Annotated in this window: 60 protein-coding genes and 1 tRNA gene (1 of these 61 cut by a window edge); 26 read left to right on the top strand and 35 right to left on the bottom strand. The window is 51.4% G+C overall.

Annotated features, from left to right (window positions below):
• Positions 1-93 carry the 3' end of a M20 family metallopeptidase gene (locus J4E70_RS14520; protein ID WP_213890367.1) on the top strand. Its footprint begins 1323 nt before the window's first position, so only the last 93 of its 1416 coding nucleotides appear in the window; the start codon falls outside the window, past its left edge; its stop codon occupies positions 91-93.
• A gap of 114 nt (positions 94-207) precedes the next feature.
• Positions 208-1149 carry a DMT family transporter gene (locus J4E70_RS14515; protein ID WP_213890366.1) on the top strand — a complete coding sequence of 314 codons (942 nt, stop codon included), beginning with the start codon at positions 208-210 and terminating at the stop codon, positions 1147-1149.
• On the opposite strand, the gene J4E70_RS14510 is transcribed toward J4E70_RS14515, so the two are convergent.
• The gene (locus tag J4E70_RS14510; RefSeq protein WP_213890427.1) at positions 1146-3002 is read right to left on the bottom strand and encodes an SLC13 family permease; all 1857 of its coding nucleotides are present in this window, start codon (positions 3000-3002) and stop codon (positions 1146-1148) included. The genes J4E70_RS14515 and J4E70_RS14510 overlap by 4 nt on opposite strands.
• A 347-nt stretch (positions 3003-3349) precedes the next feature.
• On the opposite strand from J4E70_RS14510, the gene gph reads away from it, so the two are divergent.
• Complete coding sequence (gene gph / locus J4E70_RS14505; RefSeq protein ID WP_213890365.1) at positions 3350-4000, top strand: phosphoglycolate phosphatase; 651 nt, start codon at positions 3350-3352, stop codon at positions 3998-4000.
• Positions 4001-4039: 39 nt separating this feature from the next.
• On the opposite strand, the gene J4E70_RS14500 is transcribed toward gph, so the two are convergent.
• The 5 genes from J4E70_RS14500 to phnD form a co-directional block, all read right to left on the bottom strand.
• Entirely contained in the window at positions 4040-4954 is a 915-nt protein-coding gene (locus tag J4E70_RS14500) for an HAD-IIA family hydrolase (RefSeq protein WP_213890364.1), read from the bottom strand.
• Positions 4954-5772, bottom strand: coding sequence for a phosphonate ABC transporter, permease protein PhnE (gene phnE, locus J4E70_RS14495; protein WP_213890363.1), 819 nt, complete (start codon positions 5770-5772; stop codon positions 4954-4956). The genes J4E70_RS14500 and phnE (J4E70_RS14495) overlap by 1 nt, the downstream gene beginning before the upstream one ends.
• Positions 5772-6584 carry a phosphonate ABC transporter, permease protein PhnE gene (gene phnE / locus J4E70_RS14490; protein WP_213890362.1) on the bottom strand — a complete coding sequence of 271 codons (813 nt, stop codon included), beginning with the start codon at positions 6582-6584 and terminating at the stop codon, positions 5772-5774. The genes phnE (J4E70_RS14495) and phnE (J4E70_RS14490) overlap by 1 nt, the downstream gene beginning before the upstream one ends.
• Positions 6581-7372, bottom strand: a complete 792-nt coding sequence (gene phnC, locus J4E70_RS14485; RefSeq protein ID WP_213890361.1) for a phosphonate ABC transporter ATP-binding protein — start codon at positions 7370-7372, stop codon at positions 6581-6583. The genes phnE (J4E70_RS14490) and phnC overlap by 4 nt, the downstream gene beginning before the upstream one ends.
• 70 nt (positions 7373-7442) lie before the next feature.
• Positions 7443-8369, bottom strand: coding sequence for a phosphate/phosphite/phosphonate ABC transporter substrate-binding protein (gene phnD / locus J4E70_RS14480; protein ID WP_377609344.1), 927 nt, complete (start codon positions 8367-8369; stop codon positions 7443-7445).
• A gap of 504 nt (positions 8370-8873) precedes the next feature.
• On the opposite strand from phnD, the gene J4E70_RS14475 reads away from it, so the two are divergent.
• Together J4E70_RS14475 and J4E70_RS14470 are read left to right on the top strand one after the other, a co-directional pair.
• Complete coding sequence (locus tag J4E70_RS14475; RefSeq protein ID WP_213890359.1) at positions 8874-9362, top strand: RrF2 family transcriptional regulator; 489 nt, start codon at positions 8874-8876, stop codon at positions 9360-9362.
• On the top strand, positions 9359-10048 hold the full coding sequence (locus J4E70_RS14470) for a succinate dehydrogenase/fumarate reductase transmembrane subunit (protein WP_213890358.1): 690 nt from the start codon (positions 9359-9361) through the stop codon (positions 10046-10048). The genes J4E70_RS14475 and J4E70_RS14470 overlap by 4 nt, the downstream gene beginning before the upstream one ends.
• A gap of 156 nt (positions 10049-10204) precedes the next feature.
• On the opposite strand, the gene J4E70_RS14465 is transcribed toward J4E70_RS14470, so the two are convergent.
• Together J4E70_RS14465 and J4E70_RS14460 are read right to left on the bottom strand one after the other, a co-directional pair.
• Positions 10205-10801 (bottom strand): hypothetical protein, encoded by a 597-nt coding sequence (locus J4E70_RS14465; RefSeq protein WP_213890357.1) that lies wholly within the window; start codon positions 10799-10801, stop codon positions 10205-10207.
• A gap of 163 nt (positions 10802-10964) precedes the next feature.
• The gene (locus tag J4E70_RS14460; protein WP_213890356.1) at positions 10965-11534 is read right to left on the bottom strand and encodes a TetR/AcrR family transcriptional regulator; all 570 of its coding nucleotides are present in this window, start codon (positions 11532-11534) and stop codon (positions 10965-10967) included.
• A gap of 348 nt (positions 11535-11882) precedes the next feature.
• On the opposite strand from J4E70_RS14460, the gene J4E70_RS14455 reads away from it, so the two are divergent.
• Positions 11883-12692, top strand: a complete 810-nt coding sequence (locus J4E70_RS14455; RefSeq protein ID WP_213890355.1) for an alpha/beta fold hydrolase — start codon at positions 11883-11885, stop codon at positions 12690-12692.
• A gap of 38 nt (positions 12693-12730) precedes the next feature.
• Positions 12731-13357, top strand: coding sequence for a cysteine hydrolase family protein (locus tag J4E70_RS14450; protein WP_213890354.1), 627 nt, complete (start codon positions 12731-12733; stop codon positions 13355-13357).
• 421 nt (positions 13358-13778) lie between these two features.
• Here the strand turns inward: J4E70_RS14450 and J4E70_RS14445 are convergent, their stop codons facing one another.
• The 5 genes from J4E70_RS14445 to J4E70_RS14425 form a co-directional block, all read right to left on the bottom strand.
• Positions 13779-14330: a carboxymuconolactone decarboxylase family protein gene (locus J4E70_RS14445; protein WP_213890353.1), complete on the bottom strand. Its 552-nt coding sequence runs from the start codon at positions 14328-14330 to the stop codon at positions 13779-13781.
• A 126-nt stretch (positions 14331-14456) separates the two neighbouring features.
• Entirely contained in the window at positions 14457-14684 is a 228-nt protein-coding gene (locus J4E70_RS14440; protein WP_213890352.1) for a glutaredoxin domain-containing protein, read from the bottom strand.
• Positions 14685-14734: 50 nt separating this feature from the next.
• Positions 14735-15304, bottom strand: coding sequence for a carboxymuconolactone decarboxylase family protein (locus J4E70_RS14435; RefSeq protein ID WP_213890351.1), 570 nt, complete (start codon positions 15302-15304; stop codon positions 14735-14737).
• A gap of 65 nt (positions 15305-15369) precedes the next feature.
• Positions 15370-15951 carry a TetR/AcrR family transcriptional regulator gene (locus J4E70_RS14430; protein ID WP_213890350.1) on the bottom strand — a complete coding sequence of 194 codons (582 nt, stop codon included), beginning with the start codon at positions 15949-15951 and terminating at the stop codon, positions 15370-15372.
• A 72-nt stretch (positions 15952-16023) separates the two neighbouring features.
• Positions 16024-16941, bottom strand: coding sequence for a helix-turn-helix domain-containing protein (locus J4E70_RS14425; RefSeq protein WP_213890349.1), 918 nt, complete (start codon positions 16939-16941; stop codon positions 16024-16026).
• A 124-nt stretch (positions 16942-17065) separates the two neighbouring features.
• Here J4E70_RS14425 and J4E70_RS14420 point away from each other — a divergent pair, with 124 nt between their 5' ends.
• Together J4E70_RS14420 and J4E70_RS14415 are read left to right on the top strand one after the other, a co-directional pair.
• Positions 17066-17875, top strand: a complete 810-nt coding sequence (locus J4E70_RS14420; RefSeq protein ID WP_213890348.1) for a cysteine hydrolase family protein — start codon at positions 17066-17068, stop codon at positions 17873-17875.
• Between the two features lie 201 nt (positions 17876-18076).
• Positions 18077-19261: an NnrS family protein gene (locus tag J4E70_RS14415; protein ID WP_213890347.1), complete on the top strand. Its 1185-nt coding sequence runs from the start codon at positions 18077-18079 to the stop codon at positions 19259-19261.
• A 5-nt stretch (positions 19262-19266) separates the two neighbouring features.
• On the opposite strand, the gene J4E70_RS14410 is transcribed toward J4E70_RS14415, so the two are convergent.
• From J4E70_RS14410 to J4E70_RS14395, 4 genes are read right to left on the bottom strand one after another with little or no spacing between them, the layout of a single operon-like run.
• Complete coding sequence (locus J4E70_RS14410) at positions 19267-20403, bottom strand: ABC transporter permease (protein WP_213890346.1); 1137 nt, start codon at positions 20401-20403, stop codon at positions 19267-19269.
• Positions 20400-21329 carry an ABC transporter ATP-binding protein gene (locus J4E70_RS14405; RefSeq protein ID WP_213890345.1) on the bottom strand — a complete coding sequence of 310 codons (930 nt, stop codon included), beginning with the start codon at positions 21327-21329 and terminating at the stop codon, positions 20400-20402. The genes J4E70_RS14410 and J4E70_RS14405 overlap by 4 nt, the downstream gene beginning before the upstream one ends.
• Positions 21329-22282 carry an HlyD family secretion protein gene (locus J4E70_RS14400; protein WP_213890344.1) on the bottom strand — a complete coding sequence of 318 codons (954 nt, stop codon included), beginning with the start codon at positions 22280-22282 and terminating at the stop codon, positions 21329-21331. Before J4E70_RS14400 ends, J4E70_RS14405 begins: the two co-directional genes overlap by 1 nt.
• 1 nt (position 22283) lies before the next feature.
• Positions 22284-22937, bottom strand: coding sequence for a CerR family C-terminal domain-containing protein (locus tag J4E70_RS14395; protein ID WP_213890343.1), 654 nt, complete (start codon positions 22935-22937; stop codon positions 22284-22286).
• Between the two features lie 532 nt (positions 22938-23469).
• Here J4E70_RS14395 and J4E70_RS14390 point away from each other — a divergent pair.
• The 8 genes from J4E70_RS14390 (at position 23470) to J4E70_RS14355 (ending at position 32762) form a co-directional block, all read left to right on the top strand.
• Complete coding sequence (locus J4E70_RS14390; protein WP_213890342.1) at positions 23470-24804, top strand: serine/threonine protein kinase; 1335 nt, start codon at positions 23470-23472, stop codon at positions 24802-24804.
• Positions 24801-25937 carry an FHA domain-containing protein gene (locus J4E70_RS14385; protein WP_246531775.1) on the top strand — a complete coding sequence of 379 codons (1137 nt, stop codon included), beginning with the start codon at positions 24801-24803 and terminating at the stop codon, positions 25935-25937. The genes J4E70_RS14390 and J4E70_RS14385 overlap by 4 nt, the downstream gene beginning before the upstream one ends.
• On the top strand, positions 25921-26874 hold the full coding sequence (locus J4E70_RS14380; protein WP_213890425.1) for a PP2C family protein-serine/threonine phosphatase: 954 nt from the start codon (positions 25921-25923) through the stop codon (positions 26872-26874). Before J4E70_RS14385 ends, J4E70_RS14380 begins: the two co-directional genes overlap by 17 nt.
• Positions 26871-28148, top strand: a complete 1278-nt coding sequence (locus tag J4E70_RS14375; protein ID WP_213890341.1) for a hypothetical protein — start codon at positions 26871-26873, stop codon at positions 28146-28148. The genes J4E70_RS14380 and J4E70_RS14375 overlap by 4 nt, the downstream gene beginning before the upstream one ends.
• A 138-nt stretch (positions 28149-28286) precedes the next feature.
• Positions 28287-30353 carry a dynamin family protein gene (locus tag J4E70_RS14370; protein WP_213890340.1) on the top strand — a complete coding sequence of 689 codons (2067 nt, stop codon included), beginning with the start codon at positions 28287-28289 and terminating at the stop codon, positions 30351-30353.
• 25 nt (positions 30354-30378) lie between these two features.
• Entirely contained in the window at positions 30379-31353 is a 975-nt protein-coding gene (locus J4E70_RS14365) for a dynamin family protein (protein WP_213890339.1), read from the top strand.
• 177 nt (positions 31354-31530) lie between these two features.
• The gene (locus J4E70_RS14360) at positions 31531-31914 is read left to right on the top strand and encodes a hypothetical protein (protein ID WP_213890338.1); all 384 of its coding nucleotides are present in this window, start codon (positions 31531-31533) and stop codon (positions 31912-31914) included.
• Positions 31915-31952: 38 nt separating this feature from the next.
• Complete coding sequence (locus J4E70_RS14355) at positions 31953-32762, top strand: hypothetical protein (protein WP_213890337.1); 810 nt, start codon at positions 31953-31955, stop codon at positions 32760-32762.
• 49 nt (positions 32763-32811) lie between these two features.
• Here J4E70_RS14355 and J4E70_RS14350 read toward each other — a convergent pair whose 3' ends face one another.
• The 3 genes from J4E70_RS14350 to J4E70_RS14340 are packed head-to-tail and all read right to left on the bottom strand — an operon-like array spanning position 32812 to position 35542.
• Entirely contained in the window at positions 32812-33573 is a 762-nt protein-coding gene (locus tag J4E70_RS14350; protein ID WP_213890336.1) for an enoyl-CoA hydratase/isomerase family protein, read from the bottom strand.
• Entirely contained in the window at positions 33570-34871 is a 1302-nt protein-coding gene (locus tag J4E70_RS14345) for a phenylacetate--CoA ligase family protein (protein ID WP_213890335.1), read from the bottom strand. The genes J4E70_RS14350 and J4E70_RS14345 overlap by 4 nt, the downstream gene beginning before the upstream one ends.
• The gene (locus tag J4E70_RS14340; protein ID WP_213890334.1) at positions 34871-35542 is read right to left on the bottom strand and encodes a TetR/AcrR family transcriptional regulator; all 672 of its coding nucleotides are present in this window, start codon (positions 35540-35542) and stop codon (positions 34871-34873) included. Before J4E70_RS14340 ends, J4E70_RS14345 begins: the two co-directional genes overlap by 1 nt.
• A gap of 162 nt (positions 35543-35704) precedes the next feature.
• Here J4E70_RS14340 and J4E70_RS14335 point away from each other — a divergent pair, with 162 nt between their 5' ends.
• Together J4E70_RS14335 and J4E70_RS14330 are read left to right on the top strand one after the other, a co-directional pair.
• On the top strand, positions 35705-36628 hold the full coding sequence (locus tag J4E70_RS14335) for an MBL fold metallo-hydrolase (protein ID WP_213890333.1): 924 nt from the start codon (positions 35705-35707) through the stop codon (positions 36626-36628).
• 9 nt (positions 36629-36637) lie between these two features.
• Positions 36638-37591 (top strand): MBL fold metallo-hydrolase, encoded by a 954-nt coding sequence (locus J4E70_RS14330; RefSeq protein WP_213890332.1) that lies wholly within the window; start codon positions 36638-36640, stop codon positions 37589-37591.
• Here the strand turns inward: J4E70_RS14330 and J4E70_RS14325 are convergent, their stop codons facing one another.
• The 14 genes from J4E70_RS14325 to J4E70_RS14260 form a co-directional block, all read right to left on the bottom strand.
• On the bottom strand, positions 37592-38680 hold the full coding sequence (locus J4E70_RS14325; RefSeq protein WP_213890331.1) for a YeeE/YedE family protein: 1089 nt from the start codon (positions 38678-38680) through the stop codon (positions 37592-37594).
• Positions 38681-38683: 3 nt separating this feature from the next.
• Positions 38684-39907, bottom strand: a complete 1224-nt coding sequence (hemA, locus tag J4E70_RS14320; RefSeq protein WP_213890330.1) for a 5-aminolevulinate synthase — start codon at positions 39905-39907, stop codon at positions 38684-38686.
• A 10-nt stretch (positions 39908-39917) separates the two neighbouring features.
• Positions 39918-40349 carry a DUF302 domain-containing protein gene (locus tag J4E70_RS14315; RefSeq protein ID WP_213890329.1) on the bottom strand — a complete coding sequence of 144 codons (432 nt, stop codon included), beginning with the start codon at positions 40347-40349 and terminating at the stop codon, positions 39918-39920.
• A gap of 81 nt (positions 40350-40430) precedes the next feature.
• Positions 40431-41699 (bottom strand): NAD(P)/FAD-dependent oxidoreductase, encoded by a 1269-nt coding sequence (locus J4E70_RS14310; RefSeq protein WP_213890328.1) that lies wholly within the window; start codon positions 41697-41699, stop codon positions 40431-40433.
• A 26-nt stretch (positions 41700-41725) separates the two neighbouring features.
• Positions 41726-42427 (bottom strand): c-type cytochrome, encoded by a 702-nt coding sequence (locus J4E70_RS14305; protein WP_213890327.1) that lies wholly within the window; start codon positions 42425-42427, stop codon positions 41726-41728.
• Between the two features lie 11 nt (positions 42428-42438).
• Positions 42439-43683, bottom strand: a complete 1245-nt coding sequence (locus tag J4E70_RS14300) for a c-type cytochrome (protein ID WP_213890326.1) — start codon at positions 43681-43683, stop codon at positions 42439-42441.
• Positions 43667-44941 (bottom strand): sulfite dehydrogenase, encoded by a 1275-nt coding sequence (gene soxC / locus J4E70_RS14295; protein ID WP_213890325.1) that lies wholly within the window; start codon positions 44939-44941, stop codon positions 43667-43669. Before soxC ends, J4E70_RS14300 begins: the two co-directional genes overlap by 17 nt.
• Positions 44942-44989: 48 nt before the next feature.
• Positions 44990-46684 (bottom strand): thiosulfohydrolase SoxB, encoded by a 1695-nt coding sequence (soxB, locus tag J4E70_RS14290; protein ID WP_213890324.1) that lies wholly within the window; start codon positions 46682-46684, stop codon positions 44990-44992.
• Between the two features lie 89 nt (positions 46685-46773).
• Entirely contained in the window at positions 46774-47625 is an 852-nt protein-coding gene (soxA, locus tag J4E70_RS14285; RefSeq protein WP_213890323.1) for a sulfur oxidation c-type cytochrome SoxA, read from the bottom strand.
• 25 nt (positions 47626-47650) lie between these two features.
• Positions 47651-47980 carry a thiosulfate oxidation carrier complex protein SoxZ gene (gene soxZ, locus J4E70_RS14280; protein WP_213890322.1) on the bottom strand — a complete coding sequence of 110 codons (330 nt, stop codon included), beginning with the start codon at positions 47978-47980 and terminating at the stop codon, positions 47651-47653.
• A gap of 17 nt (positions 47981-47997) precedes the next feature.
• Entirely contained in the window at positions 47998-48417 is a 420-nt protein-coding gene (soxY, locus tag J4E70_RS14275; RefSeq protein ID WP_213890321.1) for a thiosulfate oxidation carrier protein SoxY, read from the bottom strand.
• Positions 48418-48442: 25 nt separating this feature from the next.
• Positions 48443-48922 (bottom strand): sulfur oxidation c-type cytochrome SoxX, encoded by a 480-nt coding sequence (gene soxX / locus J4E70_RS14270; protein WP_213890320.1) that lies wholly within the window; start codon positions 48920-48922, stop codon positions 48443-48445.
• Between the two features lie 120 nt (positions 48923-49042).
• On the bottom strand, positions 49043-49621 hold the full coding sequence (locus J4E70_RS14265; RefSeq protein WP_213890319.1) for a thioredoxin family protein: 579 nt from the start codon (positions 49619-49621) through the stop codon (positions 49043-49045).
• Between the two features lie 20 nt (positions 49622-49641).
• Entirely contained in the window at positions 49642-50382 is a 741-nt protein-coding gene (locus J4E70_RS14260) for a cytochrome c biogenesis CcdA family protein (protein WP_213890424.1), read from the bottom strand.
• Positions 50383-50559: 177 nt separating this feature from the next.
• Between J4E70_RS14260 and J4E70_RS14255 the strand changes: the two genes are divergently transcribed.
• From J4E70_RS14255 to J4E70_RS14225, 7 genes are all read left to right on the top strand, one after another.
• On the top strand, positions 50560-50862 hold the full coding sequence (locus tag J4E70_RS14255) for a hypothetical protein (RefSeq protein ID WP_425516552.1): 303 nt from the start codon (positions 50560-50562) through the stop codon (positions 50860-50862).
• 115 nt (positions 50863-50977) lie between these two features.
• Entirely contained in the window at positions 50978-51313 is a 336-nt protein-coding gene (locus J4E70_RS14250) for an ArsR/SmtB family transcription factor (RefSeq protein WP_213890318.1), read from the top strand.
• A gap of 61 nt (positions 51314-51374) precedes the next feature.
• Positions 51375-52430 carry a YeeE/YedE family protein gene (locus J4E70_RS14245; protein ID WP_213890317.1) on the top strand — a complete coding sequence of 352 codons (1056 nt, stop codon included), beginning with the start codon at positions 51375-51377 and terminating at the stop codon, positions 52428-52430.
• A gap of 64 nt (positions 52431-52494) precedes the next feature.
• Complete coding sequence (locus J4E70_RS14240) at positions 52495-52785, top strand: ribbon-helix-helix domain-containing protein (protein ID WP_213890316.1); 291 nt, start codon at positions 52495-52497, stop codon at positions 52783-52785.
• A gap of 92 nt (positions 52786-52877) precedes the next feature.
• A complete protein-coding gene (locus J4E70_RS14235) occupies positions 52878-53273 on the top strand; it encodes a VOC family protein (protein ID WP_213890315.1) in 396 nt (131 codons plus the stop codon).
• A 26-nt stretch (positions 53274-53299) separates the two neighbouring features.
• Positions 53300-53824, top strand: coding sequence for a Twin-arginine translocation pathway signal (locus tag J4E70_RS14230; RefSeq protein WP_377609279.1), 525 nt, complete (start codon positions 53300-53302; stop codon positions 53822-53824).
• Between the two features lie 14 nt (positions 53825-53838).
• Positions 53839-55410 carry a GMC family oxidoreductase gene (locus J4E70_RS14225; RefSeq protein ID WP_213890314.1) on the top strand — a complete coding sequence of 524 codons (1572 nt, stop codon included), beginning with the start codon at positions 53839-53841 and terminating at the stop codon, positions 55408-55410.
• A 167-nt stretch (positions 55411-55577) separates the two neighbouring features.
• Here the strand turns inward: J4E70_RS14225 and J4E70_RS14220 are convergent.
• Positions 55578-55654: transfer RNA gene (locus tag J4E70_RS14220), tRNA-Met, on the bottom strand.
• Positions 55655-55696: the final 42 nt, after the last annotated feature.

The following is a 55696-nucleotide window of genomic DNA, read 5'->3' as shown; positions in this document are numbered from 1 at the left end:
GAACATGTTCGCAAAGACATTTGCCGCGAAGCATTGCAGATCATGGCCGGGTTGTTTTGGGACATTGGCAACACGAAGACACCTACGCCCTAGCCGCAGCTGCGATAGTCACGCCAAACCCCGAATACGACGCATATGTCGCTGCGGGGCATGAACCAGGTTTCGCATAAGCGTATTTAAAAGAACAACAATCGTTTGGCTGACTGCGTGACTGACCTGTCTCTAACACAAACGGCGCAGCAAAATGCTGATGTCTTAAAAGGCAATGTGACCTGTGTAGCCGCAGTCGCTTTCTTTTCGCTTGGTTTTCCCGCAGCCGAAATTCTGCTGCAAAGCTGGGGAGCGCTGTCCCTTATTGCGGTGCGCAACGCGCTTGGCGCGATCCTGATCTTGCTGGTCTGGTTGTCGTTCGAGGGGATTCGCGCCGCAAGAAAAGCCCCATGGTTGAGAGGGATCTGGATTGGCGCGTTGGGGTTTGGGTCTGGTTCAACCCTTTTGGTGTTTACCCAGTCCTTAACAGACCCTGTTGTAACGGCGCTGGCAGCGGCCACAATGCCGGTGTCAGGTGTCGCACTTGAGGTGGTGCTCGACGGGCGCAGGTTAACCTTCTGGTTTGTTTCAGGGGTCGTTCTGGTGCTTGCGGGTGGGTTTATTGCAACGGGCATTAATCTAAGCGACGCCGGGTTCGGCTTAGGTGCCGTGATCGGGTTGCTGGCCTCAGCATTGTTTGCGTGGGGGTCACGCGCGACAGTGAAAAACCTGCCGGGACTGTCCTCTCTTGGAATGACCACGGTCACAAGTATCGGGATGATGGGCTTTTGCATTGCAGCCTACTGCGTTGGCGTATTTTTTGAGACGCCAGGAACAAATATCCCAGTTATCGACACCAAGAGCGTGGGATTGATGATCGTCTATTCCTGCGTAGCGCTTGCAATCTCTCAGGTGCTCTGGATCAGGGGCGTTGGCGGCCTTGGCATTGGCGTTGCCTCCTTCCACCTGAATGCAGCCCCTTTTTATGTGATGCTTATCCTTCTTGCGATGGGGCGTGACTGGAACTGGCAACAGGCGATCGGGGCTGCCGTGCTGGCAACAGGTGTCATCGTTGCGCAGCGCCGCAACGGCAAATCCAAAACAGTTGCGACACCTTAAAAAACCAGATTAAGCATGGTGAGCGAGACCACCATAAACAGGATGGTCATGATGCCGCCGCTCTTTACGAAATCGATAACCTTGTATCCCGCTGGCCCCATGATCAATGCGTTCACCTGATGGGTCGGAATGATAAATGAGTTTGAAGTCGAAATCGCAACCGTGAGTGCAAAAACAGCAGGGTTTCCACCTGCAGAAACAGCGATTGATACGGCAAGTGGCACCAGAAGAACAGTTGCACCTACATTCGACATGACCAATGAAAATGCTGTGGCCAGAATGGCAACCCCAGCCTGAAGCGCCCAAATAGGCCAGCCATCAAGAATATGCAGAATTTGCTGCGCTATCCATTCTGCGGTCCCCGTTGATTGTACCGCCTGACCCAGCGGGATGAGGCACGCCAAAAGAAAAACAGTATTCCAGCCGACTGATTTGTATGCTTCGTCAATACTCAGAACTTTGGTCAACAACATGCCCACCGCCCCTGTGAGAAGGCAAAGTGAAAGCCGAACGTCGGTGAACAATATCATCGTCAGGGAAACCAGAAAGAAGGTAAGCGCCCAACCAACCTTTTCAGGATGATGTTCTTCTTGCGGAAAATCGGACGTCACCACCACAAAATCGCGGTCCCTTTTTACGCGCGTCAGGTTCTCCCATTTTGTATGCGCAACCAACATATCGCCCGGCATAAACTTGACCAGACCAATCGCCGTTGGTGTGTGATCTTCGGTCTCGACATGTGAAAGCGTTTCTTCGCCCCTGTGAATCGCCAACAGGCTAAGCCCATAGGTTTTTCTGAGCAGCAAATCACGGGGTGACTTTCCGATAAGCTTGGAATCTGGCGGGATAACAACTTCTGCAATACCCGCATTTGTCGCTGCAAATTCTTCGGAAAACACATCAAGGTTTGGACGTATACGCAGTCGATACTTCGTCGCAAATTTTTCCACAATTTCTTGTTTGCCAATAATGGCCAACCTGCAGGGGGCTTCAATTTCTGCGGTCAGAACTTGTACCATCGACACTTTTCCACGGTAAAAAGTACTGATGATATAGAGATTATTTTCAAGGTTTATGTCCGCCAGAATTTGCCCGACCAAGGGGCTGTTCGCTGGTACATCCACCTCAAAAACGCTGGCCTTAAGCCCGTAAACACGTTTCAGGTATTCTGATGTTCCCTGCCCCGCAGATGCGTCAACTTTGCTACTTTCACCTGGTAGAACCCAACGCCCTAGCAGCAGAAAATAAAGTATGCCTGTCACGATAAGCATAAAACCAATTGGCGTGACCGAAAACAGACCGAATTGCTCCATCTGAAGATCAGCGCTTAATCCTTTGTTGGCCGTTACGATCAGGTCATTCAAAAGAATAAGTGGCGAAGAGCCAACCATCGTCATCGTACCGCCCAGGATCGCGCAAAACCCCATTGGCATGAGCAGACGGCTAAGCGGAATTCCTGATCGCGCCGAAATCCGGCTGACCACAGGTAGAAACAGAGCTGCAGCGCCAACATTCTGAAGAAAGCTTGAAATTATACCGACTGTTCCCGAAACAATTGGCAATATGCGCTTTTCTGTGCTGCCACCTCGTTTGAGGATCACGCCAGCGACTTTGTTCATGATGCCGGTTTTGTCCAAACCTGCACCGACAATCATGACAGCAATAATCGAGATCACAGCGTTCGAGGCAAAGCCATCAAAGAGGTGATTTACATCGGCAAGACGTTCCAGCCCCGGAATATAACTGAGAATTCCGATCAAAACGAGGATGAGTATTGCGGCCAAATCTATACGGATAACCTCTGACACAAACAGGAAAATTGTAAATACGAGTGTCGCAACAACGACACCCATCTCTGTTGTGAAAGCGATGTTCTCCAAATATTTTCTCCCTAGTAAGCCAACCACTTGCTTCGAATGCAAAATTCGAATCGCGAAAACGCGAGTTGGGTTTAGTACTTTGCGTCAAGATTACTCATTTTTAGCCGAAACGCTGACATTTTCTAGACATACGTCGAGTTGACATGCGAGATGTCAGTACTGGGCCAACACGAATACCTTCAGATTTCCGAATAGAAAATGTGCTGGCGATATTAAGAATGGCCTGCCTGAAACGCCTTTAGCGGGTTTCAGGTCTCTATTTGATTGTCGTCAGAAATGGCTGATCTATACTCTCGTGTTCATGCTCTAAGGTATTGAAAATGAAGACAGCAATTGTATTCGATCTTGATGGCACATTAATCGACAGTGCCCCTGATATTCAGGCAGCTATTAACAATGTGATGCGTGACGTCGCGACAGACCCTTTTGATCTGCCAACTGTTGTTTCGTTCATCGGAAACGGTGTTCCGAAACTCGTGGAACGTGCCATGCAAAAAAGAGCCATACCCGAATACCGGCACGCGGAACTCACTCAGATGATGTTAGAGTTTTACGATGCCAATCCCGCTACGCTAACGCGACTATATCCCAATGTTCAGAACGCCCTGTTGGCACTCAAGCAGCGCGGGCATCCTTTGGGTATCTGCACCAACAAACCCGAAGAAGCAGCACGCAAGATTCTTTCTGCCTTTGGGTTGGATGAGTTTTTTGGTGCCGTCGTAGGAGGTGACAGTCTGCCACAGCGCAAACCAGACCCTGCTCCGCTGCACGATACCTATCAAAAACTTGGCACCACATCATGCATCTATGTTGGCGACAGCGAAGTAGACGCGGAAACAGCGCAACGGGCGGGTTTAAGTTTCGCTCTCTTCAGTAAAGGTTACCGGAAAACGCCTGTTGAAAAGATATACAATACGTCTGTCTTTGACGATTTTGCAGAGCTACCCATAATTATCGAAACCCTCGTTTAGATAGGTTATACAAAAAGATCCGCTGCGCAAAGCTCCGTTTCAGGGGCTCGGAAGAATGAAATCTGGGAAAATTCCAGAAGTCGCAATAGCACTGGCAATATCAAACCCCTTCAAAGACCCGTAGTCAGTGACAAGTGCGGTTTTGACCCCTGCGACCTGACCACCCAGAATATCGGTGTGCAGCGTATCACCCACCATCACCACACGGTTCCGGTTAATGTCAGACGGCAAACGGCGAAATACCAGTTCATAGATATTCGCAAAAGGCTTCCCAAAGAAAGCGGGTGTGCACCCTGTGGTATCGGCAAGCGAATGGGCATAATGACCCGGTTGTTTTGACAACCCACCTTCAACTGGGGCCACGATATCCGGGTTTCCAACGAAAACCGGGCGCGGGTTCTGACGCAGCGATTTCTCAAGAAGCGATTGTTGTGCATCCGTCCAGTCTCCTGTTCCAAGAAGAATGAAGCTTTCAGCAGTGTCGTAGTCTTTGGGATCATTCCTCAAAAACGTGATGTCGAGTTTTTCGAACTCTTCCGTGCCGTATTCTGCTGCAGCCATAAGTCCCCAGCGGCGCGGTTCCTCATTTTGCAACGCAGCTAAAAGCGTTTCGCGGCTTGAAACGATGTCCTCAGCCGCAAATGTGTAACCCAGGCGTTCATATCGCTTCATGAGCAATCGTTTCGGGTAGCCAGCAGAATTGGTGACAACCATGACACGTTTGCTAGCCGCTTGCAGGTCGGCGATACGACGGCATGTCCCCGGAATCGCCTGTTCACCGATGTTCAAAACCCCGTAAGCATCAAGCAGAAACACGTCAAACTGATCGGCAAGATCAGCCAGGCTATTCACCATCATAGGTCTGGTTTCACCGCCCGCTTGTGGCAGCCTTTCCCGCACCTGCTGATAGGCGTCAAACGCCCATTTGCTGTCTACCTCGGGATCGACGCGCATCAGATAATGGCACTTCGAACTTTTGCTGAAACCCACTCACCAAGCACGACTGCCATCAGAATAACAATCAGGATCAGCGCGACCTGTGGCCATGCCAGAACATTAAGAGACGACGAAAGCTGAAGCCCGATCCCGCCTGCCCCAACAAGGCCTAATACGGTGGATTCGCGGATGTTGATGTCCCACCGGAAAACAGAAATCCCGGCGAAAGCGGGCAATATTTGCGGAACAATTCCAAATGCCATCACCTGCCAACGGCTTGCACCTGTAGACGCTATCGCTTCGGTTTGAGCGACGTCTATCTCTTCAATCGCTTCATAGAGAAGCTTGGCGCAGAATCCGATAGAACGGATGGCAATCGCAACAACACCTGCAAAAACCCCCGGTCCAATGATAGCGATCAATAAAAGTGCCCAAATCAAAGAGTTGATTGACCGTGTTGAAACGATAATCAGCAGTGCGATAGGGCGTATGAAAAGCGTTGACGGAGTCGTATTGCGAGCAGCCATGAAGGCCACGGGAACCGCAAGGATCAAAGCGCCAATTGTTCCGAGCGTCGCGATATTCAGCGTGTCCCAGATGGGCACCCATAGCTTTTCTATGTAAGACCAGCGCGGCGGGGTTGCGCGTGCAAGAATATCGCCTGCAATGCTGGGCGCGTCCCAGACAAAAAACCATGTGGTTGCTTCTGAAATCCGGTTCCAGCACCAGACAAAAATGGCCACGCCTATCAATGTGAAAAACCAGCGTGTCAGTTGGCTTTTAGAGTCGCGCCGTTGCCAGGCCTTGCGGCCATCAGAGAGAGTTTTAACAGGCATTACTGAACCCTCGCTCTGATAAGACCGGAAACATATTCAAGAAACATGACGGTCCCGATAATAAGGATCAGGATGGCGGCGGCTGTGTCGAATTCGTACCGGTCAAACGCCGTGTTCAGCGTAGCACCTATACCCCCGGCCCCAACAAGCCCAAGGATCGTGCTTTCACGAAAGTTGATGTCGAGCCGGTACATGGAAAGTCCAATCAGGCGCGGCATGAACTGAGGTTGCACACCATAGTTGATCCATTGCATCCAGCGCGAGCCTGTCGCCCGAATTGCCTCGGCCTGAGATTTATCCATCGATTCAATGTCTTCAGCGAGCAGCTTTGACAAAAAGCCGATTGTTGCAAAAGACAGCGTCATGAACCCGGCAAGCGGACCAAACCCAAAGATCGCAACAAGCAGAATTGCGACAATAATTTCCTGTAACGCCCGACTTACGGCGACGATGCCGCGACAAATCACATAGACTGGCAAAGGCGCGATATTGCGCGCCGCGCCAAGGCCGATAGGAATAGAGATCAGGATACCGACGACCGAGGACGCGACTGTCATGATCAGGCTTTCAATCATACCTTCCCATATATCCGTGGCGCGGCTGGTGAAGTCTGGATTGGTGAATGACGCGATAAAGGCAACGCCGCGGTCCAGCCCCTCATAAACACGTGACCAGTTGACTTCTATCGATGCTATCGCCGCGACAAGATATAGAAACGTTCCAATAAGCAAAGTGTACCGCAGCCAAGGGCGTTTGATGAAAGCGGGCTTACGCCAGCGCTGTCCGACACGAGCCTGTAGTGCCGCGCTCATGCCGTCACCATTTCGTCTTCATCTTCGACTTTTTCGATCGTCGCTTCCCAATCTTCTTCGCCGTAGATGCGTGTCAATACATCTGGTGTTAGCGCATCTGGTGGCCCGTCAAATTCAATTGCACCGAATCTCAGGCCAACGACGCGTTGGACAAACATCTGAGCCAAGGCCACATCGTGAATGTTGATAATTGCGGCGAGGTCGCGTTCCGCGCAAAGTTCGCAAATCAGGCGCATAATCTGGCGGCTTGTTTTCGGGTCAAGCGACGCCGTGGGTTCATCGACCAGCAAAAGCGCAGGGTTCTGAATAAGCGCGCGACAAATTCCAACGCGTTGACGTTGCCCGCCTGACAATTCATCGGCCCGTTTGTCTGCCATTTCCAGCAAACCAACCCGATCAAGCAGACGGAATGCTTCATCGACATCAGACTGCGGAAAGCGGCGTGTGAAGCTGCGCCAGAACCCGACATAGCCCAACCTGCCGGACAGCACATTTTCCATAACTGTCAGCCGCTCAACAAGCGCGTATTCCTGAAAGATCATCCCCATCCGACGGCGTTCGCGCCGAAGCGCACCCGACCCGAGCTTAGTCAAATCGACGTCGCCCAAAAAAACGCTTCCGGAGGTTGGTTCAACCAACCGATTTATACACCGGATAAGTGTAGATTTACCCGCGCCGGAAGGGCCGATCAGTGCGAGCACCTGCCCTTGCGGAACTTCGAGATCAACAGATTTCAGGGCTTTGTCACCCGTTGGATACGTTTTATCCAGCTCTACAAGCCGCAGCATGCCCCTACCCCCAAGTTGGTTATTTTTGGAAGTGCGGTCCGTTTTTCGGACGGACCGCCTTCAGATTTATTTATTCGCAAGCGTAGGAAACATTGTTTGCGGTGTCTATTTTGCGGATAACATCCCAGAATTCCTGATATGTCATCTCAATGAACTGCGCTTCGTTTGATTTCTCAAACTCTGCTTCCAGGCTGGAACCTTCCCATTCAAAGCTGAAGAACGCTTCGCGAATTTGTTCCTGCAGTTCCGGCTTAAGATTGTAGACAACGCCAAAACCTGTGGTTGGGAACGTTTGCGACTTATAGATCGAAACAACCTGATCAGGTGTGATCACTTCGCGCTCGATCATCCGGCTCATCACCGAATTCGCGATAGAAGCAGCAGGGTAGTCCTGATTGGCGACACCCAGAATCGAGTTGTCATGTTTGCCCGAGAACACGGGTTCAAAGTCGCGCTCAGAAACCATATCAAAATCAGACATCAGGATTGCCGAGGGTGCTTTGAAACCCGAATTAGACGTAGGCGACGTAAAGGCAAGCTGGCCACCACGGATATCTTCAACACTATCGATTCCAGATCCAGGATACGTGATGATCTCCATTTCATAGCCAAAACCACCATCGGCAGAGGCCATGATTGTAAATGGCCGGAAACCGGCGCAGTTCACAGCCAATGGGTTTGACCCTGTATTGAAGCCGGCAATATGTAAACGACCCGACCGCATTGCTTCGATCTGTGCGGCATTCGACTGCACAGGAAAGAACTGCACTGATTTTCCGGTAACGGCCTCAAGGTGCGTCAAAAAATCGGACCACGCTTCTTTGTAAACGGCTGGATCTTCAACCGGAGTATAGGCAAAAACAAGCGTTTCCGGATCAAGCAGTTGGCTTTCGTCAGTTGGGGTGTCGGCAATCAGATCACCATCGACATCACAGTAACGGTCATCAAGGTCGCCACGCGGACAGTCTTGCGCCGACGCCGGCGCAGCAATTGCCATACCGGCGACAAAGCCAGACGCGATAATGGTTTTTGTAAGTAGGTTCATATTAATCCTCCCAGATTTTCTTTTCCGAACGGTAAAGGCTTTCGCCAAGATCACAAACAAAATCAACATTCACAGTGTATGAAAAACGAAGCCGAATAACCAATATGGGTTGATCAGACAAGCGCATTCAAACTTCGGGTTCATAATTTTTAAAGTGCTCTTGTCTGTTCACCTTCGATTTCAGCTGACCGTTTCATCTGCGGCCTATTCGCTTTGCTCTTTATACGTCAAAATTGGTTGTCAGTCAGTTCATCCATTATTTTACATAGACAGCAAATTCGCCACCGAACAAATTCACTTATATTTTACGTCGAAAAAGAAACAAGTCGAAAATTCCCGAAGCCGATAGAAGATAACTCTTTCGTGAGGATGCTATTTTAAGTTGTGCTCCGCTCCGTTTTCCTGATATTCGGATATTTATTATCCGCTTTTACCTACAAGGGTCTGGAGTTCCAAATGCGATTGAATGAAGGCGTTGAATGGGCTGTGCACAGCTGTTCGCTAATGGCCTCACTGCCGGAAGGTATGGCATTGCCTGCTCGAAAGATCGCCGAGTATTTCGATTTGCCTGAAGCCTATCTCGCAAAGATAATGCAGCAATTGTCGGTGTCACAGATCGTTACGTCGCGGCGTGGTCCAGGTGGCGGCTATCGCCTAACCAAATCACCAGACGAAATTTCACTTCTCGATATCGTTGTTGCCATTGATGGAAATGAACAATGTTTTCAGTGCACCGAAATCCGGCGCCGCGGGCCAACAGCATCAACCGACGCAATATACAACCTGCCCTGCGGCATCGCCCGATCCATGTGGAAAGCGGAACAAGCCTGGCGAAATGAGCTGTCCAAAGTGTCGTTAAGAGACATTCAAATGATGGGCTTTCAGGAAACCCCGAAACCGCAGCTTGAAAAAGCTGTGGAATGGTTCAAGGAGACTTTAAGTTGACGATCAATGACACAGGTGTTTCGTCCCGACCGCGCCAAATAACCATTCGCAAAATACACAAAATCAATGCGGTCTTCTTGATTGTTTTTCTGGTTTTGCACCTCGCAACACACCTGAGCGGCATTTTCGGGATTTCGACCTACAATTCAGTCCAGTCTGCACTCAGGCTGATTTACGGAAACCTGCTTGTCGAGACAGTTCTCATCGTCTCGATCGTGACGCAGCTTATCGTTGGAGCAATTCTACTCGTCAGATCCCTGCGTCGCGGCAAACCCGTTGGGTTTTGGCCTTGGGCACAGGTACTGTCTGGCGGTTTTTTCTTTGTATTCATGGCACAGCACCTTTATTCGCTTTGGTTCGCACGCGTCATTTTTGACCTTGATACAAACTTTTACTGGCCTGCTTCGGTCATGACCGGCCCCCCGTTCATCTACTACTTCATCCCTTACTACTTCTTCGGAGTATGGGCCGTGATTACACATATTGGTGTTGGTGTGCGGTATCGGGTGCTTGATGCCGGAAACAAGATCGCGGCAGACCGCGTTGGCGTTGGAATTATCGTTGCAGGCGCATTTGTTTCAGCTCTTATTTTGCCAATCCTCTCAGGGGTGTTCTTTGAAATTGAAATGCCGCAGGAGTGGATAGACTATCTGCGATTTTACGACCCTGATTTTGTTCCTTGGTAGTTGGGAAAAGCTCGAAAAGGGTTTCTTGGGCAATCAACCGGGGCCATCGTCGAGCGAAGTGATTGCACACCATAACCGTGAACCTACGTGACCTTTGGATCTCAGCAATAGGGTCTTCGGATGAACAAAAGTCTGTAAGATTAACCTCTCAAGTTTCTAGTCGATCAGACGAATCGACCTAACAAAAACACCCGTTTCCGTACCCCTTCCAATAACAAAAACCTGACCGCCTATCTCAAGCGAACGACCGAATTCTTCGGAAGAACCGCAGAACTCGTCGAACATATACGGCAAGCCTGCGAACCTGATTGGGTTTCGGCATTTTTGATCAACCCACCGCTTGGATTTGGCAACGGTGAATGGGGCTTCAATTTCAACGCCAGCAATCACGGCACCAATCATCGGTCCACCCACTGTTACAGCATAGCTTCCGATCATAAACCCAATTGAAGGAACAAGGAGCATTGTTCCAAATTTCTTCAGTTTCCCCGTTCCGTGGTCAGTGATCTTGAAGGCTACGGCCACTCCCCAAGACAACAAAACCGCTGAAATGGAGCCGGAGACAATTGCCGGAATGCGAGCTTGGGAAACCCAATCAGGCGACGGCAAGTACTGGACGCCAATGAAATACTCGACGCCAATTGTTTTGTAAACTACCGGACCACCTCCAAGTAGCAACCAAAAATAAATAGTACCTCTGATCCAATAGGGCAGCCGCTTGAACGGCTTTTGCTGTCTTAAGTCTTTATTCATGGATTGATGTTTGCATTCACGTTTTGGCGATGATGTGGCAAAGTCCGGGTAAGTTTTTTTTCGGCGCAGCGTCAGTTTGCGTTGCGCTCGAACCCGACCTTTACCAAAAATAATTGGTTCTAATTGATCCGACTGGAAAAGGTCCACACAACACCTGTGCGGATCAGGCCCTAAGCTCGTCCATTTCGATTTCTTCGAAGATTTCCGGGTCACCCAAAGACCGTGCAACAATCAACGCGCCTTCCATTGTAGAAAGCGTTTTTAAGGCAGCCTTTCTAAGTGTTTTCTCTGTCTGCGCCCTGCCCCAGTCTGTTCTGCTAAGCGCAGTCACGAGCCAGTCTGAGTTCAAAAGAAAAAATGATCGGGTCTGGTCCGCAACTTCTGACGGCAGGTCAGCCACTTCAGCGCCAAGCATGCCACATAAGCACATCAGCTTTTCTTGTTTAAGTGAATACCGCGCCAGTTCGCGTACCTTTTCCAGAACTTCGTTTGCGTCGTTGGATGCGTCTTCCGGATTTCCCAGCGTCTTGAGGAAGTTTTCTGTGTAGCGCCTGGCTACGGCGACACCCAAGGCGCCTTTCGTTGGATAATAGTAATGAACCGACGAGCTTTTGACGCCCACCGCATCTGCGATTTCTCTGAAGCTGACTCCGTTGTAACCCCGAGAACGTATCATCGTTTCTGCAGTGTCGAGTATTTTCACTTCGTAGTTCTGAGCGCTCTTTCGGGACATCAGCATTTTCCTGTTACACCTATCGATAGATAGAGGTTGACGGCGCTTCCAGCAAGCGCTATTTACTCATCTTGTCTATCTACTGATAGATGCATTAAGGGAGCAACATGGAACCCAACGAAGAACTAAACACTATCGGCGACTTTAATATGTCGTCTTAACCCCATGAAAACCGGTGACTTTTAGATGTCGTTACCGGCGTCATGGCGGGCGAAAAGCCACCACTCATCTGTAAACCTGAGGCCCCAGACCCCTAAAAATCAGGAATAGACAATGCCTGCCGCAACAAACTCCGCCCCCAAAAGGCGAACATTTTTCCAAACTCTCAAATCAATAGGAGCAACCCTAATGGGAAATTCAACTGCACCCACTCTGGCCCACCACACCGTTGGCAATGGGCCTGAAAAAGTTCTGATGCTGCACAGCTGGATCGACAATTCACACAGCATGGACAACATCACCCCGTACCTTGATACAGATGCATATACCTTTGTTTTTGCTGATCTTCGTGGCTACGGTGGCTCAATCGACATCAAGGGTGAATACACCTCAACTGAAGCAGCAACCGACGCGTTCAATCTTGCAGATCACCTTGGCTGGGACCGTTTCCACCTGATGGGTCACTCCATGAGCGGCATGATCTCTCAGCGTGCAGCACTGATCGACTGGACAAGCGGTAAAAAGCGGCTGAAAAGCGTTGTTGCAATTACGCCTGTTACGGCAAATGGTTACCCTGCAGACGAAGACACCAAAGATTTCCTTCAAAGCTCTATCCACAACGCTGAAGTTGCCTCGCAACTTGCAGCGGGCCTGACTGGCGGCCGCCTGTCCATGAAGTACTGTACCGCAGTTGCAGAAGCGAACATTGCGTCCTCTTCCGCAGATGCGATGCTAGGCTACTACAACATGTGGGTTGGTGAAGATTTCTCTGAAGAAGCAAAAGCAGCCTCGATCCAGACCCCATTGCTGGTCATCGCAGGAAAGCAGGATCTGCCCGGATTCCAAACCGACTACTACAAAGAAACTTTTGGCGCCTGGTATCCAAAAGTTGAGATCAAAACCATCGACGAAGCAGGTCATATGCCAATGTATGAAACACCCCTGATCCTTGGCGCGATGGTTGAAGGCTTCCTGAACGAACAAACCGCCGCTGCTTAATAGCGAAAAAAGCGTAAATTCGTTGTAAGGAAAAGGCGATGGTGCCCAAGATCAATATCGACCAACTGGCGATAGTACTTGTTGACAACAACAATGAATTTCTTTCGGAAGAAGGAAAACTCTATCCGCTCGTTGAACCGATGACTGAAGGGGGTGCCATCGTTGGCCGCATGAATTTACTATTGGCATCTGCGAGACAAAGAAACGTTCCTGTCTTTCACCTGCCACTCAGTTTTTCATCAGATTATCAGGAAATGGGAACCAACCCATACGGGATCAACGCGACGATAAAAAACGCCGGCGCGCTCCGCAAAGGAACCTGGGGCGCTCAGGTCGCTTACACAATTGATACGGCAAACGACACTGTGATCGCAGGCAAATCCACCACCTGTGCTTTTGCGTCGACAAATCTTAACGAAGAACTGAGAAACCGCGGAGTTAGGCAAATTATCCTTGGTGGTCTTCTGAGCAACATCTGCATCGAATCCACGATGCGCACGGCCTACGGATACGGTTTCGAGGTGTTTGCCCTGACCAACTGTTCGGCTGCACTAAGCCAGGAAGCGCATGAGAATGCAGTAGAAAACAACTGGCCGATGTTTTCCTATCCAATTGATGTTGAGAAACTTGTTTCAAGTCTTCGAAAAACGCGCTGGTTCGCTTGAAACTGTTCGATCTGAAGAACTTCCCAGCTAAAATGGATGTCAGCAGACACTGGGAGAATATTCTCAATTCAAAACAATAGAGTGAGGGCGCTCTGGTAGAATGCCAAGCGTTCGCGTGCCACTCAGTTATTTATTGAATTCGGAGCAGGTTTTCCTACGCTGGAATTTCTTTTACATGTTAGCCGCAGTTTTCCTGAGCTTACTCAAATCGCTTTCGGCGATCGGATCTGCGAGCCCCCAAGTGCTTGGAAGCACCTCTTTAACAGAAACCCAACTTAGCATTCGGACACCTTCAGTTTCCACAGCCTCGACAGAGTCTGTGACTTTGTAGACTATCCGTTTTTTCAGGAGAAACCTTAAATACTCTCCCACTCCCGTAACATGAACGTAGCACATGTTCCGACTCCCTTGTTTAACTGAATTAAGCTTCCTTCGTCCAAGCAGCGGCAATGAAAGCGTCATCAAGCGGTGTTTTGGCGATATGTGTTGTGTAGTTTGAGATCGTTTTAAGCCCGACACCCAGTACAACCTCCAGCGCTTGCTGTTCCGCATATCCGGCATTGAAAAAGGCCTGAATGTCGTCCGGAGACGCCCAACCCTGCGCGGCTACAACCGCGCTTGTGAAGCGGCGTAAAGCTTCTAGTTTTAGATCCTGAATGGGCGATCCTGTTCGAATGGCCTGAACAATTTCGCTCGGCACTTTTTGCATTTCTGAAAACGTACTGTGAACCGCCATGCAGTATTCACATTCGTTTTCGTAACTTGTTGTTAAAAGGACAACCTGACGTTCCGTTGGTGAAAAAGACGTGCTTTCGAATATCTTCGCCACGGTAAGATACCCCTCAACCAGGCTAGGTGCCGTTGACATGACGCCAAGCAAATTGGGTACAAAACCATATTTCTTCTGGGCAGTCGTCAGAATTCCCCTCGCACCCTCAGGCGCTGTTTCAGGGGTTTGGACTGGAAAGCTCATTACTTCGGCCTTTCGGTTAGATTTCCACCCGAGGAACGATTGCTCCAAACCAGAGACGTAGTCTCGGGCAGGTGTTATTTTTTTTTTGCGGGTTAAAACGAGTGTACGGCTTTGCTATTCCGGGCGTCAGGCCTGCAACTTTTCCTGCAAATCCTCGAACCCGCCGACGTGCTGACCATCTATAAATATTTGCGGAATTGTCTTAGCTCTGGGCAGTCGGTCGCGCATTTCCAGCATTACTTCAGGTATGCTGACGTCTCGTTCCCTGAACGAAAAATTCTTAGACACCAGCAATTGCTTTGCAGCGACGCAGTAATCGCAGCCAGGACCTGTGAAAATTTCAACTTCTTTCATCGGATTCTCCCGTGGAGTGTAAAGGCGGGCAGTCCCTGCCCGCCCTGAATTTAGTGAGCGACTTTTAGAATTGGGTCGACGCCATCAAACATCGGTTCAAGCTCTACTCCGAGCGCGTCACCAAATTTTGAAACAGCGATGTATGTCGTGATGACAAACGCCGCATCAACGATTTGTGCGTCCGTCCAATGTTCGTGAAGACGATCCCACAGACCTTTTGAAACGCGGTTGGCGTCCTTGCCAATTTGCACGGTGAAATCCAGCAACGCCCTTTCGCCTTCGGTGTAAAGTTCGCTTGTCTTGTATTTCTCACCTTCCAGATCTGCGATCTTTTCATCTGAAATACCCAGCATGTTTGAGACACGCTCATGCTGGACGACGCAATACTGGCACTCGTTATTCTGCGTCGCTTTCAGGATCAAAAGTTCCTTGGTTTTCCAGTCAAGTGCGCTGTCTTTGAGGATGGCCATAATTGTGTCTGTGAACGCTGTCCCGTATTCAGACTGATGGCCAAAGACCTTGAAGATGTTCAGAAGCGCCTGAAAACGCTCTTCTGAACGGTCATAAAACGCGAGCGTTTCTGTATTCGCCTGATCGCGTTCCACATAAGATACTGTCATGTCATTCTCCTTTATTTATCCGATCAAACATCTTGGAATGATCGTTCTAGTTTGCTTAAATTTTTTTAGGCGAGCAGTGCCCTCGTCTGTGCAACAATTGAGTCTCGTGTCGTCTGAGGGGCACCAGAGCGCGTCAGAACGCGCAACCCCATAAATGATGCAAGAAGTGATTTTGCCATCTCACCCGGGTCAATCTGCTCAACGAAACAATTTGCCTGCTTTGCAGCGCAGAGCTGTTTCTTGAAAAAAGTCTCAACGTTGCCAAGGCTTTCACGCGTGATGACAGAAATAGCCGGATCATGTGGTGCACATTCAACTGCTGTATTGACGATAAGACATCCAGCTGGCTGATCCGATTTGTCATCAGATTTTGCCGCTGCCTCAAACGCTGCGACAATCGCCTCTTTTGGATCAGGCATTTCTGACAGCGCACCCAGAAAACGGGCGCTGTAGTTTTTTTCGTACCGGTCAAGTGCCGCAAGAAAGATGTCCCGCTTGCCGTCAAAATTTGCGTAGATGCTTCCGCGATTAACGCCAGTCGTCTTCACCAAATCGTTGATCGACGTACCCTCATATCCATGCGCCCAAAAGGTGTGCATCGCCTTGTCAATGAACTGATTTGTGTCGTGTTGCTTCTGACCAACCATGATTCCACTCTCTTTGATATATCCGTACCCAAACCTGAACGATCGTTCAAGAATAATTTTCAAACCCGCCAACTAGTTCTTAGAACGGCTTTTCTGGCGAAAGTTCTGAGGGGCCAAACCTGTAAGACCTTCAAACATCCTGCTGAATGCGCTGCGACTGCGAAATCCTACAACTTCGGCAATCCGCTTTACGGGCACATCCGTTTCCTCGAGCATTTTTGCAGCACGCTGAACGCGTAGATTGCGCAAAAGCTCCATCGGGCCACTGCCGTAGGCGTCGGAAAAATGTTTCGCAAAGGTAGATCGGCTCATCCCGACAGCCTCTGCAAGACTTTCAACTGAATGAGCCCCCCCAGGCGCATCCAGCATAAGACGCAGTGCCTTCCAGACCTTTTGATCTTCCAAAGCGCCCATCCAAACCAATGCCCGATCCTGCGCTGACAATCGTTTGCGCAAAATTTCGATCATGCATTGCAAAAGCAGGGCCCGGATCATCGCATTGCTGCCAAGGCCGGGGTTCGAAATTTCGTTTATAATTATGCGCAGAGAAGATTGAATCTCGCTTTTATCGCCAACCCGTTCAACAATTGGTTCGCGCACCAGATCAATCAGATCGCCAGTGCCGTCCAACCCAACCGTGACATGCGTGCACAGCGCTACAAGCTGGCTGTTACCATCCAGTTCCTTTGCCTCAAGAAAATGCTCTGCAAGGTTCAGCTTTGCCGGGCTGCAGGCGGGAAAAAGATCTCCACCATCCCCAAAGCTTCGCAATGTGTGCGAATGCATCGCCGGAACCAGCACGAGCGACCCTTTCTGAACAGAAATACGCTGGCTATCTGGCAGAACAATTTCCCCCTGCCCGGCAAGTATGTAGTGCAAGGTTGCAGTTGGCCTGCGCCCTAGCCCCAAATCGCATTCACCCCGAAGCTCACACAGCGCGAAGGGTTCTGTGCTGACTTCCATTCTGTCGAGAACATATTCAAATGACATAGCCAATAATACCGCTCTCAAGGACGAACTGATACATAAAAATATCAAAAAAGCACGAAAATCGGACCAAAAGGCACACCTGATACTCCACTTTCCTGTTATCGAATAGAAAAGGGAGATCGATATGTCCGATGACCATAGCCACATGAGCCGGCGTGATGCGCTACGCGGTGGTATTGTAGCAGGGGCTGCCGCAGCCGCCACCGTTGCTGGTGCAACCGCTGCAAATGCGCAGACTGATCCATATGCAGATCCGGCAGAACCTGCACTGCCGCCAAGCAACATGAAGCTTGATCTGTCAAGAACTGCACTTGTTGTGACAGATCCACAGAATGATTTTCTAAGCCCGGATGGCGTTACCTGGGGCGTTGTTGGTGAAAGCGTTACCAAACACAACACGGTCAACAACATCGAGCGGCTCTTTCAGGCAGCGAAAGCACAGGATCTGACGGTCGCCGTTTCACCTCACTATTACTATCCAACAGACCATGGGTGGAAATTCGAAGGTGCACTTGAAAAGCTCATGCATAAGATCGGTATGTTCGATCGTGAAGGCCCGCTGAATGTCGATACTTTCGAAGGATCGGGTGCAGATTGGCTGGAACAATACAAACCCTACATCAACGACGGCAAAACCATCGTAACTTCACCGCATAAGGTCTACGGGAATGAATCGAATGACCTCACGCTGCAACTGCGCAAACAGGGGGTAGACCAGATTATTCTGGCTGGCATGTCTGCGAACCTTTGCACGGAATCGCATATGCGCGAACTGATCGAACAGGGTTTTGAGGTTGCCGTGGTGAAAGATGCAACCGCCGCAGCCATGTTGCCCGAAGGCGATGGATACCTCGCCGCTTTGACCAACTTCCGCTACATCGCGAATGCTGTCTGGACAACTGATGAAGTTGTTGAACTGCTGGCTGCTGGCTAAGGCCTTATACACATACACGCGCGCGGGGTTTTGCCCTGCGCGCTTTTAACCGGCGAAAGTAACGCGAACCCAGCAGGGATCATGACGCATCGTCGCATGATCAAAACGCCGGTTGAACTCCTTAACTGACAGGTCCAGTAATTGGGGCGATCAGGAAGCACCACACGTAACGTGTTTCAACAAGACTTTTTTGGAGTTCAAATGGCCAAGATCGCACCCAAAGCCTTTGGCGGCCCGGTTCTTTTCAGCTATGGTTTCAGGCCCTTTTTTCTAGGTGCAATCGTCTTTGCTTCGCTTGTCATCCCCTTCTGGGTCGGTGTTTTCCAAGGAACATTTGAACTTGGGGGATTTTTTTCCCCAATTGATTGGCACATTCACGAAATGCTGTTTGGTTACACCGCAGCTGTAGTCAGTGGCTTTCTGTTCACCGCAATTCCCAACTGGACAGGCCGTATGCCAATCAAGGGCTGGCCCCTTGCTTTGCTTGCTGCCCTTTGGGTACTGGGGCGACTGGCAATGCTTGGGATTTCAGGATTGAGTCCGCCAGCCGTGGCCTTGATTGATTGCGCGTTTCTGGCCGCAATCGGAGCGATGATTTTAAGAGAGATTATCGCCGGTCAGAATTGGCGCAACCTGAAAGTTGTGGTTCCAATTCTGCTGTTTCTGGCCGCGAATCTTCTATTTCATTTCGAAGTTTTGACACAGGGTGGCGCAGATTACAGCCGCAGGTTGGGCCTTGCTGTGGTGATCTTTCTGATCACCTTGATCGGTGGCAGGATCATTCCTAGTTTTACGCGAAACTGGTTGGTCAAATCCAACCCCGGCGCGTTGCCCATTCCCTTCAATCGGTTTGATGCGGTTTGCCTTTTGGCAGGTGCCATCACACTGGTCGTTTGGGTTATTTTACCAGATGCACCCGCAACAGGCGCCCTGCTTTATGTCGCTGCCGCACTGCATCTTTTCCGGCTAACACGCTGGAAAGGTCACCGTACACCTGCGTCGCTTTTGTTGCTTATGCTGCACATCGCCTACGCCTTCATCCCACTGGGCTTTCTGGTGCTGGGGCTCGGTCATACTGTCGCCGCGCTGCACCTTCTGGGCATTGGCGCAGTGGGCGGAATGACGACCGCCGTGATGATACGTGCAACGTTGGGACACACCGGGCGCTCGTTAGAAAGTGGCAAAGCGTTGGGAGCAGGGTTTATTCTGATTATCCTGGCTGGCATAATGCGCAGCGCTGCCTCTGACGCCTATCTTCTGGGGCTTTCCGGGCTTGTGGTTTCTGCAACACTTTGGACCGTTGGATTTGGTTTATTGTTCATTTGGCTCGGCCCCTGCCTTTGGTCGCCCAAAGCCGGCCGTAAAACACCGAACCAACCTGCCTGAGCCTATCAGTCTAGCGTGCGCCGGAACCGTAAAAGCGCAAGCGCCGCGTATGCCAACACGAATAGCAAAAGGGCGGCGAGCGGAGCCTGCACCGTTTCAAAATTAGCCCCCTTCAGCATGACACCCCGGATCATTCGTAAAAAATGCGTCAACGGGAAAAACTCTCCAAGTACCTGAGCCCATCCCGGCATCCCCCTGTAAGGAAACATAAAACCCGAAAGCAGCAGTGATGGCAGGAAAAAGAAGAAAGTCAGCTGCATGGCCTGCATCTGTGTGCGTGACAAGGTTGAAATCGTGTACCCAAGAAGGACGAGCGAAAGCACAAAGACAAAAACACCAAGCAGAATAAGCGAAAGCGTTCCGACAAATGGCACGTTGAACAACAGCTTGGCAGCGGTCAGGACGACAGCGACCTGCACCGCACCAACCACCAGATACGGCAAAACCTTACCCAGCATGATCTCAAGGGGTGTGACCGGCATCGCGAGCAGGTTTTCCATTGTTCCGCGCTCCGTCTCGCGCGTCAGTGCCATTGAGGTCATCATGACCATGGTCATCTGCAGGATCACCCCCAAAAGCCCCGGCACAATGTTGTACTGCGTTATCCCTTCGGGGTTGTAGCGGCGGTGCACGACGACTTCGAGCTGGCTGCGCGCACGTTCAGCGGCTTCTGCCTCCGCCCCCCTTTCGTGCAGCAGCGCATTCGCCGCAACCGTGCCAAGTGTCGAGATTGCGCCAGAGGCAACAGCCGGGTCTGTAGCATCCGCCTCAATCAGCAATTGCGGCCTTTCCCCCCGTTCCACTCTGCGCCCAAAATCTGAAGGGATCGTCACAACGAATGACACTACGCCTTGCGCAATCAGGTTCTCGGCCTCTTGTGCGCTGGCAGTCACGTAGTTGAACCGGTAATACCCGGTGAGCTCCAGAGCAGTCACAATAGCGCGGGTGTAGCGGTCTTGCGTCGGGGCCACCAACGCAGCAGGGAGCTCTTTTGGATCACTGTTGATCGCAAATCCAAACAGGACAAGCTGCATCAGTGGCACACCCAGCATCATTGCAAAAGTGATCCGGTCGCGGCGCATCTGGATGGCCTCTTTCACCAACAATGCATAAAGCCGCCTGAGTGAGAAAAAATGCCTCATGAAACGCCCCCTTCATCGCCAGTCATTAGCTGAATAAAGACATCTTCCAGGCTCGTCTCTGCCTCTGACATCGTTGTTTTTGTTTCTTTGGCGACTTGTGCGACCGACTTTTCCAGCAGCTTTGCATCTTGGCCAACAACGTGAAGTGTCAAGCCAAATGGAGCGATCTGATCAACACCCGGTGCGCCCGCCAGCATTTCGGCAGCTTTCGCAATTCCTGTACCCGTTAAAATGAACGTGCGCAGTTTTGCATTTTTCACGACTTCAGACACCGTTCCGCTGGCAATCAGACTTCCCTGAGAAATGTAGTTTATCCGGTGGCAACGTTCTGCTTCATCCATGTAGTGGGTCGAAACCAGAACGGTCAGCCCTTTTTCTGCAAGCGCATGAATTTCATCCCAGAATTCGCGCCGTGCTTTGGGGTCCACGCCCGCGGTTGGCTCATCCAGCAACAAAAGTTTGGGCTTGTGCATGATACAGGCCGCAAGAGCCAAACGCTGTTTCCACCCCCCCGACAGGTTTCCCGCCAATTGGTGCTGGCGCACCGTAAGCCCTAAATCTGAAAGCGTGTTCTGCACATGCTCTTGCGCGGGGAAAAGTTGATACAACCCCGCAACGAAGCTAAGGTTTTCGGCGATCGAAAGATCTTCGTAGAACGAAAACCTTTGTGTCATGTAGCCGACTTCGCGTTTGATCCGTGCGGCATCACGCAAAAGATCATAGCCTAAAACGCGCCCGGTTCCGGCATCCGGCGTGAGCAACCCGCACACAAGCCGTATCGTCGTGGTTTTGCCAGAGCCATTTGGTCCAAGAAAACCTGAAATCTCTCCCTGTTCAACGGTAAGTGACACCTGATTCACAACAGTTTTCTTGCCAAACCGTTTTACCAAGCCCTGAACGTCAATCGCTGGTTCAGGCACATTCATTACTCGTGATCCAGATAGTCAACATCGACAATCTGGCCTGGCTTTAACGCATCAGCCGTGGTGTCAGGGCGCGCTTCGATCAGGTAAACAAGTTTTTGTCGGTTCTCGACCGAATAGATGACAGGCGGCGTAAACTCCGGACTGTCCGATATATAGGTTACCGTCGCGCGGGCCTCATCACTACAGCCATCGCAATTCACACGAAGGCGCGCGCCAAGGGAAATTCCTGAAATTGCGGGTTCTGGAACATAAAGGCGTAGAACAACGGCACCTTCGGGTAACATAGAAATAACAGGGGCTTGAGGTCCGGCCACTTCTCCGGCGGTGCGTAGTATCTCAAAAACTGTTCCGGCGGCCGGGGCATTCAATATGCGTTTCTCCAACTGCCAGGCAGCAGCATCACGGTGCGCCCTGACCTGCGCAACATTGGCCTCTGCAGCGGCAATTTCATTTGGCCTTGCCGGAAGACGCGCGACAGCAAGATTCGCCTCCATCTCGGAAACGCGTGCCACCGCCACATCACGTGCGGTTGCTACGGCGTCGAATTGGGCTTGCGAGACAATTTCACGGGCAAGCAAACTCTCAAATCTTGCAACTTCTTTTTCCACTTCTGACGCCTGAGCACGCGCAGAAGCAAGCGATGCTTCGATCACATGAATCTCGTCCTCGCGCCGCCCTTCAAGCAGGTTGGCCAATTGGCTCTCCGCGCCAGCCAGCGCCGCGACCGTTTCAGCAAGGTTTATCTCTGCGTCCCGCTGCTCGGTTGTTGCGAGGATTTGACCGGCAGCGACTGTATCACCTCGTCGCACATGTATGGTCTCGATCTGAGTTGTTGCGACAGGGGCGATCAGAACATACTCCCCCTCCACATAACCAGTCGCTAAAGGTAACGGTGGGGAACAAACCGTAAAAAGCGCGCTGATCAATGGGATTGAACACAAAAAGGCTGTCATCTCATTCCTCGCTTGCCGCTGCTAAGGCGGCATGAAGATTTCTTTTCAGAAGGCGCACAATGCGGTCGGCGTCTTGCCTCTGGATTGTTTCCCACTCCATTCGGCGTAAAATCACAGGCTTTCCAATGCGAAAATAGAGCAGTTGACCAATCATGCTAAACACAGCTAGCCGGGTGTCTTCGCTTTCAGGGTCTGTTCCTGTCGCACCCCCCCAAGCTGCACAAAGTTCGCGGTGCTTGGGCTCGATCATGGTTTGATATATGCCGTCAAGTACCGGACCATCCTCATTAATCTCACGAAGCATGAAAGATAAAATATCTTCGGCCCGCGCGCCAAGCAGGAGAAAGCGTGCCATCGCTTCTATTGTATTTTCCAGATGCCGGATCGCCTGATCCTTGCTGGCAAATGGCGTCTTCACGCCGTTCTGAAGAACTTTGGTCATTTGCGCTGCAATCGCCTTGCCGCAAGCAAGACGCAAACCATCTTTCCCACCAAAGTGGTATGCAATGGCGGCTATATTCGCGCCTGCTCGCGCTGAAATTTCTCGCGTTGATGTTCCGTCAAAACCTTGCCGTCCGAACAAATGCAGCGCAGATGAAATCAACGCCTCACGGGTTGGTTCTGATTTTTGTTTTGAGGACGTGGGCTGGGTCAAATTCAATCCTCTGCTTTCGAGCTATATTAAATCAATCGTTTGATTGTGTCGAGATGAAAGACAATGCCCCTTTTGATTTTCCCGTTCGCATTCAATGTAGCGTCAAATCAATCTGCCAAATGCAAACTCGAGAGCCAGTTGCGAAACAGTGATTCCGCAGGGGCATTAGGATCAGGGTGCCCCGAACAGTTTTGAAAGCGATAGAGCACTCGCAAAATTCACCAACCCGTTCGGTGTCTAAAATTGCAAATTTGACTATAGAATCCATCGCTGTAACGTATCTCAGGTACGAAAAGTAAGCCTTTGTTTTTAAAGCTTATTAATTATTTAGATGACCTCCTGAAATCGCATCGAGCGGCGCTTAAATCCAGCGCACTCTCTAGTTTCCATAGCAATGACAATTGGTCACAATCCAGTCGCATTGTTTATGAACTTGAACATTATTTGGCCAAAGTCCTACGCGAATATAGTTCCAAGCACGAAATCCGATGGCTCTTTTTGCCGTCATTTGAGCAAAAATGTGTAGGGACGTATGAACTCGGCACTCAACATGAATGGTGATCTTACTTCGGCCGAAGTCTCTGATGAGCTTCGGCCCGGAACTCGACTTTTGCACGGTCAGTACGTCATTGAAAGCTTTCTGAACGTCGGAGGCTTTGGACTGACATATCTGGCACGGGATAGCCTGGATCGTACTGTTGTCATCAAAGAATGCTTTCCAGGGTCGCTTTGCACAAGACAAGACAACATTGTCCGGGCCAGGTCTAATTCCAATCAGGAAGAGTACAAATCAATTGTCCGCATGTTCGTGCAAGAAGCGCGTCGTTTGGCGAAGCTGGATCATCCCAACATCGTTGGGGTTCATCAGGTCTTTGAAGACAACGAAACAGCATATATGGCACTCGATTTCATCGAAGGTCAGGATTTGCTCGACATTATCGAAGATGATCGTCACCAGCTAAGTCCAGATCAGCTTCGCAACACGCTGTTAAAGCTTCTCGATGCGATCGCCTTTATTCATGATCACGGCATTCTGCACAGAGATATCTCGCCGGATAATATATTGCTCGAAAAATCTGGCAGTCCGGTCCTGATCGATTTTGGCGCCGCACGCGAAAAAGCATCCCGTGCAAGCAGAGTTTTATCAGCATTGCATGTGGTGAAAGACGGGTATTCGCCACAAGAGTTTTATATCGCCGGAGGGAACCAAAGCCCTGCAGGTGACATCTACGCGCTCGGAGCAACATTCTATCATGTTTTGACAGGCGAAGCGCCACCAAACAGCCAGACGCGGCTTGCTGCAATCGCTGCAGATGAACTTGACCCATATGTGCCGCTTCTGGGGCAACTCGAAGAGTATGACGAGGATTTTCTTGGAGCACTGGACAAGGCGCTTAACGTTTTCCCGAAAGACCGCCATCAATCTGCACAGGAATGGCTGCATCACATAGATATGAAGAAGCGCCGTGAAGCCGCGCTGGAGCGCGCGCAAAAGGACACAACGGTTGAAAAATCAATCTCTCAGTTGGTTGCAGAGACAAATCAGGCCGTCGTTCAAGCGAAGAAACAGGAAGCCCTTCACGCAGAAAAATTCAAAAAGTCGCCACCCGTCGTTGAGAAAAAGCCATTCTTCGACTGGTTGGATGACGAGGATTGGCTGAAGGACCACAAACCTGCAAAGCCTAAGAAAGTTAGGGCTGCAAATCCGTTTTCCAAAACGCAAACGGAGAACTCCGCAGAGACAAGAAAACCCAACGAAAGCAAAAAACGCCCGTGGTTTCTCAGCGCCCTTAGTAAAGGGCTGAAGGGCCGCATCTGGGCTTCGAAAAGAGGTTCAGAAAAACATTATGGAAAGGTAGAGCTATGAACTTGTTCAAAAGAATAGTCCCGGGACAAAACCGCGAGGACAAACCAGAAAGCGCCATCACAGATGGTGAAATGGTCCAGTTTTTTCCGGAGACGGGTGAGCCGCGTCAAAAAGGCAACACCCAGTTCGAAGGGTCGGGTTTTCTTGAGAACAATGATCAAAACATCCTGGACAACGCAACACTCAACATGAGCGAACCATCACCTGACGAGTTTGCGCCAAACTCTGATGACCTGGCGCCAGATACCCGGTTCGGGGATGTTACCGGAGAGAGCCATACAGCAGTCCCTCCCCAAGTATCCCTTTCTGCCGAACAGCCTGCCAGCCCTTCCACAACGATGCAAACCACAAGTCTTGAGGACAGGTTGGCATCACTGAGCCAACAGGCAAGACCTGAATACAGTTCCGAAACCGCAGATCAGACGCTGAACACCCAGTTGCGTTCAGCGTTTCGGGAACTCCCACCAGAGCAACCGCAGGAAACTGAAACAGACGCAGCTGCAATGGCAGCCGTTCGTGGCATGTACTCTGAAATGCAGGAACACTCGGTTGTTGCAAAAGAACAAAGCCCGGTGGTCAGCCAAACTCCGGACGTTGATACAACACCGCAAGCCGTTGAAGTGCCCGCACCTTCCGCTGGGCGTGCCGGTCGCCGCTCAGGTCGTGTCAAAACCCGCCTGCTCGGATTTCAGCATTCTTCCGACGCTGAAATAGATCCTCTTGCTGCCGCAGCCGGCAACGCAACGGCCCGCGACGACGTGAAATTTCCGGTCGGATGGATCGTTGTGGTCGAAGGTCCCGGCCTTGGATCAAGCTTTACACTCTTTAGTGGTGTATCCCCGATCGGTCGTGGCGAAGACCAATCCGTGAAACTCGATTTTGGCGATACCAGCATCTCAAGGGTAAACCATGCGTTGGTTGCGTATGACCCAGAGCAAAGAAAGTTCTTTCTAGGTCATGGTGGCAAAGCCAATATCGTTCGTCTGAACGATCAGCCGGTTTTGAGCACCGAAGAGATGACCAACAGCGATCTTATTCGCATTGGCGAAACGACACTTCGTTTTGTTGCCCTTTGTGGCCCCGATTTCGAATGGAGCGCTGACCAAGAGGACGACCATGTTACGATCATGTAACATCGAGTTCGACGCTGCTTCGGCTATCAGCCAAGGCAAGCGTGCATACCAGGAGGACGCCCTGATCACCGATTTTCCAATCGGTGGGGATTTGGGTGTCGCCGTCCTTGCTGACGGGATGGGAGGCCATGCCGCAGGTGATGTAGCGAGTAAAATTGCAGTAACCGAAGTCTTCAGTGAACTAAAGTTGCGAAGCGGTAATATTGATACTTTCGCACAAACCGCACCACGCGTACTGCGCGAGGCTGCGTTGGTGGCAAATGAATGCATCAAGAACCACTGTCATGCCAACAGAGAAACCAAAGGGATGGGAACAACACTTCTTGCCCTCACGTTTCTCAAAAGCCGACTGTTTTGGATTTCAATTGGCGACTCTCCTTTATTTCTATTTAGGAACAACAGGCTGAGGCAAATAAACGAAGATCACTCGCTTGCACCTCAAATTGACCTGATGGTTAGATCGGGTCAGATGACAGAAGAAGAAGGAAGGTACCATCCGGAACGCAGCTGTCTTACTTCAGTCGTATGTGGTGGTGGCATCGCCAGGATTGATTGCCCGGAAAACGCCCTGCTTCTGTCAGATGGGGATATCCTTGTTCTCGCGAGCGACGGACTCCAATTTCTGAGCGACGACGTGATCGCGAATATTTTACACGCCAACCAGGCCAAAAGCAGTGCCGAAATTACACGCATTCTTTTTGAATCCTTGGAAAAGCAAGGCGACCCAGATCAGGATAATTTTGCCTTTTCTGTCGTCAAGGTACGTGAAGAAAACAAAAATGCGCTCGAACGCACTCCGAAAAACAAAAATAAACTCGCGGTGGTAGCGCAGCGCCAACAACACGAAAACAGCCTGGTGGATCTGGCAAGAAGTGCCTTGCTGAAACTTACCTTCTTTTTTCGTGGTGCTGCTTACTCTCGAAAGGGAACACAATGAACTACGAACAAATATTAACCAGTCTTAAATCAACGCTTGAATCGGATTCCGTTCCGGCAAGCGCGCGTAAGACAGGTGAAAATTTGCTGAGCAAGCTGACGTCGCCCATTAGGATTGCAATACTTGGATTACCGAACAGTGGCAAATCGCAGCTTCTGAACATGCTGGCTGGAATGAGAATTATTCCCGACGGCATGAAGCTGCCAACACTCGAACTTACGGCTGGCCCACTTCCCCGCACTGCAATAACGCGTAACAATCAGGTCGTACATCACTTTGACCGCATTGCGCTTGAGCCAACAGATGTCACCGACGCGCAAAGCATCTTCATCGAAGCGCCAATACCGATCCTTGAAAAAATCAGCCTGCTGGAAGTGGTTTCGGACGGTTCTCTGCCAAGCCAAACAGCTGCTGTTAAATGGGCAACTGAGCATTCAGATATTCTGATTTGGTGCACACAGGAATTCAGCGATCTGGAGCTTTCCCTTTGGAACAACGTATCAGACGCTCTGAAAGACCATGGGTTTATGGTGCTGACCAAAGCAGATGAGCTGCACAGAAGCGGTGTCTTATCGCAGCGCATCGCAGCGCTTCAGAATATCGTAGCAGATGAATTCCACAGCTTGTTGCCAGTGGCCACTCTTCAGGCCGTCAAGGCCATGGACACAGAAGGCACCCGGGACGAGGCCGGATTAACGGCCAGCGGCGGACGGGCTGTTCTGGGCGCTATAATCAAACACGTAGAACAAGGCCGGCGCGCCGATGTTGACAATGCACGTCTGTTCCTGCTGCGCTACGGAGCCCAGTTTACGAAGGAATTTTCCGACGCAAGAGGCCCAAAACCTCTTTCTGCAATTTCAGAAATTGGCGGGAACCGAGGAGGGCCCAGACTGGTCCCCCAGCCCGGTAAAGGCGTTGCTCCGGTAATCGAAGCAGCGTCTAATAAAGAAGACGCGGATAGAAAGCTCCTGAAACAGGCCCTTGCCTTTTTGCAAGAGAGAGCTGCGAACCTGACGGAAAAACTTGAAAACGGAGATTCAGAAGGATTTGAAGGTTTGCTGATCAAATGTGCTGCGACCGCAGACGAACTTACTGAAATGTTCAGCGAACACGAAATCAGCCGCGAAGATTGTTATGCGCTTCAGAACGACATCATGGAAGCATCGGAAATGATGCTGCTGCTTACACTGGAAAAAGGTGTCGAACCCGCAGAAGATGCCGTAACAATTTTGCTTCAGATCAGACGCGAAATAGAACTCAGATTGGCAGCGTAGCCACGGACAATTTTCGCCGGAGAAACGCCACATAATCGCCACGATGTAGCGAATATTATGCCTAGTTGGGTCTTAAGTATGAATCTGTTGCCATGGCATGAACAATGAAAGCTTAGTTATGAGTTGGGCAGGTATAAAATGAAAGATGAGAGTGGTCTCTCAGCGTTGCATAGTGCAGCGACCGATGCCTCGAACGTCCATCTGCTAAAGATTGGGTTCGAAGGGCTAGAGGGTTTTCTTGCCAAAACCAATGACTTGGATTCCGTCCTTCGTGATCTCAGCGAAATGGATGACGCGAACACCCGTAAAAGCGCGATCGCCCTGCAAAAGCAACTTCACGCGCTAGAGCCGAGCGTGACCATGGTCGGACAGGTTAAATCCGGCAAAACATCGCTCGTGAATGCGATGGTCGGGTACCCAAATCTTTTACCAGCGGATGTCAATCCCTGGACCTCGGTCGTGACATCTTTGCACATTGACCCAACTGCCTCAAAATCGAGCAACAGAGCGAAGTTCAAATTCTTTGATCAAGATGAATGGTCACGCCTCATCGAAAAAGGCGGTCGAATGGGCGAGTTGGCAAGCCGAGCAGGCGCCGACGAAGAGCTTGAAAAGGTCAAGCAGCAGGTCGAAGAAATGCGCGAGAAATCACGCACACGGCTTGGCCGCCGATTTGAACTTCTTCTCGGACAAGAACATGACTACGACAGTTTTGATGAGGAACTGATCAAAAGATATGTCTGTCTGGGCGATGATTTTGGCGATGACGATACTTCGACTTCCACCGATGGTCGTTTTGCCGATATCACGAAATCCGCCGATCTGTTCATGCAACGCGCAGAGGTGCCGCTAAAACTTTGCATACGCGACACCCCCGGCGTCAATGATACTTTCATGATGCGAGAACAAATCACAATACGCGCGATCCGTGACAGCCGCATATGTGTGGTTGTTTTGTCTGCCCATCAGGCGCTTTCCACAGTCGACATGGCTTTGATCCGGCTCATTTCGAACATCAAGTCACGAGAAGTCATTATCTTCGTCAATCGGATCGACGAACTCTCAGACCCTGCCACGCAAATCGACGAGATTGAACAAAGTATTCGTGAAACATTGCGCACCCACAACGGGCCAGCCGATGCTCAGATCATCTTTGGCAGTGCCTACTGGGCTGGTAACGCGCTTTCAGCAACACTCAACTGCCTGTCACCCGACAGTGCTCAATCGTTGTTGAACTGGGCGGAAAAAACTCTTCACGCAAGCAAAAAAATTGACACTCCACAAGAACTGGTTTGGAAACTATCGGGCATCCCATCTCTTTACGCAGCGCTTTCTGAACGAATTTCAGAAGGTATTGGTCAAGACGCAATTGAAAAAATTGCGCGCTGTGCCAGCAACCTCGCCAAAGGGATAGAGGCCGCGAGCCACCGCTTGGCGTCATGCCCGGACGGCGCGCCAACGTTCTGTATGGACAAGCAGACTTTGCTTTCGGAACTGGAAAGAATTGAAACCCGCAGCCTAAGAAAACTTGAGACTGATTTCGAAACACTCGTTTCCAGCTACCATTCACGCCTGGAAAGATCTCATAAAAGCTTTCTGGAACGCGCCACTGCGTCGCTGGTTATGCATCTCGAGAAATACGGTGAAGATGTAATCTGGACCTATGAGCCAACCGGTTTACGGCTCTTGCTACGTTCGGCTTACCAAATATTTGGAGCCAACACGCAGAAAATGACGAAAGATCTGTTTGACTCTGCCGCCCGTGACATCAGCGAGATATACAAACAAGCCTTCGGTTTAGAGGATAACTTTGAAATCGAAGCTCCTGTTCCTTCTCGTGTCCCGCCGCCTATTGTAATCGGTCAGACAATCGCACTCGATATCAAAGGCAACTGGTGGAAAAACTGGTGGCAGCGCAAGCGTGGGTATCAAGCGTATGCTGCCAACTTCAACGAAATGATCATGGCTGAAACAGACCCCATCGTGCGTGACCTGAAGGTCACTCAGGTGGCATCAGTGCAAAATGACGCGACATCAACGCTTAAGCAGTTTCTAGCTGAACAAAGATCGACTTTGCTGGGCTTTGGAGAACACGGTGGTTGCAACCAGGAAGATTTCGATGGAATTTTCGGCAGTCCGGAAACAGAAGGACGACTGAACGCGATGAAAAATACTATAGCAAACCTCGCCAGGGATGCTGCGTAAAGATCAGAACAAAGGGGTTCATAAAATGACAATCGCCGCACTTCCTGCACCTTCTTCTGGTGATAGCGAAACAAGAAAACCCAGAATCGCGCTCATGGGCGAATTCAGTGCGGGCAAAAGCACGCTCTCCAATCTCTTGATTGGGTCTACCCCGCTTCCGGTAAAGGTGACGGCGACGCAGCTTCCTCCGGTCTGGATAGCCTATGGCGACAAAGACCCCTTTCTCGAAGACTTGGACGGAAATATCCATCCTGTCGATCTGAATGAACTTGACATCGTTGACCCCAATGAAACACGGGTGATCCGGATTTTCCTGAAATCCGATATGCTCGAACTTTGTGACCTGATCGACATGCCTGGTATTTCTGATCCCAATATGTCACCCGAAAGATGGGAACCAATTTTAGATCACGCCGATGGCGTTATCTGGTGCACCCATGCAACGCAGGCTTGGCGCCAAAGCGAGGCCGCAACCTGGGCGTCGATGAAGCCCGAACTTTACAACAAAAGCCTTTTGTTGCTGACACGTTACGACAAACTATTAAACGAAGTAGATCGGCAGCGCGTTCTAAAGCGCGTTAATCGCGAAACAAAAGATATGTTCGCCGGGTGCTTTCCAATTTCACTGGCTGAAGCTGTTGCAGCAAAGGACGACCGTGAGAAATGGGAAAACAGCGGCGCAGAAGCATTTTCTGAAAGGTTGGTCGAGATACTCAATCAACTTTCTAACACCCTTGGTGGAGGTTCAGACCACTCTTCTGATTTCGCGTTGAAAGACACACTGATTAACAAAGCTACCCCGGCGCATGATGAAGATAAAAGAGCACCAGATGGTGCCGTGCAGCCCGGCTGGGTTGTGCCCCGCCGTGTCAAAATAGCGAGCTCGAACATCGGTGAGCGCCCGGGACGACCATCACGCGTCGGTGGAGGTCCACCGCATTCCAGAGATACCGTTCATGAAGCCGTGGATGATGAAAACCGAAAATCACAACCGCTCTGAGTATGTCGTTTCGGATTCCGGTTGAGAATATTGATCTTTGTCTTTCCCGCGATTCCGAAACTAAGAATGTTCCAAATTAAAAAATGCAAATTTCAAAGAAACATTTCGCGTTTCATTTGATCAGTTTACGTTTACACTATCTTAACAAACGTTTCAGAAAACTGACAAAGAACTTAGATGAATATCTCGCGGCAGCTGGACACCTTGCTTCAGGACTTTCCGAATTGCGAAACCGTCGCTTTCGCGGATATTTCGACGGGTTTGGTTCTGTGTTCGAGTACGCGCAAAACCATGAGCCGGGGGCAATTGGATGCGCTTTGTGCTGCTGCGATAGAACTGCTCAACGGAAAGCAGGCCAGTTTAGCTTCGGCAACACTGGATCCGAATGGAAACGCAAAGGTGCAGGAAGCACTGCTTATGGAAGATGGGCTTTTAAATATTTTCGTGCGTTCTTCAGTTGTTTCGACAGAAGCGCTTTGTTGCATTTGCGTGCCCGAAATAGAGATAGATTCCTTTATTGATCGGGCTTGTTCCGAACTTGCCAATTTCGATACTGACTAAGATGCGGGAAAGAAACGTAAGAGAGTGGGTCTGCAATTGTGAACGATATCAATAGGCTCAAGAGCAAGCTGGAAAAGCTGGGTGCTGAGGAATTTGGTGCAAAAAGCGACGGTCACGTCTTTAAGGTCAGCAACCTTGATGAAGTGATGACAGTAATGTTGCGCGAAATTGACGAGACATTACTTGGTCGTGAGCTTGAGTTTAGAAACGATCGCGGCGATATGATCGGGCTTGAGGTCTCGGGCCGGCGCTTGCTTTGCGTAAGCAAAGTTTTACCTGAAAGACTGGCCACTTCTTTCAAGTCTCTTTTGAAGGTTGCGACATTTGATGCGCATGGGCCCGAAATCGACGACATGGCACGGTTGCTGGACGCATTTTCAGAAGAAGCGACAAAACTGAAAGTAACCTCACACGGCCTTTCCCGGGCGATGGGGTCTTCAGAGGTCGGATGCTCACCAGATTCTTTGGCGCAGGCGTGGTCATTGGATGCCGTGGAAACAACCGAAGAAAATGAGGAAAGCGCGGTCGCATCCTTTCTTGCATCTTGTCGGGATATCGCCTCTGCATGGATTCAATTGAAAGAGGGCTCAGTTACTAGAAAATCTGGGGATGAAGCCTTGATTGAACGCCTCGTAAGCCTCGCAAGCGACGGTTTCTCAATCCCCGATATTGGGCTAAAGCAAGGCGGGAACTCTGCAGAAGCCAAAAGATGCATTGTGCTAAGATCTCCGTCACTGGAACAACACTCCGTTCTTTTTGCAGAGAATGAAAACCGCGCCGCGCTCGTGCTTTTCCCTGCAGAAAACCTTTCGCAAGTCATCTCCAAATGGCATAGCGCCGTCGCCTGAAATCTGGTTTTGAACGCACCACGGGCTTCACGTGGTGTACACCCCTTCTTTAGAAGGAAGACAACCGTTTTGTCGTTTCCGGGTCCATAAAACCAGCCACCGTCGCGTCAGTTTCAAGTTGCAGCGCGCGATGCAAATCTGGCGTTGCGATGGCGTTCAGCACTCGTTTCATTGAGCGCACCGACAAGGTAGGCAGATCAGACAAACGTTCGGCCGTTTCCTGTGCCTTTTCAAGAAGCGCGTCATCCGCCTCGACGCGCCATGCAACCCCTGCATCCAATAGGTCGTCTGCTGTGTATTTTTCCCCAAAAAAAAGCATTTCGCGGGCTTTGTGCAGGCCTACCATCGACGGCAGCAGGGAAGTTACCGCCCCGGTTACAAAAATGTTTAACGAGACTTCAGGGAAAAACCCTTTCGCGCTTTTGCCCCAAATTGGGAAATCGCAATTGATCGCCCATTCAAAACCGCCACCAACGGCCCAACCGTTGATCGCGCCTACAACGGGCTTTGCCCCAAAAATGATGGCATGGGTTGCGCGTTGAATAGCCTGAACAAGATCACGCGCTTCCTCTTCAGAGTCAGGGTGAACATGTTCGCGCCGATCGTCCCCTGCGCAAAACGCTTTGCCGGCGCCCGTGAAAACGATTGACCTGGTCTCTGTATCTGCGTTTGCATCGTCAAAAGCCCGCGCCACTTCGTCAATCAACTGGCGGTTCATTGCATTCAGGCTTGCAGGCCGGTTCAGCGTGATCGTTCTGACGCCTTTTTCACCAAGAACGCTCAGCACGGTTTCATAGGTTTGCTCGGTCATTCGTAACTCCTAATCACGCGTCTGGTTTTTCCCTCTGTTACAGGAAACGCCCCGTGCGGCAACAAGCTGACATGCGCGGAAGCCCCAAGTGTTTTTTTGAATTTCTTTTCGATCTTTCGGGCAAGTTCCTGCGATACCGGACGACCAGACGCCAGTTCAACTTGCACAGGAAGCACATCGTATGGCGGCGGTCGATCCAGCACGATCCGGTAGTCACCCGTCACGTCCTCAAAACTGTTGATCACGGTTGCGACCATTGTCGGGAACATGTTGAGCCCCCTGACAACAATCATATCGTCAGAACGGCCAACGACACGAAACCGAAAGCCTGCGCAGCCGCATTGACAAAGCTCTGTTTCATCAATGGCGATAATGTCACCTGTACGAAACCGAACCAGCGGCTGACAGTCCCGCACAAGATGGGTCAATACCAACTCTCCGGTTTTGCCGGCTTCAATAGGTATCGGTGTTTCGCTCTCGGGGTCGATAAGCTCAGGGTACAAAACATCCTGCGCAAGAAAATGAAGACGCGTATCGTATTCACATTGAGCGGCGAAATTCGAAAACACATCTGAAACGCCGAAGTTTGCATTGCGCGGCTCGAACCCCCAGGTGTTTTTCAAACGCTCCCGAAACGTTGGGTCATCAAGCCCCGGTTCACCGCCAAACAACCCCAGCCTGAGACCCAGATCACGCGGGGCCAACCCGGGAAACTTTTCCGCGATGACGCGTTCAAGAACCGCGGGATAGGACGGAGTGCAGGAAATGGCCGTGACACCAACCTCTTTTATCGTTCTGATCAGAAGTTCAGTTCCACCAACGCCGAAAGGTATGACAAGGGCACCCGTTGCCTCAAGCGTCAGGTGATCAGTCACGCCGCCCATCCACATCTGGTAATTCAGGCAATGCGCAACCGTATCATCAGGTGTCAAACCTGCAGAACTTTGTGCCCGCCCGCCGACAATCTGGGTAATCTCAGCGTCCCGCGCTGACAAGGCGAGGTTCATTGCCTGCCCGGTGGTTCCTGATGTTCTGTGCAAACGAACAGCCGCGCGCTTAGACGCCGCAAGGTAATTTCCAAAAGGGGGATGATTGGCTTGAGAAACACGGAGCTGCGCCTTATCGGACAGTGGCAGGTTGGGAAGGTCTTTTAGATCCTTCGGAGGGACCGCTCCCTCCCAGAGTTTATGATAAAAGTCAGACTTGGCAGCAACATATGCGCTTTGCTTTTCCCATGCCTTCTGATTGTGAAGAAAAAGCTCAGCGCTGTTCATTTTCTCTGCGTTTTTTACAAGCATTAAGGTTCCATCCCTCTGCGCCAGAGCAAATTAAGGGTGTCGATCACGGCGTCCCTGTCGCTGGAGAAAGACGCCATATTGGGATCGTTTGAAAGCAGTAGACCTGTCAGGTACTGATCTGTCATTCCGCCAAGCGCATAGGCCCGGCGCATCAATTCATCATGCGCCAAAGACCTGCCTTCCAGTGCAAGCCGCCGTTCTGTCGCCGCGACGACATTTTCAAGCCATTGTCGGTTTAGTGTCTGGAACGCTTTCTTCGCTTCGGGAAACCCATCCAGGTGGTTGATAAGGCATTTCATCAGGCCGGGATTTTGCTCGAACAACGCGACATATGTGGCGGTTGCTGCGCGCATCGGATCTGCGGGTTCCTGCTGCGACGCCCTGTGCATCTCGCCTTGGACAAAAGAAATATACCGGAGCGCTACGTCACCGACCAGAATGTTGCGGTCGGCGAAATATATATAGAACGTACCATGCGCTATTTTCGCCGCTTGGCAAATTTCGGAAACTGTTAAATCAGCGAGGCTAAGTTTGTTCAGGCAATGGCACACAGCAATGCGAATATTTGCTTTCGTCCGCTCGCCCTTTCGTGCGTCTTTTGCGGCGCGTGCAAGTTCGGTAGGAAAACCAAAATTCCCTTTGGTTGCCAGTTTTCGTGCTTCGGCATTCATTAAATGTATTCTCATTAAATAAATATGACATCAGTTTCATTATTAATGTGTCAGAGTCAAAACCTTTTTCGCTTAAAGCGTCAAGTTAAAGCACAGCTATTGATCGACTCTTAAAATTCATTCATATTCATATAATAGAATTTAATGGGATAGGGCGTGAAAATGAAAACCAGCAGACGGATGTTCTTGTCAAAGTCCCTCGCCACCCTATCCATTGCAGGTGCAAGCACCGCATTCGGGTCAAAGATCTGGGCGCAGACGTCTACACAGCTCGGCGCTTTTCAAATAGACACATTAAGTGACGGCAATCTTGTTTTGCCCGGTGATTTTGTGTTCGGCGCGATGCCTCAGTCCGAATTGGGCGACATTCTTTCCCGCCACAACATATCGCGTGAACAGGTCACGCCGGACTGCAACCTCACGCTGCTGCGTGACGGAGAACGGACAATCTTGTTCGACGCCGGTTCCGGCCCGGATTTCATGCAAACTGCTGGTAAAATTGGCGAGGCATTTGACGTTCTTGGCATCGATCCCGGCGAGGTTACGCATGTGGTTTTCACCCATGCACATCCCGATCATCTTTGGGGCGTTATGGACGATTTCGATGAGCTATATTTTTACAATGCGACGTATCTTATCGGACAGGCAGAATGGGTTTACTGGACAGACCCAAAGACCGTTGAAACAATTGGCGAAAACAGAACAACTTTTGCAATTGGAGCACAGCGGCGGCTTTTACAAATCGAAGACAACACTTCATTTTTCAAAGATGATGAGGAAATCTTGCCCGGTGTCGCCTCCAGAGCTTGTTTCGGCCATACACCCGGCCACATGGCGTTTGAACTGCGCAGCGGTGCTGAAAGCCTGATGGTCGTCGGTGACGCAATTGCCAACCATCATGTTGCCTTTGAACAACCCGGTTGGATATCCGGGTCTGATCAGGATGGCGAAATGGCGGCACAAGCGCGGATCTCGCTGCTTGATCAAATTTCTACAGCACAAATCCCAATGATTGGGTTTCACCTGCCATATCCCGGCATCGGGCGTGTTGAACGCGCCGGAAGCGGTTTTCGGTTTATTCCATAGGAGCATTTCATGAAATTCATCCTCGCGGCCGCTTTGATTGTTTGCTCAGTTCCCACATGGGCAAGCGAAGATATTGCAGACCAATATCCGGGCTCGCCACTCTATTCCAAGCCTGTCGAATTTATACCGGGTGTATTTTCCGCTATTGGCGCCACCGCCCCACCCAACTATGAAAACACCGGGCATAACAACAACCTCAGCTTCATTGTGACAGGCGAAGGTGTCGTGGTTGTTAACAGTGGCGCGGCCTATGTGCTCGCCAAAGCCTTGCACGACGAAATCAAAACTGTGACTGACCAACCGGTGGTGCTGGTTACAAACGAAAACGGACAGGGCCACGCGATGCTTGGTAATGGCTACTGGGCAGAGCAAGGCGTGCCTATCGTTGCACATGTCGATGCAGCACATGAATTTGAAGAAGATGGCACTCAAATTTTGGAATCGATGAAGCGTTACAATCAGGACAAAGCTGAAGGAACTTTTCTACAGGGTCCGACAATCACGTTTGAAGACGAATATATCGTCGAACTTGGGGCGTATCGCATTGAGGTCAGACATTTAGGCCCAGCGCATAGTGCGGGTGATGTTGTTGTCTGGTTGCCAAACCAAGATCTGGTGATTTCTGGTGACATGGCATTTCACGAGCGCATGTTACCCATTTTCCCGGACACGTTAACAGCAGACTGGCTGGAAACCTGGGATACGGAATTTGAAGCGCTAAAGGCAACTTATGTCATCCCCGGCCACGGCCACCCGACAAACATGGATCAGGTCCGAAGATACACAAAAGGCTATCTTGAGTATTTGCGCGCGAAGATCCGCGAGCATCTTGATGCAGGCGGCAGCCTGACAGACGCGTATTACGTGGACCAAACACCTTATGCGCACCTTGATACCTACGAAGAACTGGCAACAAAGAACGCCGGGCGCGTCTATGAGCAAATGGAGTTTGAAGACTTTTAGTCAGGCGGCAGAAGCGGCCCCAGTTACCGCCTGCGGTGCAACAGCCTGCATGATAAGTGTCGTTGACACCGCACCGACCCACATAAAAAACACGGCAATCCAAGCGGTCAGCGCCATGATCGCCCCCCCGGACAGGCCAGCACCAACAGCACAGCCACCGGCCAGCATACCGCCAAATCCCATAAACACCGCGCCAACCAGATATCGCTCCATCGGTGTGTCCGGGCCAAAACGCTGAAGCCGGAACTCTCCACTTAAAATCGCCATAACTGCGGCCCCCAGAAAAACACCCGGTACAAGGCCGATGCTGAAGCTTCCGGGCATGGACTTGTTATTCACAAGCCCCATCAAAGTATCCGCTGATGGACCCGTAAAGGTTACACTTGAAACCGGAACAACATCAAAAGAAGACAGCGAAATATCGTAGGTCAGCGCCCAGCCCAGCGCGACGGCACCGCCAACCAGTGCCGCGGCAACAAGGCGTGAAAGACCACACCTACGATAAAATGCTATCCCAATCGAAATACCGAGCAGTATGACAGCAAGCACCGTCACGGTGCCCTGCCCCAGCCCGGTAATATGGAGCAGGTCCCGGGCCTCGCCACCAGAAACCACCCAAAGACTGCCTAGCTTTTCACGCAGTGTGGCCAATACTCCGCTCAATGAGGCTTGCGCGACAAGTGTCAAAACCAAACCTGTCACAATCGCCCTGAGGTTCCCTGTTGCCGAAAGAACCAGAAGTCGGCCTACACATCCGCGCGCCAAAACCATTCCGATCCCGAAAAACGTGCCTCCGATGATCGCGCCTGACAGGCTGCCTGTCGCAGCCAATTGACGCGCTTGGCTCACATCAAGGATACCAAATGCGACAAGCCCCTGCGTGAGGGTCAGCGCCGCAAAGAAAGCGACTAGCCAAATCGCGGTTCGCGGCCCTAATTGCCTGGATGAAAATTCTGCAGTGGCCGCACGCAAACAAAACCTGCTGTGCTGTGCAGAGGCGCCAAAAACCACGCCAACAACAAGCCCCGCAGTGACCAGCAGGGCGCCTTCGCCGTAGCGTTCAATCAGGGCCTCGAATAGTGCGAGCATGGACTACTGTGCGGCCATCGGAAGACGGGCAAGCTGGCATTGCGCCCAAAGGTCGCCGAGCGCGGCAACCAAACGGTCTATGTCTTTTTCGCTGTGGACGGGCGACGGTGTGATGCGCAAACGCTCTGTACCCTTTGGCACAGTCGGATAGTTTATCGGCTGGATATAGATGCTATATTCGTCAAGCAGCACATCAGAAATATACTTACATTTAACCGGATCACCCACCATCACAGGAATGATGTGACTAGGGTTTAGTTCGTGTGGAATTCCGATTGAGTCAAGCCTCGCCCGAACTTGCGCTACGCGCTTTTTCTGCAAGTCGCGCTCTTCGCCACTTTGCTTCAGATGCCGAACAGAGGCCGCAGCACCAGCAGCAACTGCAGGCGGTAACGCCGTGGTAAAGATAAATCCGCTGGCGAAACTTCGCACAAAATCACAAAGCTGCGCAGAGGCCGCGATGTAACCGCCAACAACGCCAAATGCCTTGCCCAGTGTTCCCTCGATCACCGTCAACCGGTCCATCAAACCTTCACGCTCGGCAATCCCGCCGCCGCGTGGGCCGTAAAGGCCAACCGCGTGGACTTCATCAAGGTAGGTCATTGCGCCGTACCGGTCTGCAAGATCACAGATTTCAGCAATCGGGGCGATATCACCGTCCATTGAATAAACGCTTTCAAACGCAATTAGTTTGGGTTGACCTGCGGGAAGAGACGCGAGCTTTGACTCAAGATCAGCGAGGTCATTATGCTTCCAGATCAGCGTTTTTGCCCGGGAATGACGGATACCTTCGATCATCGATGCATGGTTCAACGCATCAGACAGCACAACACAGTCAGGTATCTTTGACGCAAGCGTCCCCAGTGCCGCCCAGTTTGAAACATATCCTGAGGTGAAAAGCAGTGCATCTTCTTTGCCATGCAGATCGGCCAGTTCCCGTTCCAGCAGCACGTGATTATGGGTGGTCCCCGATATGTTCCGTGTCCCACCGGCCCCGGCGCCTGATTTGTCGAGCGCATCGTGCATCGCGGATAAAACCGCCGGATGTTGACCCATCCCAAGGTAGTCATTGGAGCACCAGATCGTCACTTCGCGTGCACCGCCGCCAGTCCTGTTTGTTGCAGAGGGAAACGCGCCTTTGTGGCGTTCCAAATCTGCGAACACACGGTAGTTGCCTTCTTCGCGCAACCGGTTCAGTTCATCTGCAAAGTGCTTTTCGTAATCCATATTATCTCACTCACTCGCTCACCGCACTTTTTGCGATACTGTCCAGCAGGGCCTGAACTTCCTGCATCGGGCCATCGGGATATGTGCGATACCCAACAGTCACAGCCTCCCCTTGCTGAGCTACGAAAACACCATATGGGCAGTGGGCGATATTCATAGGATCGGCCTCCATCACCTTACGTGACAGAACTGCCGAGCAGAAAACGAAGATGTCCGCATTTTCGAAAATCACCTTGTCGCTTCCGACATCAGCGCCTGTTCTAATCAGCATCTCGCCCACGTGACTGACATAATCAATCACCAGTCCTTCACCGACGATAGCGCTTTCAACACCGAAAGCGGCGTCTTCGAAGGAACCGGCGAAATTATAGGTGACGGCCTCCTGTGCCATCGCCAAGCCTGCCATCGCACCAAACGCCAACGTTAACAGAGCAGTTTTCATAACTCTCTCTCCTTCTAATCAGCCAAAATAACCCGAAACAAAACGTCCGGCCTTGATATGCCTCAATTCATCCGTGTGTCGCTAGCCGAACATGTCGGCCGTGATTCCATCGTACCATCCGACGGATTCCCGATAGGTCGCGGCCCTGAGGTCAACGCTTTCGCCAGTTGCGGAGATAAACCCGTCAACTTTCGCAATCTTTTCTTCAGTAGCTTCGTAGGTAGCACCAACTTTGACGCCATTGTCAGTGTCGATCAGCGACCAACAGGTGTTGGAGTAACGGGCCGGAAACACGCTTGAGCCTGTGAGCGCACCACGCACAGAATTTGCGCAAACCTTCGCCTGGCTGTTCGCCGAGAACCCTGATTTCGGCATATCGCCCTGCGAGGTTGCATCCCCAAGCACATATACGTTTTCGTCCATCTTGGACGACATATCATTTGCATTTACCGGGGCCCAGTTTCCATCCGTGACCCCTGCCATTTCAGCGATGCGCCCAGCTTTCATCGCTGGGATTACGTTACAGGCATCAACACTTGTAACTTCGCCATCAATGCTTACGGTCATTGCGTGTGGGTCGACTTCAACATTGCCGCCACCAAAATCAGCGCCGATCCAGTCAATCATACCGCTGTAGTTGTCCGCCCAGCCTTCCTGAAACAGCGCCATCTTGGAAAATTTCTCCTTGGGATCGGCGACTATGATTTTTGCGGTCGGGTTGATGTCGCGCAGGCGGTGCGCAACCATCGACACGCGTTCGTATGGCCCGGGTGGGCAGCGGAACGGGTTGGGCGGGGCCACCATCGCGAAGGTGCCACCTTCGGGCATTGCTTCGATCTGGGCTTTCAGCAATTCGGTTTGCGAACCAGCCTTGTAGGCATGCGGCATTGCGTTCTGTGAGTTCAGATCCCACCCAGGTACGGCACCATCTACAAAATCAATACCTGGCGACAGGATAAGCTTGTCATAGGAAAGCGCCGAACCGCCAGCCAGCGTAACAGTCTTTGCATCCCGATCCACACTGATTGCCCAGTCATGAATAACGTTGACACCGTATTCAGAGGCAAGTGTTCCGTAGCTGTGTGCAATCGAGTCAATTTCGCGGAACCCGCCAATATAAAGGTTAGAAAAGAAGCAGGTGTAATAAGTGCGTGTGGGTTCAACGAGGGTAACGTCAATCTCGCCATTGCTGTCCTTGGCAATGTAACGCGCAGCAGTTGCGCCACCTGCGCCGCCACCAATCACCACAACTTTCGCGCGGCCATGCCCCGATCCAATCGCCATTGGTGCTGCAAGAAGAGCCGAAGCAGCAGCAGTGGTTCCAATAAACTTACGTCTGTTAAGTTTCATATCAATTCCCCCAAAAAACGGTGCCCCTATTGGTCGAGGCTTTTAAAATACGCGGCCAAGGCCGCAATCTCTTCGTTTGACAAGCGTCCTGCCATCATTTGCATGACGGGGTGCAGTCGCTTTGCGTTCTTGTAAGCGTGCAGTGCGATCACAAAATCTTCGACCGGCCAGTTTGTGATCGAAGGAATGCCATTATCATTCCCGCTGAGCAGGTGGCACGTCGTGCATTCGTTTGAGAGATACTCGCCATAAGCCGGATCACCGGAGATTGCTAAAATTTCAGGATCAAAATCATGATCCAAGCCTTTGGCTGTCGGTGCTGCTTCTGGAATATTCGCCGGGCTGGCCGAGAACAGGCGCAGATAGGCAAGCAGATCGTCGCGATCCTTCTGGTTTGCGATCCCCCTGAAACTCATCCGGGTTCCACTGACCAGATTTCTGGGGTTCTCGATAAACGTATCGAGAGACTCGTAGGTCCAGACCAACCCCCCGGTTGCGGTTCGCTCCATAGCGTTCGAATACCGAAAGCCCTCGGCCGCCCCCGCGCTACGATCGAAAACTCCGTTCAGACTTGGACCTATACGGTGCTCGGCACCTTCGCCAACCTGGTGACACCCAGCGCATTGCCGGAATAGAGCTTCACCGCGTTCGGCGTTTCCCCCGGCCTCTGCCGTGACCTGGCTCGCAAATCCCAGTGACAACAGAGTGGTAAGAAAAATCCGTCGCATTCTTCGATGCCCTATTCGCTCATGCTGCCGAGATAGGCGATGATCGCGGCAACATCGCCTTCATCGCGAAGACCTGCAAAAGACATTTTGGTGCCCGCAAGGAAGTCTCGCGGATTCGTCAAAAACTCTCCGAGACTTTCTTCAGACCAGACAAGACCGCCACCCCCGGCATCCTGCATAGCGCTGGAATAACGGAAACCTTCGACCGAGCCTACGGAACGGCCAATGATAGCATTCAAATGCGGGCCAACCCGGTTTGAAGCACCTTCGCCAACCTGATGGCAGGCGCGACATTTACGGAACACTGTTTCGCCTGCCGCAGCCAATTCCGGGTCTATCGCGTCGGTGGCATCCGTTGTCTCTTCGCTGGCTTCATCTACTGCTTGGGTGGTTTCTGCAGCTGCCATTTGCTCTGTCGTTTCTTCAGCAGCATTTTCTTGTGTTTCATCACTTTCAGCCGCCTCGGGCGTCACATCCAGAACGCGGGCACGCTTGACGATCTCCACCGTGTCTTTGCAATTTTCCATACAAGCTTCTTTGGAGAATTCACCTAGCTCTACCTCTGCCCGGTCATCCATGAAAAAGTTATCCTGATTAGGCATCGGCACTTCGGCAAATGTTTCCCTGTTCAGTACAAAGTCATCTTCAACCAGATAGTTAAGGTAAAGAACGTACGCGGTAAGCGCATAGACCTCGTCATCGGTAAGCGACTGTGCGTTGCCGAACGGCATTGCCCGGTGAATATAGTCAAAGATGGTCGACGCATAGGGCCAGTATGATCCGACAGTCTTAACAGGATCTTCGCCATCCAATGTCCCCTCACCCCCGGCCAGAACGGGCCACCGGCCAATGGCCTCGCCAAAATCGCCGTGGCACATCGCGCAGTTTTCAAGATATATCTCTTCGCCCATGAAAACATCGCCGCTACCTTCGGGCAAGCCAAGACCATCGGGGCGTACATCAATATCCCATGCAGCAACTTCTTCACTCAGGGCCTCACGACCAAGGCTAAATCCGCCTTCTGGTGACTGCAGCATCATTTCAACTTGTTCGATTTCAGCCATGGGTTCGGCGCTGACAGAAGCTTCTTCAGTACCCGTCGTGTCCTCGGTTGCGGCGTTTGCAGCGACAACAATACTGCCGCGCACTGGTGCCGGTATGTCCACGACAAACTGGTCGGCCAACATGTAAGCAGACCCCAAAACTCCAAGGGCACCCGCTCCGGCTGGTGCTAGAATCTTAAGAAATTTCGACATTTTCGGCGATCCCTTGTTCGTTTACATACCAGGTTTGGATACCGTTATTGTGGTAGATTGAGTTTTCGCCCCGAATCACGCGCAGCTGGTCCTTGGTTGGCTGGACATAGCCGGTTGAATCATGCGCCCGGCTTTGCAAAAGCAGCGGGCTGCCGTCCCAGTCAAATTCGAAATAGAACCGGTGCATCGACATCGGCAGCGACGGCCCGGATATGCGGGCCTGATGCCAGTTCTTTCCTCCGTCCAGCGTCACATCCACACGTGGAACTGTACCCCTGCCAGACCAGGCCACACCGGTCAGAACTGTATGGCCCTTACCGTGATTCAAAGGCGCTTGAGGTGATGGGTTGGTGATGACCGATTTCGCGTCCATCTCCCAAGTAAAACGACGCGCGCTACCGTTTTCCAGCAAGTCAGTATATTTTGAGGTTTCCTCGCGGTGATGCCATGGCATGTCGCCGACTTCGATGCGGCGCAGCCATTTGATCCACATGTTGCCTTCCCAACCGGGAACAACCAGTCGCATCGGATATCCCTGTTCGGGACGCAGCGCTTCACCGTTCATTTTGAACGCGACAAGACAGTCATCCATCGCTTTTTCAATCGGCACTGATCGCGTCATGGCAGAGGCGTCGGCGCCTTCCGGCATCACCCATTTGCCGTTGGTCTTCACACCGGCTTCTTCAAGGATCAGGCGTAGCGGCACACCAGTATACATCACGTTATGGATCATACCGTGCGTGAATTGGCAGCCGTTAAGCTGCGCACCGCGCCACTCCATCCCGGTGTTGGCTGCGCATTCAAGGAAATAAACGTGGTTTTCCCGTGGAAACCGCATCAGATCCTGCAGGGTGAAAACCAATGGTTTATCTACAAGCCCATTGATCATCAGGCGGTGCTTGGCAGGATCAACCTCTGCGACACCTGCATGGTGGCGTTCAAAACACAACCCATTCGGCGTAAGGATACCATCCAGTTCGTGCAGAGGCGTGAAGTTGATGGAGGACACTGTATCTGCGGTCAGCCATTCTACGTTCTTGCGTTGAACGTGCGCCTCAAATTCGGATGGCACCCCATACGGGCTTACGTCAACACCGTCGCCCAGATTCTGGTTCCACGGCTGGAGTTCCGTTATCGCAGTGTCAGGTGCCGCCTGTGCCAGACCAGCCCCTGTAACTGCCCCACCTGCTGCTAGTGCGCCTTTGAGGAATGATCGGCGTGATGGTTTCGAACCCTTGAATATTTTGACCATCGTCATTGTCCTCTCTTTTCTTCTTTTTAGCTGGGGCTCGCACCCCGCTAATACTCACGCCCCAACGACTTCCACACTGTCGTTGGGTTCGATCGAAACTGTGCCCTGTTTGCGAATATGGCTTTCGACAACGTCCCAGATCGTGGGTCCTTCGGTACCTTCGTTCACGCTGGCCCAGCCAGCGACCACATAGGTTTTGGCGGGGTCGATCTGTTCACCGGACTTCAACAGAGTCATCTCGGTGATCCGCTCGCCTTGTGGTTTGTTGATATCGATCCGGTATCCCATACCGCCTACACGCACCATATCGCCGCCTTGCTGATAGTATGGATCCGGGTTGAACAAATTGTCTGCGACATCTTCCAGAATTGTGTGAATGAATTCACCCGTCATTTCCGTGCGGTAGGCTTCGGGGTAACTCATCGCGGTTGCGTTGAAGATGTCTTCGCGTGTTATGTCCTGCCCGGGTAGCAAAGACGCTCCCCACCTGAAGCCAGGTGAGAAGGCAATGTCGGCCTCGCGCTCAGAAATCAGCGCATTGCAGATCAGGTCATCCCACGTTCCATTGAAATTCCCACGACGATAGAGAAGGCTGTCTGTCGATCCAATAACCTCCTCCAACTCATCCTTGTAAGGCGCACGGTGGCTGTCAACCAATGCTGACATCTCAGGGTCTTTTGCAATGACATCCGAGAAAATCGGTATCAGCTTGTGATTGACTGACTGCAAGCCGCCATCCCGTACATCGAGGTCCAGTCTGCTTACAAATTTTCCGTGACTACCACTAGCAATCAGATGGGTTTTGCCGACCAGAACAGGTTCAGGCAATGCGTCATGCGTGTGCCCTGTCAAAATGATGTCGATGCCTTCAACGTCAGCGGCAAGTTTGCGGTCAACGTCAAACCCGTTGTGCGACAGAAGCACGACAAGCTCGGCCCCCTTGCCACGCACTTCAGCAACCATTTCAGCCATGTTGTCCTGCCGGATGCCAAAACTCAGATCGGGGAACATCCAGCCTGGATTAGCAATTGGCATGTAAGGAAAGGCCTGACCGATCACTGCGATCGGCACACCGCCACGTTCAAACATTTTATATGGCTCAAACGCGCGCTCATCCCACATCGTGTCAAAGATGTTGGCACCCAGGAACGGATGGTTCAGTTCATTCTCGACAATCTCCATCACCCGGTCGATGCCAAGGGTGAATTCCCAGTGCGAGGTCATCGCATCTGTGCCCAACAAATTGAAGGTCTCGACCATATCACGACCGTTGGTTCTGAGCGCAGTCAAGCTGCCTTGCCAGGTATCTCCCCCATCAAGCACCAGCGCGTCGGGACGATCTGTGCGGATAGATTTGACGACTGTCGCGATCCGGTCCATTCCACCCATGCGTCCGTAGCCCTTAGCCAGCGCGGTGAAATCGTCATAAGTCAATGCATAATCAAGCGCTGACCCCTGCCCCAATCCGTAAAGTTCACGAAAATCAGCACCAGTGACATGCGGCGGTTTTCCGATCACACCACCTACGCCAAGATTAATCTCAGGCTCGCGGAAATAAATCGGTTTCAACTGTGCGTGGATGTCAGTGATGTGTACAAGGGTTACGTTGCCGGTCGTATTGAACCCAAGAAGATCTTCCTGTGTCAGCGCCTGCTGCGCCGCCAGTCGTGACCAATTCCCAAAACCGGATGCGCCATAAATTGCTGAGGCAGCGAGGCCCGCTTGCAAGAAATGTCGGCGAGAGATCATGTGAATACCTTTCGTAAAATACGCATGCGTTAAATTGAATGTTTAACCTTACAAAAACCCCGCACCGATCACGCGGCGCGGGTTGAAAACTAGTTACGAACAGATGGTCCTTCGACCGAAAGGCCATTGCCACGTGAGGCAACATAAAGCTCCAGTGCTATGAACTCTGGTGATCCGGGCGAATATGTTTGTGCACGCGTATCACGTACACAGCCCTTGAACCTCGAATGCACAGCATTCAGCTTGGCGTTTTTCAGGCGGTAGACCGGAAAGCCATTGATCTGACCCTGCGATAGGTGATCTGCGCGGATCATGTTGCCATAGTTGTCTTCATGGCAATTCGCGCAGCTTAGCTCCAGTTGGCCTGTGCGCGTGTAATAAAGATCACGCCCCATTTCCCATGTGGATTGTGCAGGCCCGTCAATTGCAACGTTGACTGCCATCCCCCGCGAGACTGACGCCAGCAGTGCAGTCATATTGACCATCGTCCCGCCAGTGTATTTCCAGGGTTCTCCACCCATCCGCTCGGTCACACACTCGTTGATTTGCATCTCAAGCGACTGAACCTCGCCATGCTCTTCATCCCATTTAGGATAAACAGCGCGAACACCAGCAAGTGCTTCGGGGCTGTCATGACACGAGGCACAGGATTCCCCGCCCGATCCGCTTTCACTGGCAAATACTTCACGCGCATCATCAACCCAGATCATGCCCGGATTTTCGAAGTCGTCTAATTGCAGGGCTTGCGTTTCGCTTGATCGGAAAAGCCAGCCAGACATAACCTCGCTCATGTTTTCCATATGATCAGGCGCAGGTGCGCGAATGGTCATGTCGATTTCACCATTCACGACCAGATTTGCGTTTTCGTCCGCCAAAGCAGACGCAGCCACAAACGACAGCGCCGATACTGCGGCTACTCCCTTAAGAGCCAATGCTTTCATTGATCTTCCTCCCAGTCGCGTCATCTTATTCTACGGCGATTTCTTTTTGTTCTTCGTAGACGGACCCATCATCGTCATACCAGGTGAACTGGAATGTGCCGCTTTCAGAGATCGTTGCCTGAAACTCAAAAAATGGGTTACGCGAGATTGCTGGCTCAAGCGTCACATCAATGACATTCTGACCGTTAAAATCGCAGGTAAAGCGGTTGATGATCGATCTAGGAATGACATTTCCATCGCCATCTTTACGCTGACCAGATTCCATATTGTGGCTGATCAAGGTTTTGATCGTAATCGTTTCTCCTGCCGCGACGGTTGCTGGAACACGTACGCGAGGCCTAACATTTTCTGCCATGTCTCAATCCCTTCCTGTCAGCCGCCGCAGCCGCCGATTGTGACTTTCACCTCTTGCGAGGCCTGCACGAAGCTTCCGTCAGCCATTTTTGCAACAGCAACCACATCTTGCGTACCAGCCAGACGAATTCTGGTTGAGGCGACGTGAGATCCGGCAAGCGGACCAAAGTTGAAGGTTGCCACACCCGGGTTCGGGTTGCCTGCTGCAAGGATGATGATGGATACCGCGCCTGGCGCATCGACTTCGATCGGAACAGTATTGCCATTCTCCGCAATCTCGGGTGCGGTGAGGGTTATACCGCCTGTTCCGGGCTCGACCCCGCCAGTGAATTCGGCGATCTGGTCCTCAGTCGCAGCGGCAAATACCGGCATTGGCAATGCTGCAACAACAGCGCCGCCGATGGCCATCAATAGTGTGTCTCTACGTGTTAAATTCATGATTGCTCCTTAAACAATGTCGTGCTCATTCTTCTTTGAGCGTGAGCAGATATGCGACAACATCTTCGATCTGTTGAGCGCTGAGCAATGGCTCCAGCTCTCCTTCGGCGGCCTTACCGGTAAAACCGTTGCCGGGCCTGATAAAGCCATCGGTTTTGTAAAACGCCGGCATCATGGTGTCTGGGAATGTCATCTTCGCATTTGCAACAATGCCGCGAAGCTCTTCTGCAGACCAACGACCAGCAACTCCGTCAAGTGAAGGGCCGATATCGCCGTGAAACGGGAAGTCTGAAAGTTCGCTGACCTCGTGACAGGCTATGCAATTGCCGAGCCCGCGCGTTCTCATAATCGTCTTACCACTTTCCGGGTCTCCTGCCGCTCCGGAGAGTGTATTGGCGATAGCACCCTGATCGTCGAAAGAAACATCAGACGGTGCTGTTGTTCCCGCCATCACGACCGTCGAAGCAGCGATAAGCCCGACTGCGAATAATATGGTTCGCTTCATGTGTCCTCCCTAAGACTTGAAAACTTTTCTTTTTGTCTTTCGGGTTAAACGTAGCGCACTGCTTTGTGTCGACGCAACAATAAATTCAAATAATCGAATTTATTGTTGCGTTCTGCCTGTTTAGTCTGTGCTTCCATCGTTTCGTTCACGAATCCGCCGGGCGTGATAGCGCTGAAAATCCTCGTCATCCACTGACTCGTACCGTTTTTCATTGACCCATGTGAACAAGTCTAGGGTGGTCCCTGCACCGAAAGCACCTGGCATCATTGCGACAGATGCCTGCTGTGCTGATTGACCATCTTCCACCGTTTCAGCCAAGAATAAAATGGTTGGCGTAAAGAGAATTCCCCATTTTCTGGCCATATCTTTTTCCGAAAGCGTTTCGCCATCGAAATCCGTCACACCAAGATCACCATGTAAGTTCAGTTGAACAACAAAGTAATTCTCTTCAATATAGCTGGCGATTTCGGGTTGCGGAAAAACCTCTTCATGCATTGAGGTGCAGTAGACGCAGCCGCGTTGTTCAAAAAACAATGCAAGACGCAGACCTTCTGCATTTGCCTCAGCCAAATCCTCGTTCAGGTCTTTAAACGTATCCCGCATCCACGCAGTTTTGTGCAGACCATCATCACCAAGTTCCACAGCCCAGGAAGATGACGCAAGAAACGCTGCTGCCAGGAAGGTAAGAAAAATTCTCATGGTCGTTTCTCCTTTTCAGATTACCCAATGCGACTAAAAACAGGAAAGGTATCGAGCATCCATTGAGCTATGTAATTGATTGAATTTGTTGCGATCAGAAGCCCGAACAGTATCAGTAACAGGCCCATCAGTTTTTCAACCAGACCCAAATGGCGCCTAAAACGGGCCATCCAGCGCATGAAAGGTGCAATGAACATTGCCGCAATCACAAACGGCAATGTCATCCCTGCACCATAAGCGAACAACAACCCGGCCCCGCGCCCAGCAGTTTCTGCGCCCGCTGCGGTAAACAGGATTGTCGCCAAAACCGGACCCACACAGGGCGTCCACCCAAAAGCAAAGGCAAGCCCAATAACATAGGCCCCTAAAAAACTGAGGTTCGATGTATCCCCTGCATCCGCCCTGAATTGCCGGTAAAGAAACCCAATTCGCAACACACCAAGGAAATGCAAACCCATGACGATGATCAATGCGGCAGCCATCCAGCGAAGGACGTCAAACCATTCACGAACCAACTGGCCAAAAACAGTCGCCGTTACCCCCATGGCCATAAAGACCGTAATCACTCCGAAAGAAAAAAGGAGCGCGGACAAAACCGCGCGCCGACGGACGGAAACCGAAATAACCGCGTCTGCGGAGATTTGGTTCATACCAACTCCGGCCAGGTAGCTGAGATAGAACGGTACGATCGGCAAAACACAGGGGGAAAGAAACGATAGGAGCCCCGCTATTATAGCGCCGGTATAGGTGATATCGAACATGTGCTGACCCAGTTCTTGATTCATTCAAATATTCAAATTATGTTGTTTGTTGTCTGGTCGTCAAATGATCTGATGCATTCGAGTGGTTCAACGATGTCTTGTTTCTTAAAATCTCTAGTGCTGACTTTCAGCTTTCTAAGTATGTTTTCAACGGCCTGGGCCGGAACTAATTTGATTATGGTTGAAGAACAGGGATGCCTATGGTGTATACGCTGGAACGAAGAAATTGCACCGATTTATCCGAAAACCGAAGAAGGCGCGCACGCTCCGCTACGGCGTATCGATCTTCATGACCCGCAACCGTCTGATCTCACGTTCAAGCTTCCGGTCCGTTTCACACCAACTTTTATCCTGATGGATAACGGCATAGAAGTTGGGCGCATCGAAGGCTATCCGGGAGAAGATTTCTTTTGGGGTCTTCTCGGAGTTCTTTTTCAAAGGATACCCATCAGGGGAGCAACTACAAACATCGCAGGTTAAGAGGCAAAGGACTTGCACAAACTTGTGAGCAATGAAACGAGTACCGCATTTGACGCGACCCTTAAAACAAGGGTATTTGCGAACAATCGGATAAAACGACCTCGGGAAGAAAAAGATGGCGCTGCCAGTATTTGATGAAACCTTATCCAAAGACGATATGAGCTTGATGCACGAAAATGCGACCCGAGCGTCGAATTTTCTAAAGGCACTTGGCCACGAGGGCCGCCTGATGATCCTTTGCTACCTCGCAACCGGCGAAAAATCGGTTACCGAACTTGAAAGATTTCTATCCGCACGCCAGGCAGCCGTATCACAGCAGCTTTCCCGTTTGCGCCACGAAGGACTCGTAAGCCCACGCCGCGACGGGAAGACAATTTACTACAGCTTGACAGATGACCGTTCGCGCCAAATCATGGAAGTTGTCTATGATTTGTTTTGCAAGTCCGAATGAATAGTAACCGCTGATCGGTTGCTATGACCTTCCGGTTTTGACCTGAGGAGGAGGTCAAACGATGCAGGAAATTATGAGTGACGCAATGCTTGTCGCTATAGTTGGGCTGCTTGGCGGTGTCGCCTTGGGGCTCGCTGCGCGCCTTGGACGGTTTTGCACGTTAGGTGCGATCGAGGACCTGCTCTATGGCGGGGACGATCTGCGAATTCGCATGTGGCTCGTCGCGCTTGGTGTAGCAATATTTGGCACCTTTTCTCTTTCGGGTCTCGGATTACTTGAGACACAACAGGCTTTTTACCTGTCTCAGACCTGGAGCCCACTTGCCAGTATCATTGGTGGTTTGGTTTTCGGGTACGGCATGGCGCTTGCAGGCAATTGCGGTTTCGGTGAGCTCGCGCGTCTGGGTGGCGGGGACATGCGGTCTTTTGTGATTGTACTGGTCATGGGGCTGGCATCTTACGTCATGCTGTCCGGTCCGCTTGCCAAGCTGCGCATAACAATTTTTCCGTCCGAACCCGTGGTTGGAACCCCGCCCGGTTTCGCGCATTCTCTGGCATCGCAAACAGGGCTGTCGGCTATCCCGATCGGCCTTTGCATCGGTCTTCTCGTTCTTATTCTTGCGCTTATGTCCCCAAATATACGCCGTTCAAAAGAGGCCTTGTTCTGGAGCGTTGTCGTCGGCCTGGCGATCGTCAGCGGCTGGGCGGGCACGCAATGGGTCGCGCGCCACGGCTTTGACGTGGTTCCCATCGTATCGCATACGTTCTCTGCCCCAATCGGTGAAACAATGCTCTACGCCATGACCTCCAGCGGAAGTTCCGTCAGCTTCGGTACTAGCTCTGTGTTTGGGGTATTGTTGGGCTCATTTATCGGCAGTCTGATCAAAGGCCATTTCAGGTGGGAAGCATGTGAAGATCCGCGGGAATTGCGCAGGCAAATTCTCGGAGCCTGCATGATGGGGTTTGGCGCGGTTGTTGCTATGGGGTGCAGCATTGGCCAGGGGTTGTCAGCGTTTTCACTATTGGCATTCAGCGCGCCCGTCACGCTCGCAGCAATCGTTATTGGTGCCGCATTCGGGTTGCGCCAGCTCATCGCGGGATTTGAGCCAAAAATCTAAAAACTTGCTAATTTGTGGATTCACATCAAAATTAGAATTCTAATGACTGTTTGGGAGGCAAGTCATGTGTCAGATTTTTGCCGGACAAGACCCTAAAGATTATCAGCCCGAAACGCGGCGTCTGCGCCTGAACGGGCAGAGCACAAGCATCCGCCTGGAAAAATCTTTTTGGGAAATCGTTGACGGAATAGCGCAGAACGAGGGGCTCACAACACCTGCTTTTGTGTCCAAGCTCCATTCCGAAGTCCTTGAGCTTAGAGGAGAAGCTCCTAATTTCACCTCATTGCTTCGCTGTGCCTGCCTGATACGGCAGCACCATCTGTCGTCAGCACCAGAATCGATCGCTGCTGAATAAATTTCAGGTGTAGTACCTCGTTACTACCAAGGCCCTAAATTGGTTCGCTACCCTTACCAGATCACGCAGTTGTTCGGGTTAGGGAGGTGCCAATGGCAAAAGCAATCCACGCAATGATTCGCGTCCTGGAGGAAGATCGCTCGGTCTCTTTCTATGAAAATGCCTTTGGGCTTACGTCTGCTGAGCGGATGGATTTTGACGATTTCACGCTCGTCTATCTCAGCAACCCCGAAGCCAGCTTTGAGCTGGAACTCACAATCAACAAAGCAAGAACTGAACCTTACGACCTTGGCGATGGCTACGGTCACATAGCGTTCTGTGTTGAAGATCTGGATGCTGAGCACACGCGCTTCAACGATGCAGGTTATGCGCCACGCAAGATCGTAGAATTTAACAAAGACGGCAGTTTGCTGGCGCGGTTCTTCTTTGTGCAGGATCCGGACGGCTACCAAATCGAAGTGCTGCAAAGGCACGGACGCTATCACTGACTCAAACTAAAGATAGGGAGGACTCCATGACTATGGGATCAAAAAAACTAACACTGACCCGAAGGGACCTACTTTCGCACAGTGTGGCAGCAGGTGCTGCTTTTGTCGTAGGTTCCGGCTATGTGGCGAGCACATCAGCCGCCTGGGCTATGGAGGTTGAACACCTTCAACCAGAAACAATGGCAACCCTGATCCAGATGGCACGCGACATCTACCCACATGATCACGTGGCTGACGAATTCTATGCAGCGGCGGTCAAAGGCTATGACAACGCAGATAGTGCAGAAACCGTCGAATCCGGCATCGCCGCGTTGAACGCCGCTGCTGTTGGGATGGGTTTCGCCAGTTACGTCGATACCGGTTGGGAGCGTGATCGCGTCGACATTTTGCGCGGCATGGAAGACAGCGGCTTTTTCCAAACCGTACGCGGCGGTCTTGTAACCGGGCTCTACAATCAAAAAGCCGTTTGGCCGTTGTTTGGTTATGAGGGCGAAAGCTTTAGCAAAGGCGGTTACATCGACCGTGGCTTTGACGACATCAACTGGATCTGAGGGAGGACGTAACAATGGCTGCACCATATGACATGAACGACGACAGCGTTGTCGTCATAATCGGAACCGGCGCTGGCGGCGGTGTTCTGGCAAACGAGCTTGCGCAAAAAGGCGTGAACGTTGTCGCGCTTGAGGCCGGAGGGCGATATCTGCCCGAAGATTACATAAACGACGAGTGGGAAAGTTTTGGCCAGTTAGCCTGGCTCGACGCCCGCACCACATCAGGTGACTGGCGCGTTGCCAATGATTTTTCGGGCCTGCCCGCATGGATCGTGAAAGCGGTCGGCGGCACAACAACCCACTGGGCTGGCGCTTCGCTGCGCTTTCAGGACCATGAATGGAAAGCGAAAACCAACTACGGTGACGTACAGGGCGCAAACCTTCTGGACTGGCCGATAGATGGCGCGGAAATGGCGCCTTATTATGAAAAGGCAGAAACCAAGCTGGGCGTCACCCGTACTGGTGACCGGGCTGGATTGCCGGGCAACAACAACTTCAAGGTTTTTGAAGCTGGAGCGAAAGCCCTTGGCTACAAAGAGGTGCATACTGGCCGCATGGCAATCAATTCGGCAGACTACGATGACCGAATGGCGTGCCAACAAACAGGCTTTTGCTTTCAGGGCTGTAAATGGGGGGCAAAATGGTCTGCCGCCTACACCGACATCCCAAGGGGGGAAGCCACCGGCAACCTTGAAGTACGAGAACGCGCACATGTTCTGAAGATCGAACATGATGACTCCGGAAAGATTACCGGCGTTCTTTACGCGGATGCGGACGGCAACCAGCAGATGCAAAAGGCGCGCATTGTCTGCGTGGCTGGGAATTCAATCGAAAGTCCGCGCTTGCTACTGAATTCTGCGTCCAGCATGTTCCCCGACGGCCTGGCAAACAGTTCCGGTCAGGTTGGACGCAACTATTTGCGACACATGACCGGATCGGTCTACGCGGTGTTCGACAAACCCGTAAAAATGTGGCGTGGAACGACCATGGCAGGCATCATTCAGGACGAATCCCGCCACGATCCGTCCCGCGGTTTTGTTGGTGGGTATGAACTTGAAACCTTGGGGTTGGGTTTGCCCTTTATGGCCGCATTCCTTGATCCCGGTGCATGGGGTCGCGAATTTACGACCGCGTTGGACGGCTATGAAAACATGGCTGGCATGTGGATCGTGGGCGAAGACATGCCACAGGAAACAAACCGCATCACGCTGAACCACAAGGTAAAAGACCAGTTCGGCCTGCCAGCACCAAATGTGCATTTTGATGATCATCCCAACGACATTGCCATGCGCAACCATGCCTATAAGCAAGGTGCGGCGGTCTATGACGCGGTTGGCGCAACGCGTGTCTTCCCGACACCACCCTACCCGTCAACGCATAACCTTGGCACAAACAGAATGTCGGAGAATCCAAGAGATGGCGTCGTGAACAAACACGGTCAGACTCACGATATCGCTAACCTGTTCATCTCGGACGGCAGCCAGTTCACGACCGGTGCGGCTGAAAACCCAACTCTGACGATTGTGGCGCTTGCTATTCGGCAAGCCGATCATATCGCCAGTGAAATGAACAAGGGTAACCTTTAATCGCGAAACGAAAAACCTACCCTGGGCTGCCCAGCCGTCCGGGGTAACATCCTAGCTAAGACAAGGGCTTTTTCACCTGCCTCGCCGCGTGCTTCCGCGGCGATTTTGCCAACGCAAAAGGCCACCCAAGGACGGTCGCTAAATTACTGTTATATAATGATAAATTTTGGTTGCGGGAGTAGGATTTGAACCTACGACCTTCAGGTTATGAGCCTGACGAGCTACCGGGCTGCTCCATCCCGCGACAGTTTTTTCCGGCCCATTGCCTTTTTTTTATTTTTGGCAT

The organism is Pseudohalocynthiibacter aestuariivivens (genome assembly GCF_018457175.1).
Classification (GTDB): Bacteria; Pseudomonadota; Alphaproteobacteria; order Rhodobacterales; family Rhodobacteraceae; genus Pseudohalocynthiibacter; species Pseudohalocynthiibacter aestuariivivens.
Note: the sequence above shows the minus strand (reverse complement) of the source record. Positions and strands in the feature narration are given on the sequence as shown.

What these genes read in the sequence shown, in the direction of transcription:
- J4E70_RS14420 (WP_213890348.1), top strand. Translation starts at nt 17,066, where the DNA reads ATGTCCGATGACCATAGCCACATGAGCCGGCGTGATGCGCTACGCGGT.
- gph (WP_213890365.1), top strand. Translation starts at nt 3,350, where the DNA reads ATGAAGACAGCAATTGTATTCGATCTTGATGGCACATTAATCGACAGT.
- J4E70_RS14335 (WP_213890333.1), top strand. Translation starts at nt 35,705, where the DNA reads ATGAAAACCAGCAGACGGATGTTCTTGTCAAAGTCCCTCGCCACCCTA.
- J4E70_RS14370 (WP_213890340.1), top strand. Translation starts at nt 28,287, where the DNA reads ATGAAAGATGAGAGTGGTCTCTCAGCGTTGCATAGTGCAGCGACCGAT.
- J4E70_RS14390 (WP_213890342.1), top strand. Translation starts at nt 23,470, where the DNA reads ATGAACTCGGCACTCAACATGAATGGTGATCTTACTTCGGCCGAAGTC.
- J4E70_RS14450 (WP_213890354.1), top strand. Translation starts at nt 12,731, where the DNA reads ATGGTGCCCAAGATCAATATCGACCAACTGGCGATAGTACTTGTTGAC.
- J4E70_RS14405 (WP_213890345.1), bottom strand. Translation starts at nt 21,329, where the DNA reads ATGAATGTGCCTGAACCAGCGATTGACGTTCAGGGCTTGGTAAAACGG.
- J4E70_RS14305 (WP_213890327.1), bottom strand. Translation starts at nt 42,427, where the DNA reads ATGCGACGGATTTTTCTTACCACTCTGTTGTCACTGGGATTTGCGAGC.
- J4E70_RS14260 (WP_213890424.1), bottom strand. Translation starts at nt 50,382, where the DNA reads ATGTTCGATATCACCTATACCGGCGCTATAATAGCGGGGCTCCTATCG.
- J4E70_RS14240 (WP_213890316.1), top strand. Translation starts at nt 52,495, where the DNA reads ATGTGTCAGATTTTTGCCGGACAAGACCCTAAAGATTATCAGCCCGAA.
- J4E70_RS14425 (WP_213890349.1), bottom strand. Translation starts at nt 16,941, where the DNA reads ATGTCATTTGAATATGTTCTCGACAGAATGGAAGTCAGCACAGAACCC.
- J4E70_RS14380 (WP_213890425.1), top strand. Translation starts at nt 25,921, where the DNA reads ATGTTACGATCATGTAACATCGAGTTCGACGCTGCTTCGGCTATCAGC.
- J4E70_RS14300 (WP_213890326.1), bottom strand. Translation starts at nt 43,683, where the DNA reads ATGTCGAAATTTCTTAAGATTCTAGCACCAGCCGGAGCGGGTGCCCTT.
- soxZ (WP_213890322.1), bottom strand. Translation starts at nt 47,980, where the DNA reads ATGGCAGAAAATGTTAGGCCTCGCGTACGTGTTCCAGCAACCGTCGCG.
- J4E70_RS14410 (WP_213890346.1), bottom strand. Translation starts at nt 20,403, where the DNA reads ATGAGGCATTTTTTCTCACTCAGGCGGCTTTATGCATTGTTGGTGAAA.
- J4E70_RS14415 (WP_213890347.1), top strand. Translation starts at nt 18,077, where the DNA reads ATGGCCAAGATCGCACCCAAAGCCTTTGGCGGCCCGGTTCTTTTCAGC.
- soxA (WP_213890323.1), bottom strand. Translation starts at nt 47,625, where the DNA reads ATGAAAGCATTGGCTCTTAAGGGAGTAGCCGCAGTATCGGCGCTGTCG.
- J4E70_RS14400 (WP_213890344.1), bottom strand. Translation starts at nt 22,282, where the DNA reads ATGACAGCCTTTTTGTGTTCAATCCCATTGATCAGCGCGCTTTTTACG.
- phnD (WP_377609344.1), bottom strand. Translation starts at nt 8,369, where the DNA reads ATGGCAATTGCTGCGCCGGCGTCGGCGCAAGACTGTCCGCGTGGCGAC.
- soxY (WP_213890321.1), bottom strand. Translation starts at nt 48,417, where the DNA reads ATGAATTTAACACGTAGAGACACACTATTGATGGCCATCGGCGGCGCT.
- hemA (WP_213890330.1), bottom strand. Translation starts at nt 39,907, where the DNA reads ATGGATTACGAAAAGCACTTTGCAGATGAACTGAACCGGTTGCGCGAA.
- J4E70_RS14500 (WP_213890364.1), bottom strand. Translation starts at nt 4,954, where the DNA reads ATGCGCGTCGATCCCGAGGTAGACAGCAAATGGGCGTTTGACGCCTAT.
- J4E70_RS14250 (WP_213890318.1), top strand. Translation starts at nt 50,978, where the DNA reads ATGGCGCTGCCAGTATTTGATGAAACCTTATCCAAAGACGATATGAGC.
- J4E70_RS14345 (WP_213890335.1), bottom strand. Translation starts at nt 34,871, where the DNA reads ATGCTTGTAAAAAACGCAGAGAAAATGAACAGCGCTGAGCTTTTTCTT.
- J4E70_RS14510 (WP_213890427.1), bottom strand. Translation starts at nt 3,002, where the DNA reads ATGGGTGTCGTTGTTGCGACACTCGTATTTACAATTTTCCTGTTTGTG.
- J4E70_RS14360 (WP_213890338.1), top strand. Translation starts at nt 31,531, where the DNA reads ATGAATATCTCGCGGCAGCTGGACACCTTGCTTCAGGACTTTCCGAAT.
- J4E70_RS14440 (WP_213890352.1), bottom strand. Translation starts at nt 14,684, where the DNA reads ATGAAAGAAGTTGAAATTTTCACAGGTCCTGGCTGCGATTACTGCGTC.
- J4E70_RS14460 (WP_213890356.1), bottom strand. Translation starts at nt 11,534, where the DNA reads ATGTCCCGAAAGAGCGCTCAGAACTACGAAGTGAAAATACTCGACACT.
- J4E70_RS14350 (WP_213890336.1), bottom strand. Translation starts at nt 33,573, where the DNA reads ATGACCGAGCAAACCTATGAAACCGTGCTGAGCGTTCTTGGTGAAAAA.
- J4E70_RS14245 (WP_213890317.1), top strand. Translation starts at nt 51,375, where the DNA reads ATGCAGGAAATTATGAGTGACGCAATGCTTGTCGCTATAGTTGGGCTG.
- J4E70_RS14385 (WP_246531775.1), top strand. Translation starts at nt 24,801, where the DNA reads ATGAACTTGTTCAAAAGAATAGTCCCGGGACAAAACCGCGAGGACAAA.
- J4E70_RS14235 (WP_213890315.1), top strand. Translation starts at nt 52,878, where the DNA reads ATGGCAAAAGCAATCCACGCAATGATTCGCGTCCTGGAGGAAGATCGC.
- J4E70_RS14265 (WP_213890319.1), bottom strand. Translation starts at nt 49,621, where the DNA reads ATGAGAATTTTTCTTACCTTCCTGGCAGCAGCGTTTCTTGCGTCATCT.
- J4E70_RS14340 (WP_213890334.1), bottom strand. Translation starts at nt 35,542, where the DNA reads ATGAATGCCGAAGCACGAAAACTGGCAACCAAAGGGAATTTTGGTTTT.
- J4E70_RS14230 (WP_377609279.1), top strand. Translation starts at nt 53,300, where the DNA reads ATGACTATGGGATCAAAAAAACTAACACTGACCCGAAGGGACCTACTT.
- soxB (WP_213890324.1), bottom strand. Translation starts at nt 46,684, where the DNA reads ATGATCTCTCGCCGACATTTCTTGCAAGCGGGCCTCGCTGCCTCAGCA.
- phnE (WP_213890363.1), bottom strand. Translation starts at nt 5,772, where the DNA reads ATGCCTGTTAAAACTCTCTCTGATGGCCGCAAGGCCTGGCAACGGCGC.
- J4E70_RS14465 (WP_213890357.1), bottom strand. Translation starts at nt 10,801, where the DNA reads ATGAATAAAGACTTAAGACAGCAAAAGCCGTTCAAGCGGCTGCCCTAT.
- J4E70_RS14445 (WP_213890353.1), bottom strand. Translation starts at nt 14,330, where the DNA reads ATGAGCTTTCCAGTCCAAACCCCTGAAACAGCGCCTGAGGGTGCGAGG.
- J4E70_RS14325 (WP_213890331.1), bottom strand. Translation starts at nt 38,680, where the DNA reads ATGCTCGCACTATTCGAGGCCCTGATTGAACGCTACGGCGAAGGCGCC.
- J4E70_RS14315 (WP_213890329.1), bottom strand. Translation starts at nt 40,349, where the DNA reads ATGAAAACTGCTCTGTTAACGTTGGCGTTTGGTGCGATGGCAGGCTTG.
- phnC (WP_213890361.1), bottom strand. Translation starts at nt 7,372, where the DNA reads ATGCTGCGGCTTGTAGAGCTGGATAAAACGTATCCAACGGGTGACAAA.
- J4E70_RS14375 (WP_213890341.1), top strand. Translation starts at nt 26,871, where the DNA reads ATGAACTACGAACAAATATTAACCAGTCTTAAATCAACGCTTGAATCG.
- J4E70_RS14225 (WP_213890314.1), top strand. Translation starts at nt 53,839, where the DNA reads ATGGCTGCACCATATGACATGAACGACGACAGCGTTGTCGTCATAATC.
- J4E70_RS14255 (WP_425516552.1), top strand. Translation starts at nt 50,560, where the DNA reads ATGGTTGAAGAACAGGGATGCCTATGGTGTATACGCTGGAACGAAGAA.
- J4E70_RS14365 (WP_213890339.1), top strand. Translation starts at nt 30,379, where the DNA reads ATGACAATCGCCGCACTTCCTGCACCTTCTTCTGGTGATAGCGAAACA.
- soxC (WP_213890325.1), bottom strand. Translation starts at nt 44,941, where the DNA reads ATGACGATGGTCAAAATATTCAAGGGTTCGAAACCATCACGCCGATCA.
- J4E70_RS14430 (WP_213890350.1), bottom strand. Translation starts at nt 15,951, where the DNA reads ATGGTTGGTCAGAAGCAACACGACACAAATCAGTTCATTGACAAGGCG.
- J4E70_RS14435 (WP_213890351.1), bottom strand. Translation starts at nt 15,304, where the DNA reads ATGACAGTATCTTATGTGGAACGCGATCAGGCGAATACAGAAACGCTC.
- J4E70_RS14475 (WP_213890359.1), top strand. Translation starts at nt 8,874, where the DNA reads ATGCGATTGAATGAAGGCGTTGAATGGGCTGTGCACAGCTGTTCGCTA.
- J4E70_RS14455 (WP_213890355.1), top strand. Translation starts at nt 11,883, where the DNA reads ATGGGAAATTCAACTGCACCCACTCTGGCCCACCACACCGTTGGCAAT.
- J4E70_RS14310 (WP_213890328.1), bottom strand. Translation starts at nt 41,699, where the DNA reads ATGAAACTTAACAGACGTAAGTTTATTGGAACCACTGCTGCTGCTTCG.
- J4E70_RS14330 (WP_213890332.1), top strand. Translation starts at nt 36,638, where the DNA reads ATGAAATTCATCCTCGCGGCCGCTTTGATTGTTTGCTCAGTTCCCACA.
- phnE (WP_213890362.1), bottom strand. Translation starts at nt 6,584, where the DNA reads ATGAGCGCGGCACTACAGGCTCGTGTCGGACAGCGCTGGCGTAAGCCC.
- soxX (WP_213890320.1), bottom strand. Translation starts at nt 48,922, where the DNA reads ATGAAGCGAACCATATTATTCGCAGTCGGGCTTATCGCTGCTTCGACG.